Raw genomic sequence first — 57671 nt, 5'->3', positions numbered from 1 at the left:
CTGGCGGCGGCGATTATCATGACCAGGGGGCAAACCACTGGATTGACGATCATATCGCCACGCCGATGAGCAAATATCCACAGTATGAACAGTCCCGTCAGTCGTTTGGCATCAACGTTCTCGGCACGCTGATTGTGGAAGTCGAAGCCGAAAACGGACAGACCGGCTTTGCGGTGTCGACCGCCGGTGAGATGGGCTGCTTTATCGTCGAAAAGCACCTGAGCCGCTTTATCGAAGGCAAGTGCGTCAGCGATATCAAACTGATCCATGACCAGATGCTCAACGCCACCCTGTACTACTCCGGCTCCGGCGGCCTGGTGATGAATACCCTCTCCTGTATCGACCTGGCGCTGTGGGATCTGTTTGGCAAAGTGGTTGGACTGCCGGTTTACAAACTGCTGGGTGGCGCGGTGCGCGATGAAATTCAGTTCTACGCCACCGGGGCACGTCCGGACCTGGCGAAAGAGATGGGCTTTATTGGCGGCAAAATGCCGACCCACTGGGGGCCGCACGATGGCGATGCGGGGATCCGCAAAGATGCCGCCATGGTGGCCGATATGCGTGAAAAATGCGGGCCGGACTTCTGGCTGATGCTGGATTGCTGGATGAGCCAGGACGTTAACTACGCCACTAAACTGGCCCACGCCTGCGCGCCCTATAACCTCAAGTGGATCGAAGAGTGCCTGCCGCCGCAGCAGTATGAAGGCTATCGCGAGCTTAAACGCAATGCGCCAGCCGGAATGATGGTCACCAGCGGCGAGCACCACGGCACGCTGCAATCCTTCCGCACGTTGTCGGAAACCGGCATCGATATTATGCAGCCTGACGTGGGTTGGTGCGGCGGCCTGACCACCCTGGTGGAGATTGCGGCGATCGCCAAATCGCGCGGCCAGCTGGTGGTTCCGCACGGCTCATCGGTCTATTCGCACCATGCGGTCATTACCTTTACCAACACGCCGTTCAGCGAGTTCCTGATGACCAGCCCGGACTGCTCAACGATGCGTCCGCAGTTTGATCCGATTCTGGTTGACGAGCCGGTACCTGTGAAAGGTCGCATTCATAAAACCGTGCTGGATAAACCGGGCTTCGGCGTCGAGCTGAACCGCGACTGCAACCTGAAACGCCCTTACAGCCACTGATCCCGTCGTGCCGCACCGCGCTGATGTGCGGCCCCATGTTGAGGATATTACGATGAGCAACACCTTGCTTGAGAGCGTGGTGAAGAAAAACCGCGCCCGTTTGATCCCCTTTATGCTGGCGTTGTATGTGCTGGCGTTTCTTGACCGCTCGAATATCGGCTTTGCCAAGGAGACCTACCAGCTGGATACCGGTCTCAGCAACGAAGCCTATGCGCTGGGGGCAGGGATTTTCTTTGTGGTGTATGCCTTTCTCGGGGTGCCGGCCAACCTGCTGATGCGCAAATTCGGCGCCAGAAAATGGATTGGCTGCACCACCTTGCTGTGGGGCATTCTTTCCGCGGCGATGGCATGGGCGGATACGGAAGCGAAATTTCTGCTGGTGCGCACTCTGCTTGGCGCCGCCGAAGCGGGCTTCTTCCCGGGGATGATCTACCTGACCTCTCAGTGGTTTCCCCAGCAGAACCGCGCCAGCATTATGGGGCTGTTTTATATGGGCGCGCCGCTGGCGCTGACCCTCGGTTCACCGCTATCCGGCGCCCTGCTGGAAATGCACGGTTTTATGGGACATCCCGGCTGGTTCTGGATGTTTATCATTGAAGGGCTGCTGGCCGTCGGCGCGGGATTCTTCACCTTCTTCTGGCTCGATGATACGCCGCAAAATGCGCGTTTCCTGACTTCTGTCGAAAAGCAGGCGTTAATTAGCGAGCTGGCCAGAGAAGAGCAGAAAAAGGTCACCTCGCGGTTGTCCGATGCGCTGCGCAACGGTCGCGTCTGGCAACTGGCCATTATCTACCTGACTATTCAGGTGGCGGTTTACGGTCTGATTTTCTTTCTGCCGACCCAGGTTGCCGCGCTGCTGGGCACCAAAGTCGGGTTCGTGGCCTCGGTGGTGACCGCCATCCCGTGGGTGGCGGCGCTGTTCGGGACCTGGCTGATTCCACGGTACTCCGATCGCACCGGCGAGCGGCGTAATATTGCGGCATTCACCCTGCTGGCGGCGGCCATTGGCATCGCGGTCTCCGGGCTGGTGTCGCCGGTGCTGGCCATTATCGCGCTGTGCGTCGCCGCCGTCGGCGTCATTGCCGTGCAGCCGGTCTTCTGGACCATGCCGACGCAGCTATTGTCCGGCACGGCGCTGGCCGCGGGTATTGGTTTCGTCAACCTGTTTGGCGCCATCGGTGGGTTTCTGGCCCCCATCATTCGGGTTCAGGCCGAAACGATGTTCGGCAATAATTCTGCCGGATTGTTGACGCTCGCCTGCGTGGCGATTGTCGGGGTGGTTATTATCTTTTCACTGCGCGTGAATCGCACGGTGCCACAGGCTGGCAGCGTACAGCATTAATGTAAGGGAGAACTATGAACGCAATTTTATCGAACCCATTTAAAGCGGGATTATTGCAAGGAGAAGCGCAGATTGGCCTGTGGCTGAGCTCGACCTCTTCGTATATGGCTGAGATTGCCGCCACCTCGGGTTACGACTGGCTGCTGATTGACGGCGAACATGCGCCCAATACCATCCAGGACCTTTATCATCAGCTGCAGGCCATCGCACCCTATGCCAGCCAGCCGGTGATTCGCCCGGTGGAGGGCAATCGCAGCCTGATTAAGCAGGTGCTGGATATTGGCGCCAGAACGCTGCTGATCCCGATGGTCGATACCGCCGAACAGGCGCGGGAGATAGTCTCGGCGACCCGCTATCCGCCGCTGGGCACCCGCGGCGTCGGGGCCGGGGTGGCCCGCGCCGCACGCTGGGGACGGGTGGAAAACTATATGGCGCTGGCCAATGATGAGCTGTGCCTGCTGATTCAGGTAGAGAGCAAAACCGCTCTCGACAACCTGGATGCCATCCTCGAAGTGGAGGGTATTGACGGCGTCTTTATCGGCCCGGCTGATTTATCGGCTTCGCTGGGCTACCCGGACAACGCCGGCCATCCGGAAGTGCAGCGCATCATTGAACAGAGTATCCGCCGCATTCGCGCGGCGGGGAAAGCCGCGGGTTTCCTCGCCGTTGACCCGGAAATGGCGCACAACGCGCTGGCGTGGGGGGCAAATTTTGTCGCCGTTGGCGTCGATACCAACCTCTATACCCGGGCGCTGGATACACGGCTGGCGATGTTCAGACCGGTCGCCGAACCGGCGGAAGGAAAGGGGAGCTATTAGTTAAGACTACTGACAAAACGCGCTCTTGAGGAATTGCCCGGTGGCGGCTGCGCCTTACCGGGCCTACGGGGTCTGTATGGGTATCAGGGGGGGAGTCATCCGGGGCAATTCCCGTTCTGAATCCGCCAGCACCAGTAGGCCGGGTCAGGCGTTAGCCGCCACCCGGCACAAACCCGGGCTCCGTATTCAAACCCGGTTTGTCATCAGCCGCATTGGTTTTACTGGTTTCTGGCGCCGATGTCAGGCCAGCGCCTGCGCCAGCAGAGTGATGGGATGTTCACAGCGTTTGCTGGTGGACATCTCGATTTGCCATTTGCAGGTTTCGCAATCGGTGATCGCCAGGTCGGCGCCGCTCTCCTCAATTTGCCGGAACAGCGGTGCGCCGATGGCCTGCGAAGAGGGGTAGTTTTCCGATTTAAACCCGTAGGTACCGGCGATGCCGCAGCACTGTGAATCCAGCACTTCCAGCTGTAAACCCGGGATCAGCCGCAGCAGTTCGAGGGTATACAGCGACCAGCCCATCTTCTCCATATGACACGGCGTGTGATAAACCACCTTCAGCGGCAGCGGCCGAAGCGGCAGGGTACGCCCGGCATCAAGCTGGCGCCAGATCCAGCGAGTTGCCAGTTCAATCCGGTCGCGAAGGTCCTGATTATCGACATCCAGCAGATGCGGGTATTCGTCGCGCAGGGTAAACGTGCAGGTTGATGAGGTGGCAATGACCGGCAGCGGAGTCTCTCGCATGGCGGCGACGTTGCTCTGCGCCTGGCGGCGGGCTTTGGCAAAAAAGCCGTTGGCGATAAGCGGCACGCCGCAGCATTTTTCTTTACTTAACAGCTGTACGCCGGTGCCCATCGCATTCAGCACGCGGATAAGGTCGTGGCCAAGCTGCGGATGGTTGTAGTTGACGTAACAGCCGTGAAAAAAAGCGACCTGTTCACTGAACTGCGCCTGGCGGTCCGCCTGCTGGCGGTAAGCGCGGCGAAAAGTGCCGAAACCATATTTCGGCAGCGTCCGGCGGTGGTCAATCTTTAGCGTCGCATCGAGCAGGCGGCGCACCGGTTTGAGCCCCGTTGCGGCGTTGACCAGCGGGGCAAACGGCGTGGAGAGGGTGCCCATCAGGTCGGTATGGCTGAGGATAGCATCGCGCAGCGTGGGTTTTTGCTGGCTGTACTGCGCCCGTGCCCTTTGGATAATATCGCCAATTTTTACATCAGAGGGACAGGCGACTTCACAGCGCTTGCAGTTAATACAATATTTTAAGGCTTCGTCGTACAGCGCCCCATCTTTCAGCCGCAGGCGCTCACCGTCGGGGCCCGCCTGTTTCGGGCCCGGATAGCGGGGATTAACCCGGCTGACCGGGCAGCTGGTCGTACAAACGGTACATTTAATGCAGCTCTCAAAGCGGGTATCGTTCATCGCGTGCCTCCGGCAAGGTCATGAATCTGTTTCGCGACGTGCAGCGCGGTGACCGCGCAAACGCCGCCGCCGCATCCAAGCTGGATGGCATCAAAACCGCCGAGTAGCGAACCGATGGCGAACAGGTTGCCCAGCGGCTGGCCGTCGAGCAGCGGGCGCAGCATCGTATCCGTTTTCAGGCCGAAGCGTTGCCAGGGTTGCGAAGCAAAGAAATCGCGCTGATACCAGTTCTCACGCGGAGTGGTCTGCTGAAGGTCGAGGCCGAGAATGGGTTCCCGAACGCGCGCTTTATCGGCGATCAATCCATTACTGAAGAAACTGCCGCTGGCCAGAACGGCAAAACGGGGACGCAGCGGAACATCGCCGTGCTGCCGGGTCCAGACTTGGTTGACTTTCCCCTCCTGATGGCCGATCCGCGTGACTTCATCGCCAGCCAGCCAGGTACCTCCGGTCCGAATAAAACGACGCTGAAGCTGGTTATGCAGGCGTATGCCGGGAACCGAAGGCGGCAGCGTCGGCAGCAGGCGCAGCGGGCAGGGTAGCTGTTCCTGTAGCCAGCGATACAGCCCGGCGTCATTCAGACCGAAACAGGCGGGCATGATCAGCAGGTCGTGCGCCAGCGCCAGCGGACGTAACGCGGCGAGGAGCGCGGGCCAATGACACTCTTCGTCGAGCATTCTGGCGATATTCACCGCGCGAAATTCGCTCGGGTTATCCCGCAGAACATCCAGTATCGGTAAGTCTATCTCGCTGGCCGTCGCCTTCACTCCCTGCCGGGTGAGCGAGGCGGCGGCCAGATGCGGCTGGAAGTCGGCGAAGCCGCCGATACCCACCACGCCAACGCTGCGTGCGGACAGTGGCGCCACGGGAACTTCCAGCGGCGAAAGCCATGTCGGGCGCAGGGTGCCCAGCGGCGTAACGCGTTCATGCGGCTGGCTGGCCGCGCCGCGCATCGCGATCCCGTTGATAGCCAGCAGCGCCTCGGTTTGCGCGGCGTACGCCATCACCCGTTCGGCGCCCAGCATCGCGTAGGGATGTTCGGGAAGCTGTTCTGCCAGGCGGTCTATCCCGTGAGCCACATCGCTGACGCGTTCCCCGTCGGGAAGGGCGCAGAGCAGATCCAGCGAAGCGGAGGAAAAGTGCAGCGCGCTTTGACCCCGACTGACGATGACGCAGCGCAGGCCGAACTGATTAAGCGTTAGCCCGCAGAGCAGGCCCGCGAGGCCACCGCCGATAATCACGCTATCAAATTTCATCCTGAGACTCCTTTTGCAGCCCGCACAGTCCGAGGTAGACCCAGCGGGTGAATTCACTTTCCCTGAGCGCATCGCCCCAGGCAATGGGCTGCACGCCTTTCCAGCGTTCGTTTAAAAAATCAGAAAGCTGGGTCAGCGACTGGGCGGGAGTGGTGATGTTAAACCGTTGCAGAAGCCCGGCCGCCCGGCAGGCGCACAGCTCTCCCTGACAGGTGCCCATGCCGATGCGCGTGCGGCGGCGTAGATCGAGCAGGCTGTTAACCGCTAAGTTTTCCACCGCGTACTGCACTTCTCCGGCGGTCACCATCTCGCATTCACAAATCAAGCTGCGATGCTGGCGGGTATCGCCCAGCCAGGCAGGCGTGCGGTCGCCGTGGCGATAGAGGGCGGAACCGCGCAGCGGCGCGGGTAGCGAGATGATTTTTTTTACCGTGGCTTCGGGGGACTCCGTTGAGCCCGGGAGCGGAGTGTCGGCAGTAGAGCAGGGGACGCTGTTGCCCAGCTTACGGCACACCGCATCCGTGGCCCACTCTGCCATCAAACGGTAGGTCATTAGCTTACCGCCGGTAATGGTGATAAAGCCCTCCATGCCATCGCGTTTGGCGTGGTCGAGCAGAACGATACCGCGGCTGACGCTGCGTCCGCTGGGATCATCATCGCTGGCCACCAGTGGGCGCACGCCGGAATAGGCGCGCAGCACTCGAGTACGCCCAAGTACCGGAGCCAGCTTTTCCCCCTCCCGCAGCAGCGTGTCGACTTCGGCCGTTGTGACCCGGTTGTCATCAATTTCGTCGTAAGGGATATGTTCCGACGTCGTGCCAATCAGCGAAATGGTATCGCCGGGCACCAGAATATCGGCATCGGCAGGTTTACGGCAGCGGTTGATGACCTGTCGGTTGATACGATGGTCGAGGATCAGCAGCGATCCCTTGGCCGGGAACATGGCGATGCGCAGATCGGCATATTCCGCGATCCGCTGTCCCCAGATCCCGGCAGCATTGACCACAACCCCGGCGTGTAGCGTACGTCTCTCACGATGCTGATGATCATAAAACTCGACCCCGCAAACGCGTTCTCCACGGCGGATGAGCCCGGTCATTTCGCAACCGGTCAGAATGGTCGCGCCATGCTCCCGGGCGTCGAGCATATTGGCCGCCGTCAGGCGAAACGGATCGATGGTGCCATCGGGGACCTGTACGGCGCCAAGCAGGGCCGGATTGACGGTGGGTTCAAGGCGCAGCGCCTCTGCTGGCGACAGCGGCCGGGTTTCGATCCCCGCCTGCTGACAGGCGTTGATAAAGGTTCGTTGCCAGGCCAGATCGTCCTCGGGAAGAGTAATGAAGAGTCCACCGGTCGGTTCAACGCAGTGACGGGCGATGCGGCGCAGAATCCGGTTCTCAGTGATGCACTCGCGGGCCGATTCACTATCGGTGACGGCATAGCGGGCGCCGCTGTGCAGCAGACCGTGATTACGGCCGGTTGCTCCGGTGGCAATATCGTGACGTTCCAGCAGCGTTACCTGCAGCCCGCGGAGCGCGCAGTCCCGCGCAATCCCTGCGCCGGTGGCGCCGCCGCCGATGATAATAACATCGCATTCACGGGTTTCGGCCATCTTCCTGTCCCTCTGCTTTCGTTTTACGCCATTTAGCCATACAAACAGTACGTATTGTTTGATTTCGAGCATATTCGCGCGTTATTCGAGCGGGTTTATGTGATTTCATGCTCATAATGGAATGTTTTGTCATATTTTTGTAACAAAGCGTGCGATGTTTCACAGTATCCAGGGCCAGCTTTGCCTACCATCCCGCCTCATCAGAAGTGGGTGATTAGATTAGATTTTTCTTATCGCTGTCAGTAGAGAAGAGATGGCCACGGAGGCTGCTATGTTAACTATTTTTAAACCTGCGCCACACAAAGCGCGTTTGCCCGCGGCGGAAATCGATCCGCTGTACCGTCGACTGCGCTGGCAAATTTTCATCGGTATTTTCTTTGGATACGCTGCTTACTATCTGGTGCGTAAGAACTTTGCTCTGGCTATGCCCTATCTGGTGGAGCAAGGTTTTTCCCGCGGCGATCTGGGTTTCGCCCTCTCCGGTATTTCGATTGCCTATGGATTTTCGAAATTCATCATGGGGTCGGTTTCGGATCGCTCGAATCCGCGCATTTTTCTGCCCGCGGGGCTGATCCTGGCTGCGCTGGTGATGCTGGTGATGGGGTTTGTGCCCTGGGCGACCTCCAGCATTATGGTGATGTTCGTGCTGCTGTTCCTCTGCGGCTGGTTCCAGGGGATGGGCTGGCCGCCGTGCGGGCGGACGATGGTGCACTGGTGGTCGCAGAAAGAACGCGGCGGCATTGTCTCGGTGTGGAACTGCGCGCATAACGTGGGAGGCGGGATCCCACCGCTGCTGTTCCTGCTGGGGATGGCCTGGTTTAACGACTGGCACGCGGCGCTGTATATGCCGGCATTCGGCGCGATTCTGCTGGCGGTGTTTGCCTTCGCGATGATGCGCGATACGCCACAGTCCTGCGGCCTGCCGCCAATTGAAGAGTATAAAAATGACTATCCTGATGATTACAGCGAAGAGCATGAACAGGAGCTGACCGCCAGCCAGATCTTTAAGCAGTATATCCTGCCGAACAAGCTGCTGTGGTATATCGCCGTGGCGAACGTCTTTGTCTATCTGCTGCGTTACGGCATTCTCGACTGGTCGCCAACCTACCTGAAAGAAGTGAAGCACTTTGCGCTGGATAAATCCTCCTGGGCCTACTTCTTATATGAGTATGCGGGGATTCCAGGCACGCTGATTTGCGGCTGGATGTCCGATAAGGTGTTCAGGGGTAATCGCGGAGCCACCGGCGTCTTCTTTATGACGCTGGTGACGATTGCGACCGTGGTCTACTGGCTCAACCCGCCGGGTAATCCGGGTATCGATATGACCTGTATGATTGTGATTGGCTTCCTGATCTATGGCCCGGTGATGCTGATTGGCCTGCATGCCCTGGAACTGGCGCCGAAAAAAGCGGCTGGCACTGCCGCCGGTTTTACCGGTTTGTTTGGCTACCTGGGCGGTTCCGTTGCCGCCAGCGCGATCGTAGGCTATACCGTTGACTTCTTCGGTTGGGACGGCGGTTTCATGGTGATGATCGGCGGCAGCGTGCTGGCGGTTCTGCTGCTGGTGGTGGTGATGATTGGCGAAAAACGCCATCACCAACAACTGAAACAGGCTTAAGGAATGCGCATGAAAACGGTAGCCACAACGTTAATGACGGCGATTTTACTTCTGAGCTTCTCCGCCTCTGCGGCGGATAAGCTGGTCATCGCCCACCGCGGCGCCAGCGGCTATCTACCGGAGCATACGCTGCCGGCAAAAGCGATGGCCTACGCTCAGGGCGCCGATTATCTTGAGCAGGACCTGGTCATGACCAAAGACGATCGGCTGGTGGTGCTCCATGACCACTATCTCGATCGGGTGACCGACGTCGCGGAGCGTTTCCCGCAGCGCGCACGGCAGGATGGGCGCTTCTACGCCATCGACTTTACCCTCGCGGAGATAAAATCACTGCGGTTCAGCGAAGGGTTTGAGCCGAAGGACGGCAAGAATATACAGACCTTCCCTGGCCGCTTCCCGATGGGGAAATCAGACTTCCGCATTCATACTTTTGAAGAGGAGATTGAGTTTGTTCAGGGGCTGAACCATTCAACGGGGAAAAATATCGGAATCTACCCGGAAATTAAGGCGCCGTGGTTCCACCATCAGGAAGGCAAGGATATCGCCGTCAGCGTCCTGCAGGTGCTGAAGAAATACGGGTACACCCGCAAGCAGGATAAGATCTATCTGCAGTGCTTTGATGCTAACGAGCTCAAGCGGATTAAGCATGAGCTGGAGCCGAAGATGGGGATGGACCTGAAGCTGGTGCAGCTGATCGCTTACACCGACTGGAATGAAACCCGGCAACGCCAGGCGGATGGCAAATGGGTTAACTACAGCTATGACTGGATGTTTAAGCCCGGCGCGATGACGCAGATTGCACAATATGCCGACGGAATTGGTCCGGACTACCATATGCTGGTGGCGGCGAATGCCAGGCCGGGTCAGGTTGCGCTCAACGAGATGGTGAAAGAGGCGCATCGCCAGCGTCTGGTGGTGCACCCGTATACCGTCCGCGCTGACCAGCTACCGGATTATGTCACCGATGTGAATCAGCTGTTTGACCTGCTGTACCACCAGGCTGACGTCGACGGCTTGTTTACCGATTTCCCGGATAAAGCGGTGCAGTTTCTGAAAGCGAAGCACTAAAAAGCCGGGTGGCGCTGCGCCTTGCCCGGCCTGTGAACTGCGGTTTTGTCGGGTAAGCGCAGCGCCACCCGACAAAACTACATCTCGATTTCAATATCGCCTTTCGCCCGGCAGCAGCAGGGCAAAATCTCTCCCGGCTGGATGAACGCCAGCGGTTCGGTCAGCCAGTCAACCTGACCGGAAACCAGCCGCGTGCGGCAGGATCCGCAATAGCCGGCGCGGCACTGATACTCCACGTCGATATTATGTGATTCCAGGGCGGCCAACAGGGAAGGGTGTTCATCCTGACACTCAAGACGAGTGTCAGAGATTTTCAGAAAAATGCGTTTCATCAGAGCTGGAAGTTGCTCAGATCGTCGGCATCGACTTCGGCATCGATCTGGCCAACCAGGTAGGAGCTGACTTCCACTTCCTGCGGCGCAACCTGCACGTTATCGGACACCAGCCAGGTGTTGATCCACGGAATCGGGTTGGAGCGGGTCTGGAAGGGCAGGTCGAGACCCACCGCCTGCATGCGGATATTGGTGATGTATTCCACGTACTGGCAGAGAATATCTTTGTTCAGGCCGATCATTGAACCGTCACGGAACAGGTAGTCCGCCCACTCTTTCTCCTGCTGCGCCGCCAGCACGAACAGATCGTAGCACTCCTGCTTGCACTCTTCGGCAATTTCCGCCATTTCCGGGTCGTCGACGCCGGAGCGCAGCAGATTCAGCATGTGCTGGGTGCCGGTCAGATGCAGCGCTTCGTCACGGGCGATCAGGCGGATGATTTTGGCGTTGCCTTCCATCAGCTTGCGCTCGGCGAAGGCGAACGAACAGGCGAAGCTGACGTAGAAGCGAATCGCTTCCAGCGCGTTGACGCTCATCAGGCACAGGTAGAGTTTCTTTTTCAGCTCGCGCAGGTTAACGGTGATGGTTTTCCCGTTGACGGTGTGCGTGCCTTCACCCAGCAGATGCCAGTAGCTGGTCAGTTCGATCAGCGTGTCGTAGTAGTGGGAGATACCTTCCGCGCGTTTCTGGATTTGCTCGTTGGTGACGATATCGTCGAAGACCATTGCCGGATCGTTCACGATATTACGGATGATATGGGTGTAGGAGCGCGAGTGAATCGTCTCTGAGAATGCCCAGGTTTCCACCCAGGTTTCCAGTTCCGGAATCGAAATCAGCGGCAGCAGGGCGACGTTCGGGCTACGGCCCTGGATAGAGTCCAGCAGCGTCTGATACTTCAGGTTGCTGATGAAGATATGTTTTTCGTGTTCCGGCAGCGCCTGGTAGTCGATACGGTCGCGGGAGACGTCAACTTCTTCCGGACGCCAGAAGAAGGAGAGCTGTTTTTCGATCAGCTTTTCGAAGATGTCATATTTTTGCTGATCGTAACGGGCGACGTTAACCGGTTGGCCAAAAAACATCGGCTCAAGCAGCTGGTTGTTTTTCGTCTGTGAAAAAGTGGTATATGCCATGAGTGGGGATCCTGTCCTGGAATTATACGCCGGGTGGCGCTTCGCAAACCCGGCCTACAATAGACCGTAGGCCCGGCAAGCAAGGCGCCGCCGGGCAATATTATCAAATCTTACATGCGCCGCTTTCGCAGCCGTCGTCCTGGATGGACGGCGCCAGATCGTCCTGGGCATCCTCCGCGCCATCACGGGTGTTGTGATAGTACAGAGTTTTTACGCCGAATTTATAGGCATTGAGCAAGTCTTTCAGCAACTGCTGCATCGGTACTTTACCCGACTGGAAACGCGTCGGGTCATAGTTGGTGTTGGCCGAAATCGACTGGTCGATAAACTTCTGCATGATACCAACCAGCTGCAGGTAGCCGTCATTGTTCGGCATTTCCCACAGCAGCTCGTAGCTGCCCTGCAGTTTTTCGTAGTCCGGTACCACCTGACGCAGAATGCCGTCTTTCGAGGCTTTAATGCTGACATGTCCGCGCGGCGGCTCAATACCGTTGGTGGCGTTGGAGATCTGCGAAGAGGTCTCTGACGGCATCAGCGCAGAGAGCGTAGAGTTACGCAGGCCGTGCTCTTTAATGGATTCGCGCAGCGCTTCCCAGTCGTAGTGCAGCGGCTCGTTGACGATGGCATCGAGATCTTTTTTATAGGTATCGATCGGCAGCACGCCCTGAGCATAGGTGGTCTCGTTGAACCACGGGCACGCGCCCTGTTCAATGGCCAGCTCGTTTGACGCTTTCAGCAGGTAGTACTGAATAGCTTCAAAGGTTTTATGCGTCAGGTTGTTGGCGCTGCCGTCAGAGTAGCGTTTACCGTGCTTCGCCAGGTAGTAGGCGAAGTTGATCACGCCAATACCCAGCGTACGACGGCCCATCGCGCCGCGTTTAGCCGCCAGAATCGGGTAGTCCTGATAATCCAGCAGCGCGTCCAGCGCACGCACCGCCAGTACCGCCAGCTCTTCCAGCTCGTCGAGGCTTTCAATGGCGCCGAGGTTAAAGGCAGACAGGGTACAGAGCGCGATTTCGCCGTTTTCGTCGTTGACGTCATCCAGCGGTTTGGTCGGCAGCGCGATTTCCAGGCACAGGTTGGACTGGCGAACCGGCGCCACCACCGGGTCAAACGGGCTGTGGGTGTTGCAGTGGTCAACGTTCTGGATGTAGATACGGCCGGTGGAGGCGCGTTCCTGCATCATCAGGGAGAACAGCTCAACCGCTTTGATGCGCTGCTTACGAATGCTGTCGTCTTTTTCGTACAGGGTGTACAGACGTTCGAATTCGTCCTGATCGGCGAAGAAGGCGTCGTACAGGCCCGGGACGTCGGACGGGCTGAACAGGGTAATGTCTTCACCTTTCAGCAGGCGGGTGTACATCAGTTTGTTGATCTGTACGCCGTAGTCCATGTGGCGAACGCGGTTGGCGTCGGTACCCCGGTTGTTTTTCAGCACCAGCAGACTTTCGACTTCCAGATGCCACATCGGGTAGAACAGCGTGGCGGCACCGCCGCGTACGCCGCCCTGCGAGCAGGACTTCACCGCGGTCTGGAAGTGCTTATAGAACGGGATACAGCCGGTGTGGAACGCTTCGCCGCCGCGGATCGGGCTGCCCAGCGCACGAATGCGACCGGCGTTAATACCGATACCTGCGCGCTGGGAAACATATTTCACGATGGCGCTGGAGGTGGCGTTGATGGAGTCGAGGCTATCGCCGCACTCGATCAGCACGCAGGAGCTGAACTGACGCGTTGGGGTACGCACGCCGGACATAATCGGCGTCGGCAGCGAGATTTTAAACGTGGAGACGGCATCATAGAAACGTTTGATGTAGTCCAGACGCGTCTCGCGCGGGTAGTTGGAGAACAGGCAGGCGGCAACCAGAATGTAGAGGAACTGGGCGCTCTCGTAAATTTCGCCGGTAACACGGTTCTGGACCAGATATTTGCCTTCCAGCTGCTTAACGGCAGCGTAGGAGAAGCTCATATCGCGATCGTGAACAATGAACGAATCCATCTGCTTGAACTCTTCTTCCGTGTAGTCTTCCAGCAGATGAGTATCGTATTTGCCTTTTTTCACCATCTTCGTGACGTGGTCATACAGCGCTGGCGGCTCAAACTGGCCGTAGGCTTTTTTACGCAGATGGAAGATAGCCAGGCGCGCGGCGAGATACTGGTAATCCGGCGCTTCGCGGGAGATCAGGTCCGCCGCTGCCTTAATGATGGTTTCGTGGATATCGGCAGTTTTGATGCCGTCGTAAAACTGAATGTGAGAGCGCAGTTCTACCTGAGAAATCGAAACGTTATTCAGTCCTTCTGCCGCCCAATCCAGTACACGATGGATTTTATCGAGATTAATGCGCTCGGTGCTACCGTCACGCTTTGTCACCAGCAGACTCTGATTCATGTGGATTATACCTGTCCGTGAGAGAAAATATCCCCCGCTTATCCACAGAACGCCGTTGTGACTAACTCTGTGGATAAATACTATATGTAGGGGGTTGTAGATAAAAGAAACGCTATATGGTGAGTATTTTAGTAAGGATTCTTTTGAGTACAAGGGTTGATTTTGGCGTTAATTTGAGGTTGCGGAAGCGTAATGATCGCTAAGTCCACGCCGCGTAAGGCCTGGCGGAGATGTCAATAAACTGGAAAATAAATATGAAAATTTGATCGAATGCTGATTTCTTCGACGGATGTAAAAATTACGCGGCTTGATGCCGCGCAATCATCAAATAATCATCATATGAAAAACTGCTGACGTTATGCGCTTTTCGCGGTTGTATGCAACATATAGTTAACATCTACCCCCGGTGCCAGCTTGAAGGTATTGGTCAGCGGATTGTAATGCAGGCCGATAATATGCTGCTCTTTCAGAGTAGTCTGATCAACCCAGCCAATCAGCTCCGCCGGCTTAATGAATTTTTTCACGTCATGAGTCCCTTTGGGCACCATTTTCATCACGTATTCAGCGCCGACTACCGCCATCAGCCACGCTTTACCATTGCGGTTAATGGTCGAGAAGAAGACCTGACCGCCGGGCTTCACCAGCCGCGCACAGGCGTGAACCACCGAGCGCGGGTCCGGAACATGCTCCAGCATCTCCATGCAGGTCACCACATCGTACTGACCGGCGTGCTTCGCCGCGTGCTCTTCTACCGTCTCCTGGACATAGTCGACCTGAACGCCGCTTTCCAGCGCGTGCAGCTTCGCCACCTGCAGCGGTTCAAAGCCCATGTCGAGCCCGGTTACCGTTGCGCCTTCACGCGCCATGCTCTCGGCAAGGATGCCGCCGCCGCAGCCAACATCGAGTACCTTTTTACCAAACAGGCCGCCAGAACGCTCCGCAATATAGCCAAGACGCAGCGGGTTGATACGATGTAAGGGCTTGAACTCGCCCTCTAAGTCCCACCAGCGCGAGGCGACGGCTTCAAATTTAGCAATTTCATGATGATCAACGTTGTGGGCCACCGGCTGTTTTTCGGCATTCATGGGCGCTTCGACTCCTTTTCTGTTCAGACCGGCGAGTATATCAGGTGACCGACATGAATAAACCGTCTATCCCCATCGCCTTTTGCCGCGACCCGATGACGCGAATCGGAGCGCCTGCGTTTACCGCCACGATGCGGCGCGAAATTCATTGGGTATAGGTTTACCCGTATCACCGTGGCTGTGTTATAATTTGCGACCTTTGAATCCGGGATACAGTAGAGGGATAGCGGTTAGATGAGCGACCTTGCGAGAGAAATTACACCGGTCAACATTGAGGAAGAGCTTAAGAGCTCGTATCTGGATTATGCGATGTCGGTCATTGTTGGCCGTGCGCTGCCGGATGTCCGAGATGGCCTGAAACCGGTACACCGTCGCGTACTTTACGCCATGAACGTATTGGGCAATGACTGGAACAAAGCCTATAAAAAATCCGCCCGTGTCGTTGGTGACGTAATCGGTAAATACCACCCTCATGGTGATACCGCCGTTTATGACACCATTGTACGTATGGCACAGCCATTCTCCTTACGTTATATGCTGGTCGATGGCCAGGGTAACTTCGGTTCTGTCGATGGCGACTCCGCCGCAGCGATGCGTTATACGGAAATCCGTATGTCGAAAATCGCCCACGAGCTGATGGCCGACCTGGAAAAAGAGACGGTTGATTTCGTTGATAACTATGACGGTACGGAACGTATTCCCGACGTCATGCCGACGAAAATCCCTAACCTGCTGGTGAACGGTTCGTCCGGTATCGCCGTCGGGATGGCAACCAACATTCCGCCGCACAACCTGACGGAAGTGATCAACGGCTGCCTGGCCTATATCGACGATGAAAATATCTCCGTCGAAGGGCTGATGGAGCACATCCCGGGTCCGGACTTCCCGACCGCCGCCATTATTAATGGTCGTCGTGGGATTGAGGAAGCTTACCGCACCGGTCGTGGCAAAATTTATATTCGCGCCCGCGCTGAGGTGGAAACCGATGCGAAGACCGGTCGTGAAACCATCATCGTGCACGAAATTCCGTATCAGGTGAACAAAGCGCGCCTGATCGAGAAAATTGCCGAGCTGGTGAAAGACAAACGCGTTGAAGGCATCAGCGCGCTGCGTGACGAGTCTGATAAAGACGGGATGCGCATCGTGATTGAAGTGAAACGCGATGCGGTGGGCGAAGTGGTGCTTAACAACCTCTACTCCCAGACGCAGCTGCAGGTCTCCTTCGGTATTAACATGGTTGCGCTGCACCATGGTCAGCCGAAGATCATGAACCTGAAAGATATTCTTTCAGCGTTCGTGCGCCACCGCCGCGAAGTGGTGACGCGTCGTACCATTTTCGAACTGCGTAAAGCCCGCGATCGCGCGCATATCCTTGAAGCGCTGGCGATTGCGCTGGCCAACATCGACCCGATCATCGAGCTTATCCGCCGTGCGCCAACGCCTGCGGAAGCGAAAGCTGGCCTGATCGCGCGTCCATGGGATCTGGGCAACGTGGCGGCGATGCTGGAACGTGCCGGTGATGATGCCGCGCGTCCGGAGTGGCTGGAGCCAGAATTCGGCGTGCGCGACGGTCAATATTATCTGACCGAACAGCAGGCCCAGGCGATCCTGGATCTGCGTCTGCAGAAACTGACCGGCCTTGAGCATGAAAAACTGCTCGATGAATACAAAGAGCTGCTGGAACAGATCGCTGAACTGCTGCATATCCTCGGCAGCGCCGACCGTCTGATGGAAGTGATTCGTGAAGAGCTGGAAGCCATGCGCGAACAGTTCGGCGACGCGCGTCGTACCGAAATCACCGCCAACACCGCGGATATCAACATCGAAGATCTGATCAACCAGGAAGATGTGGTGGTCACCCTGTCTCACCAGGGCTATGTGAAGTATCAGCCGCTGACCGACTATGAGGCGCAGCGTCGCGGTGGCAAAGGTAAATCGGCCGCACGTATTAAAGAAGAAGACTTTATCGACCGCCTGCTGGTGGCCAATACCCATGACACGATCCTCTGCTTCTCCAGCCGTGGCCGCCTGTACTGGATGAAGGTCTATCAGCTGCCGGAAGCCAGCCGTGGTGCGCGCGGGCGTCCAATCGTCAACCTGTTGCCGCTGGAAGCTAACGAACGCATTACCGCTATTCTGCCGGTACGCGAATACGAAGAAGGCGTGAACGTCTTTATGGCGACCGCCAGCGGTACCGTGAAGAAAACCGCGCTGACCGAGTTCAGCCGTCCACGTTCTGCCGGGATCATCGCGGTGAACCTGAACGAAGGCGACGAGCTGATTGGCGTTGACCTGACCAACGGTAATGATGAAGCGATGCTGTTCTCAGCCGCCGGTAAAGTGGTGCGCTTTAAAGAGAGCGCGGTCCGTGCCATGGGCCGTACCGCTACCGGCGTTCGCGGCATCAAGCTGGCGGGTGACGATAAAGTGGTTTCGCTGATCATTCCACGCGGCGAAGGCGCTATCCTGACCGTCACGCAGAATGGTTACGGTAAACGTACGGCGGCGGCAGAGTATCCGACTAAGTCCCGTGCAACGCAGGGCGTGATCTCCATTAAGGTCACCGAGCGTAACGGTTCCGTGGTCGGCGCTGTGCAGGTCGATGATTGCGATCAGATCATGATGATCACCGATGCCGGCACCCTGGTGCGTACGCGCGTGTCGGAAGTCAGCATCGTCGGTCGTAACACGCAGGGCGTTATTCTGATCCGTACCGCGGAAGATGAAAACGTCGTAGGCCTGCAGCGCGTAGCCGAGCCGGTTGATGACGAAGAGCTGGATGCCATCGACGGCAGCGTAGCGGAAGGCGACGACGAGATCGCGCCGGAAACTGACGCTGACGCCGATGATGACGCTGTCGAAGATGAAGAATAATCTGCGCTAGTGATGCGAAAAGGGCCGGGAGAGACTCCGGCCCTTTTTATTTGTACGCTGCGCCTTTATCCGAGGCGAAATCCAGAGAGTATAACGTTGCGACGAAACGTGTTTACCGCTACCTTAACCCCATTCTGTTGAGTCCCTGACGGCCGAGTATCGCCCCATTGAAATATCTTGCCTCTTTTCATACCACGCTAAAGGTTTCACGCTACCTGTTCAGAGCGCTGGCGGTACTGCTCTGGATGCTGATCGCTTTCGTTTCCGTGTTCTATATCGTCAACGCCCTGCATGACAGAGAGTCGGAGATCCGCCAGGAATTTAACCTCAATGCCGATCAGGCGCAGCGCTATATTCAGCGAACCGCGGATGTGATTAAAGAGCTGAAATACGTGGCCGGCAACCGTCCGACCAGCGGCGACGAGGGCGGGGCGACTCCCGCTCCGGGCGGCAATATCGCCGTTCCTGATTTTGAACCGCTGTACCCTGATTCTGATTGCGGGACAATGGGCGCGACCTGGCGCAACTCCCTGCAGTCGCTGGCGTGGTTTATGCGCTACTGGCGCGATAACTTTTCCGCGGCCTATGACCTCAACCGCATCTTTCTCATTGGCAGCGATAATTTGTGTATGGCCAACTTTGGCCTGCGGGAGATGCCGCTGGAGCGCGATCAGGCGCTGAAAGTGCTGCACCAGCGTATTGAGCAGTACCGCGATGCGCCGCAAAACGAGCGCGGCAACAACCTGTTCTGGATAAGCCAGGGCGTGCGTCCGGGCGTGGGCTACTTTTACGCCCTGACGCCGGTTTATATGGCAAACCGCCTGCAGGCGTTGCTGGGTATTGAGCAGACCATTCGTATGGAGAGCTTCTTTACGCCGGGCAGTCTGCCAATGAGCGTCACGATTCTCGACGACAACGGACAGCCGCTTATTTCTCTTGCCGGGCAGGATAACAAAATCAAGAGCGAAGCCCGCTGGATGCAGGAGCGGATCTGGTTTGGCTACACCGCGGGTTTCCGCGAGCTGGCGCTGAAGAAGAGTCTGCCGCCGTCGTCGTTAAGCATCGTTTATTCCGTGTCGGTCGATCAGGTGCTCGAACGTATCCGGATGCTGATTATCAACGCGATTGTCCTGAATATCCTCACCGGGGTGATTCTGTTTGCCCTGGCGCGGATGTATGAGCGGCGGATCTTTATCCCGGCGGAGAATGATGCCCAGCGGCTGGAAGAGCATGAGCAGTTCAACCGTAAAATCGTCGCATCGGCGCCGGTGGGGATTTGTATTCTGCGCACCCTCGATGGCACCAATATTCTGAGCAACGAACTGGCGCACAACTACCTCAATATGCTGACCCATGAGGATCGGCAGCGGTTAACGCAGATTATTTGCGGCCAGCAGGTCAACTTTGTGGATGTGTTGACCAGCAACAACACCAACCTGCAGATTAGCTTCGTCCATTCGCGCTATCGCAATGAAAACGTCGCGATTTGCGTGCTGGTGGACGTCAGCGCCCGCGTCAAGATGGAAGAGTCGTTGCAGGAGATGGCGCAGGCTGCGGAGCAGGCCAGCCAGTCGAAATCGATGTTCCTCGCCACCGTCAGCCACGAGCTGCGAACGCCGCTGTACGGAATAATCGGTAACCTTGACCTGTTGCAAACCAAAGAGCTGCCGAAGGGCGTCGACAGGCTGGTCACGGCGATGAATAACTCCTCGAGCCTGCTGCTGAAAATCATCAGCGATATCCTCGATTTCTCGAAAATCGAATCCGAGCAGCTGAAAATCGAACCCGGTGAGTTTTCGCCGCGTGAGGTGATGAACCATATCTCGGCCAACTATTTACCGCTGGTGGTGCGTAAACAGCTGGGGCTCTACTGCTTTATCGAGCCTGACGTTCCGCAGCTGATGTCCGGCGACCCGATGCGCTTGCAGCAGGTCATTTCTAACCTGTTGAGCAACGCCATTAAGTTTACCGACACCGGCTGCATCGTCCTGCACGTGCAGTGCGCCGGGGATTACCTGCAAATTAGTGTGCGCGATACTGGCGAAGGGATCCCGGCAAAAGAGGTGGTGCGCCTGTTTGACCCGTTCTTCCAGGTGGGGACCGGCGTGCAGCGCAACTTCCAGGGGACCGGTCTGGGGCTGGCGATATGTGAAAAGCTCATCAGCATGATGGACGGTGATATTGCCGTCGAAACCGAACCGGGAATGGGCAGTCGCTTTACCATTCGTATTCCGCTGTACGGCGTGCAAAACCGCTCGCCGCTGGTGATTGATGGCCTGGCGGGTACGTGTTGCTGGCTGGCGATCCGCAACGCCTCCCTGGCGCTGTTTGTCGAGTCGCTGCTCACCTGTCACGGTCTTCACTGCCAAATCTATGACGGCCAACGGCCCGGCGCAGATGATATTTTGCTGACTGATGATGAGCCGGACGCGCGCTGGCAGGGGAGTGCGGCGGTGATTTTCTGTCGTCGTCATATCGGTATTCCCCTGGAACGCACGCCTGGCGAGTGGATACACAGCGTGACGACACCGCACGAACTGCTGCCGCTGCTGGGACGTATCTTGCGGATTGCGGTGACGACCACCGAACACGGCCCGGCGCTCGCCGCTCCGGAAACGCAGGTCGCCAGCAATGACGATATGATGATCCTGGTGGTGGACGATCATCCGATTAACCGCCGGCTGCTGGCCGACCAGCTTGGCTCGCTGGGCTATCAGTGCGTGACGGCAAACGATGGGGTCGATGCGCTGGGCGTGCTGAGCAAACAGCATATCGATATCGTGCTGAGCGATGTCAACATGCCGAATATGGATGGCTATCGCCTGACGCAGCGTATCCGCGAGCTGGGAATGACCCTGCCGGTCATCGGAGTGACCGCCAACGCGCTGGCTGAGGAGAAACAGCGCTGCCTGGAGTCGGGTATGGATAACTGTCTGTCGAAACCGGTGACGCTCGATATTATCAAGCAGACGCTGGCGATCTACGCCGCGCGGGTGCGCAAAGAACGTCAGGAAAGGGAGTAGGGCAGGGAAGCGGTGGTGGACTTGCCCGGATAAGGCGCAGAGCCGTTATCCGGGCAGGCAGCGTTACTCTTTGTCGGTGGCGCTCAGAGAAACGGAAGACAGGTAGTTCAGCAGCGCGATATCGTTTTCCACGCCCAGCTTCATCATCGCCGATTTCTTCTGGCTACTGATGGTTTTAATGCTGCGGTTCAGCTTTTTGGCAATCTCGGTCACGAGAAACCCTTCGGCGAACAGGCGTAGCACTTCGCTCTCTTTCGGCGACAGGCGCTTGTCGCCGTAACCGCTGGCGCTGATTTTTTCCAGCAGGCGCGAAACGCTTTCCGGGGTGAATTTTTTGCCTTTCTGCAGCGCCGCCAGCGCTTTAGGCAGATCGGTCGGGGCGCCTTGTTTCAGCACGATCCCTTCGATATCCAGATCCAGCACTGCGCTAAGGATCGCCGGGTTGTTGTTCATCGTCAGAACGATGATAGACAGATCCGGAAAATGGCGTTTGATGTATTTGATCAACGTGATCCCGTCGCCGTATTTATCGCCAGGCATCGACAGGTCGGTAATCAAAACGTGTGCGTCTAATTTAGGAAGATTATTGATAAGTGCCGTTGAATCTTCAAATTCGCCGACTACGTTGACCCATTCGATTTGCTCAAGGGATTTACGAATACCGAACAGTACGATCGGGTGGTCATCGGCAATAATTACGTTCATAGTGTTCATGTATTAGGCTACCTTGCTACAGCAAGCTCTTGACGTAAACGTCAATGTCGCTGATATATTTTTCTATGCCTTGCGCATCTTTCTCGCGAATCAGATGCTCAAGCGTTTCACATAACTGTTTGCCGGGTATCAGATTAAGCATAGCAAACGCCCCTTTGAGGCGGTGCGCTGTCTGCGCCAGCGCAGCTAAATCGCTCGTTGCCAGTTCAGTATACAGCCTCTTAACATCATCCGGAACTGTGTCGGCAAACAGTGCGTAATAGCCGCTGGCATGGAGTTCGGCGTTACTTTCGCTTCCCGCAGAGGGAGATTGCCCCTCTTCCTGCGCCAGCTGCTGTTCAATCAGTTGCAGAATCGCTTCCTGCATAGCCGTGCTGATATTAAAATTGACACGCAGCTGGCCTGGGCCAATTTTGCGTATCCCGACCTCATCATCGCTTAAAAGCAAGCCCGAAGCAGTAAGATTAGACGGATTATCCGTTAAAAAGAGATCGTATTCTTGACTTGCCAGCCTTTCATCCGGCGTGATGCAGGTTGCTCCCCAGCTTTCGAGCTGGCGCACCACAATCCGGCGGACCTCATTGGCGGTAATATCGAGCATCACCACGACATCATCCAGCAGATGTTCGCCGGAATCGCTCTCTTCTTCGCTGGCCGGCATTTTGAGATGGAGAGAATAGCGGGTTCCCAGCGACTCGCGCGCCTTGATGTTCATCTGACCGCCAAGCCTGCGCGTCAGGCGATCGCAGAGCCAGAAGGTGAGGGCGTTGGCTTTACCATACAGGTCGGACTGGGTCTCGTTCAGGAACGGGAAGTGCATATTGTCGATTTCATTGCCGGAAACGCCGTTGCCGGTATCCAGAATACGGAAGGTCAGCCGGTCGTCAGCGGACTCATCTTTACTCACTTCAAGCGTGATTTTGCCAATTTGCGTCGTGGTCACCGAGTATTGAATGAGTAACAGCAGCGTGCGGCGCAGCGCATCGCGATCGCCATAGCGTTGTTCATTGGCCGGCAGCGCATTGTTGATCAGCAACTGCAGACCTTTGCGTTTAATGATCGGCAGCACCTCAGGCACCACTTCATCGATCAGCTCCTGAATGGAGAACAGCCCAGGATTACTTTTCCAGCTGTCGCTCTCCAGAAGATTCGCCAGCTGAATTTCATCGACCAGCTGTACCAACTGGTCAGCATGCTGCGCAAGCTGAAGGCTTTGGGCAATCCCAATGGCAGCCGCTTCTTCGGCCAGGCTCTGCGCCGGCTGTTTTAAGGCGCTGCCGATATGCTGCATAAATGCAATGCGCCCCTGCTGGTTTTTCTCGTACAGGCGCTGGGCCTGTTTCAGTTTTTTATTGACCAGAACCTCCCGGTCCTGATCGCGAATAATGAAGATCTGCGTCCGCGGCGCGACCTGGCTGCGATACTGACGTATTTCATACAGCTCGTTATTGATTGTCGCCTGGATAACCCCCTGATGCTGATCGGCCATGTTGGTGATGTTTTGCAGATTGAGGTGCGGCAGGAGATGATCGGCAATCGGGTTACTGATAATTGTACGGTTGGCTTCCTGATCGTGAACCAGCAGCCCCAGCGGCAACAGCGAGACGATCTCTTCGTTAATGGCGCGCAGGGTGCGCAATTCGCTATTGGCGGCGGGAGAGACGGCGGTACCGGTCTGACGGCCGCGGCCGTTGTAATGGCGAAACGTCGTAAAACCGAACAGCGTTAACGCCAGCAGGCCGATAATCAGCAGCAGCGGCAGGAGAACGTTCTGCAGTGACTCCAGCAGCAGCGACCCGAAGGGAACCACCCAGATCAGGCGCATACCGGTGGTGCTAATGCTGGTGATGATCTCAATTCGCGCCCCGTTAAAGTCGATATTAACGCTATCGGTGGCCTCTTTTTCCGGGTTGCTGACCGCGCTTTGCGCCGGGTCGGGTTCAATACGGAAATTATCCAGCGGCATGCCGGGCGGAATCAGGTCGTTAATCGGCAGGTCAAAGGCGACAACGGTTGCCAGGTGGCCCGGCTGGTTAAAGGTGGTGCGCAGGGTAAAATAGTGGCCATTCTGCCAGGAGAGGCGGCGCAGAGAGGAAAAGGTTTCCCTCTCGTCCAGGGTGTTTGCCTGCAGCAGCATTTCTGCGCGACGGGATTCAACCACGCTGGTAATCGTTGACTCTTTAAAGCTGGATGACAGATCTTTCAGCGGCAGCGTCGACACAAGGATCAGACTGTTATCCAGACCATTCAGATAGTACATCGACCAGGGGATGGTTTCCGCTCCCCACAAGATGTCGAGGTAGCTGGACATTTTCTGCGTCATCTCCAGGGTGGAGCTGTCGTGGGATCCAAAGATCAGCGCTTCGGTTTTCCGCCGCGGTTTTTCCAGGTAGTAAACATCCTGCTTCAACCGCGTTTCTTGCAGGCCATCGCTCACGGTGCTGGAAGGGGTGGCGGCGATATTGTCGTAAATCTGCCAGGTTGCGTAGCGCCAGGTATCGATGCGTTTATGCAGCGCGTGGCTGACATCAATGACCTGATAACTTTTATCTTTCAGCCAGGTATTGACCGCGCTTTGGATCATAACACCCATGGTCGCCAGCAGGACGATGACCATTAAAATGAAGAAGCGGGTGATGCTGCCTGGCATCAGGGAGAATTTTTTCTGGGTCATCGTGTGACGGAGCGACTCATCAAGGTTTGTAAGCAGGGCATCGCCCCAGGTAGCTGCTAGCAGAGTGAATACGCTAAGCAGTATAAAGGCTAATTTATCAAATCCATACTACAGATTGCGGTTCTGCAATTTTTTTTAATCGTAAGAATTATCTTAAAAAATCGCGCGCAATAAGATGTACACCAGGGCGAACCTTGTACAATTATTTACCCGTTTCTGGCAATAAATAGCACTAAATAACAAGAAATTATCTGGATAAGACTTTACTCACTTGCGAGGTGATTGATTAATAACCGTTATTTTTTTCCGTGGATATCGCCGGGTAATTAAAGTTATGTAAAGAAGGGTAAAAAAAAACCGAATGCGAGGCATCCGGTTGAAATAGGGGTAAACAGACATTCAGAACTGAATGACGGTAATAAATAAAGTTAATGATGATAGCGAGAGTTATTCTAGTCGCCGGGGTGGATTTTGTTTTGTCATTCAGTGCTATACATGAAACAACGTGTAACTGCATGAACTTCATTGAAAAAATTTATTTTCTTGATTATTGGTGCTTATTTTAGTGCTTTTTAGCGATGAAGAAAAGTTCCCCTGTGTTTACAATTTGAAACATCTTGTGCGCATTTTGAAACACCTTAGAAGTTTTCGTATCATATTCTTGTTGGATTATTCTGCATTTTACAGCACAATGAATATAGCCGACTGATTAGAAGGGTAATCAGTAAGCAGTGGCAATAATAAAAGGCATATAACAAACAGAGGGTTAATAACATGAAAGTTAAAGTACTGTCCCTCCTGGTACCGGCTCTGCTGGTAGCAGGCGCAGCGAATGCGGCTGAAATTTATAACAAAGACGGCAACAAATTAGACCTGTACGGTAAAATCGACGGTCTGCACTATTTCTCTGACGACAAGAGCGTTGACGGCGACCAGACCTACATGCGTGTAGGCGTTAAAGGCGAAACTCAGATCAATGACCAGCTGACCGGTTACGGCCAGTGGGAATACAACGTTCAGGCGAACAACACTGAAAGCTCAAGCGATCAGGCATGGACTCGTCTGGCGTTTGCTGGTCTGAAATTTGGCGACGCGGGCTCTTTCGATTACGGTCGTAACTACGGCGTTGTTTACGACGTAACTTCCTGGACCGACGTTCTGCCGGAATTCGGCGGCGACACCTACGGTTCTGACAACTTCCTGCAGTCCCGTGCTAACGGCGTTGCAACCTACCGTAACTCTGACTTCTTCGGTCTGGTTGACGGCCTGAACTTTGCTCTGCAGTACCAGGGTAAAAACGGCAGCGTTAGCGGCGAAGGCGCAACCAACAACGGTCGTGGCGCTCTGAAACAGAACGGCGACGGTTTCGGTACTTCCGTAACTTATGACATCTGGGACGGCATCAGCGCTGGTTTCGCTTACAGCCACTCCAAACGTACTGATGATCAGAACTCTCTGTCCAAAGGTCGTGGTGATAACGCTGAAACCTACACCGGTGGTCTGAAATACGACGCGAACAACGTTTACCTGGCAACTCAGTACACCCAGACCTACAACGCGACCCGTTTCAGCGGTAATGGCAATGCAGACGCTATTAGCGGTTATGCAAACAAAGCGCAGAACTTCGAAGTGGTTGCTCAGTACCAGTTCGACTTCGGTCTGCGTCCGTCCGTTGCTTACCTGCAGTCTAAAGGTAAGGACATCGAAGGTTTCGGCGATCAGGATATCCTGAAATACGTTGACCTGGGTGCGACCTACTACTTCAACAAAAACATGTCTACCTACGTTGATTACAAAATCAACCTGCTGGACGACAATGAATTCACCCGTCGTGCCGGTATCTCTACCGACGACGTGGTTGCTCTGGGCCTGGTTTACCAGTTCTAAGCACGCTGAAGTGATGAAAAAGGCGCCTCTGGCGCCTTTTTTTATGCCCGGTTTAACCTCGCTGGTGTAATCTTGCTGCCTTAGCAAGAGGAACCTGATTGTATGGATATCACTTTTTTCCGTAGCGCGCTGTTCAGCGTCTGCGTACTGCTTTCCGGCTGCGATTCAGCCACAACTCCCACTGCGCCAAAAAGTGCCGCGACCGTACTGGATGGTAAGACGATGGGCACATTCTGGCGGGTCAGCGTCATTGGCGTTGATGAAGCCAAAGCCGAGGCGCTGCGACAGAAGGTCCAGGCGCAGCTCGATGCCGACGATCGTCTGCTCTCCACCTGGAAGAACGATTCTGCGCTGATGCGCTTTAACCATGCCACCACGACCGAGCCGTGGCCGGTCAGCGAAGCGATGGCTGATATTGTCACTCTCTCGCTGCGCATCGGCGCCAAAACCGCGGGCGCCATGGATATTACGGTGGGGCCGCTGGTAAACCTCTGGGGGTTTGGCCCCGACAAGCAACCGGTTAAAACGCCGGATCCTCAGCAGATCGCCGCCGCGAAAGCGCGCACGGGGCTCCAGCATCTGACGGTCATTAACCACGCGGATCGGCAATATCTGCAAAAAGACATCCCGGATCTGTTTGTCGATCTCTCCACCGTTGGCGAAGGCTATGCCGCCGATCATCTGGCTCGCCTGATGGAGCAGGAGGGCATTTCCCGCTACCTGGTTTCGGTCGGCGGGGCGTTGGTCAGCCGGGGAATGAACGGCGACGGGCAGCCGTGGCGGGTGGCCATCCAGAAACCAACCGATCGCGAAAATGCCGTGCAGGCGATTGTTGATATCAACGGACATGGGATCAGCACCTCCGGCAGCTATCGCAACTACTATGAGCTGGACGGTAAACGTATTTCCCACGTTATCGATCCGCAAACCGGCCGGCCGATTGACCATAAGCTGGTCTCGGTCACGGTCATCGCCCCAACGGCGCTGGAAGCGGACGGCTGGGATACCGGCCTGATGGTGTTGGGGCCGGAAAGGGCGCAGGAAGTGGTGCGCCAGCAGGGGCTGGCGGTTTACATGATCGTCAAAGAGGGCGACGGGTTTACAACCTGGATGTCGCCGCAGTTCCGCACTTTCCTCGTCGGCGAAAAGAATTAAACAGCAAGATTTCGGGTTTTTTTCATCGGGCGCGGATTCAGACTGACGATACACTTAAAGCAGGAGCCCGTTATGAAACCGATAATTGCTGATACCGACGATCGCCGCTGGCAGGCGGTGTGCGATCGCGATGTGCGAGCCGATGGTCAGTTTGTCTTTGCCGTACTGACCACCGGTATCTGTTGCCGCCCGTCCTGCCGTTCGCGGCGAGCGCTGCGGGAGAATGTGCGCTTTTACCCCGCGGTTGAGGCGGCGATCGCCGCTGGCTTTCGTCCTTGTAAGCGCTGCCAGCCGGATAAACGCGATCCGCAGCAGCAGAAGGTGGACAAAGTCACCCGGGCCTGTCGCCTGCTGGAACAGGAATCGCCCGTGACCCTTGAGGCACTGGCGCAGGAACTGGCGGTCAGCCCCTTTCATTTTCATCGTTTATTCAAATCCGTCACCGGAATGACGCCGAAAGCCTGGCAACAGGCATGGCGTGCGCGACGTTTGCGCGAAGCGCTGGGGCAGGGGGAAAAAGTGACGCCCGCCGTGCTAGCGGCAGGCTTTCCCGGAGGCAGCAGTTATTATCGTCAGGCGGATGCCGCGCTTGGGATGACCGCCCGCCAGTTTCGCCGCGGCGGCGAGGATACCGACATTATCTATACTGTCGGCGACTGCGCGGTCGGCCGCTGCCTGGTTGCGGAAAGTGAACGGGGGGTGTGCGCCGTTTTACCAGGGGAAGAGGACGCAGCGCTGCTTGATGCGTTATCCCGTCTCTTCCCTCACGCCCGGCTTCTGCCGGGGGATGCGCATTTTTGCCAGCGGGTAGCCGAGGTTTTCGCCCATCTGGACGATCCTCGCAAGGCCGTTAATCTACCGCTGGATCTGCGCGGTACCGCGTTTCAGCTGCGCGTCTGGCAGGCGTTGCGCCAGATCCCGGCAGGAGAGACCCGCAGCTATCGTCAGGTCGCGCAGAGCATTGGCCAACCCCGTGCGGTGAGAGCCGTGGCAGGCGCCTGCGCGGCCAATAAACTCGCCATTGTTATCCCGTGCCATCGGGTGGTCCGCGAGGGCGGGGTGCTCTCAGGCTATCGCTGGGGAACGGCCCGTAAAGCGCAATTGCTGGCCCGGGAAGCGCAAACTGAGGAGAAGTGATGCTCGATTTATTCGCCGATACGCCTCCCTGGCAGGAGCCGCTGGCGCCGGGGGCCACCATTCTGCGGCGCTTCGCCCACCGGCGCGCGGCGGCGTTGCTGCAGGCGATAATGCAGGTCGCCAGCCGCTCGCCGTTTCGTCAAATGGTGACGCCGGGAGGCTATACCATGTCGGTGGCGATGACCAACTGCGGCAGAGTGGGCTGGACCACCGATATGCACGGCTACCTCTATGCTCCTGACGATCCGTTAACCGGTCAGCGCTGGCCGTCGATGCCGACGATCTTTCGTCAACTGGCTGCGGAGGCGGCGCTTGCCTGCGGCTATCCTGATTTTGCTCCCGATGCCTGTCTGATTAACCGCTATCAGCCCGGGGCAAAGCTGTCTCTGCATCAGGATAAAGATGAACGCGATCTGCGGGCGCCTATTGTGTCGGTGTCACTGGGGCTGCCCGCCGTGTTTCAGTTTGGCGGTCTGCGGCGCAGCGATCCGCTGCAGCGCGTGCTGCTGGAGCATGGCGATGTGGTGGTCTGGGGGGGAGAATCGCGCCTGTTTTACCACGGTATCCAGCCGCTGAAAGAGGGCGACCATCCGCAGACCGGCGCCTGTCGCTATAACCTCACCTTCCGTCTTGCCGGTGCGAGAGAACAAAAATAAGAATTATTCTTGATGTCATGGGCGAGCAGTTTAAACTGCTGGCTGTTTTGCTGCCCGGATTGTGAGTTATGGAACTTCTGCTGCTTGTCTGGCGCCAGTATCGCTGGCCGTTTATCTCCGTCATTGCCCTGAGTCTGCTCAGTGCGGCGCTGGGAATCGGGCTTATTGCCTTTATTAATCTGCGTCTGATGACCGTGGTCGATACCTCGCTGGCGGTGCTGCCGGAATTTCTCGGTTTGTTGCTGCTGCTGATGGTCGTGACGCTGGGTTCCCAGCTGGCCCTGACCACCCTGGGCCACCATTTTGTCTTCCGCCTGCGCGGCGAATTTATCAAACGCATCCTTGATACCCAAATCGAAAAGGTCGAGAAGATCGGTAGCGCTTCGCTGCTTGCCGGTTTAACCAGCGACATTCGCAATATCACCATCGCTTTTGTGCGCCTGCCGGAGCTGGTGCAGGGGATTATCCTGACCTTTGGTTCCGCCGCCTATCTGGCGTGGCTGTCGGGCAAAATGATGATGGTGACCGCGCTGTGGATGGCGCTGACCATCTGGGGCGGGTTTGTGCTGGTGGCTCGCGTCTACAGGCATATGGCGACGCTGCGGGAAACGGAAGACAAGCTGTACCACGACTACCAGACGGTGCTGGAGGGGCGCAAAGAGTTAACCCTTAACCGGGAACGCGCGGAATACGTGTTTAATCAGCTTTATTTGCCGGATGCCCGCGAATATCGTCACCATATTATCCGCGCCGATACGTTCCATCTCAGCGCGGTGAACTGGTCGAATATTATGATGCTGGGGGCCATCGGACTGGTGTTCTGGATGGCAAACAGCCTCGGCTGGGCGAATACCGCGGTGGCGGCGACCTACTCGCTGACTCTGCTGTTCCTGCGCACGCCGCTGCTCTCGGCGGTCGGAGCGCTGCCGACATTGCTCAGCGCCCAGGTGGCGTTCAACAAGCTGAATACCTTCTCGCTGGCACCGTATCGCGCCGACTTCCCGCAGCCGGAACCGCACCCGCACTGGCAGACTCTGGAGCTGCGCGACGTCTGCTTCCACTATCCGGATAACAGCTTTGCTGTCGGGCCGATTAACCTGACCCTGCAGCGCGGCGAGCTGGTGTTTTTAATTGGCGGCAACGGCAGCGGTAAATCGACGCTGGCGATGCTGCTGACCGGGCTGTATCAACCGGCTTCCGGGCAGATTCTGCTCGATGGCCAGCCGCTTGCGGCAGACAAGCCCGAAGATTACCGCAAGCTTTTTTCGGCGGTCTTTACCGATGTCTGGCTGTTCGATCGGCTGCTGGGGCCCGGCGGCAAAGCGGCGGACTCCGCGCTGGTTGACCAGTGGATGGCGTACCTGAAAATGACGCATAAACTGCAGCTGGATAACGGCAGGATTGTCGATTTGAAGCTGTCGAAAGGGCAGAAAAAACGCGTTGCGCTGCTGCTGGCGCTGGCGGAGGAGCGGGATATCATTCTGCTTGATGAGTGGGCGGCGGATCAGGACCCGCATTTCCGGCGCGAGTTTTACCAGCAGCTGCTGCCGCTGCTGCAGCAAATGGGGAAAACCGTTTTCGCCATTAGCCACGACGATCACTACTTCCAGCATGCCGACCGCCTGCTGGAGATGCGAAGCGGCCAGCTGACAGAACTGACGGGAGAAGAGCGCGAGCTGGCTACCCGGGATGCGGTGGCCCGCACCGCCTGATTGATCGCGTCGCCGGCTCGCCGGCGGCGCGGTTGTTGATTTTTCCGCCGCCTGAACGCGGCGACGGTTATTTTTTCTCCCTCCCCGCGCTATGCTTATGGCTCCTGGCCTGCCACATGTTCTCAAAAGGATTGCCTGACCGATGTCCGTTTCGCATAAAAAAAGTGCCAGATTACGTGATGAAGAGCGTGCCCGCCTTATCTGGCTGCTGACCACCGATAAAGCCGTCACCTCGGCGCTGCTGGGAAAACTGACGCTTGCTGAACGCTATGACGACGGCACGCTGGCAGACGATCTGGCGGAGGTCGAGGTGCTGGTCTCTCACCTGCCGCCACCGGACCTTGCCGATGCCCTCGAAGCGCTGCCGTACGACGGGCGTAATGCGCTCTGGCAGCTGGTCAGCAACGACAAACGCGGCGAGGTGCTGCTCGAGGCATCGGAAAACGTCTGGGGCGATCTCATCGATAAGATGAGCGACCACGAGCTGCTCGACGCGCTGCAAACCCTGGATATCGACGAACAGGTCTATCTGGTTCAGCACCTGCCGCGTAACCTGACCGGTCGCTTACTGGCGACGATGCCGCCGGATAAGCGCGCGCGCGTCCGCCAGATTATGCGTTACGCCGACAATACCGTTGGGGCAATCATGGAGTTCGAAGTGATTGTCGTGCGTCCGGAAATGACGCTGGCGGCGGTACAGCGCTATCTGCGGCGGTTGGGCAAAATGCCGGCGAACACCGATAAGCTGTTTGTGACCACCCGCAATAAGCTTCTGCTGGGTGAGCTTCAGCTGCAAACGATTCTGCTCAATGCGGCGCAAAAACGGGTCGGCGACGTCATGGAAGGGGACCCGGTCACCTTCCAGCCGCACGAAGAGGCTGAAAAGGTGGCGCGTACCTTTGAACGTGACGACTTGATCAGCGCCGCGGTGATTGATGCAGAAGGGAAGCTGATGGGCCGTCTGACCATCGATGAGATTGTTGACGTCGTCTATGAAGAGACGGACAGCGATCTGCGCGGTATGGGCGGTCTGAGCAGCGAAGAGGATGTCTTTGCGCCGGTCAGCAAAGCGGTGAAGACCCGCTGGGCCTGGCTGGCGGTTAATCTGTGCACCGCCTTTATCGCCTCGCGGGTGATTGACGGGTTTGAACACACTATTTCACAGCTGGTGGCGCTTGCCTCACTGATGCCGATCGTCGCCGGGATCGGCGGTAACACCGGCAATCAGACGATCACCATGATCGTGCGCGCTATGGCATTACAGCACATTCAGCCCGGCAGCTTTTCGTTTCTGATTCTGCGCGAGATGGGCGTCGCGCTGATTAACGGCCTGGTATGGGGCGGGATCATGGGGGCGATCACCTGGTGGTTGTATCAGGACCCGCAGCTGGGCGGCGTGATGACGCTGGCGATGATGCTGAATCTGCTGATGGCCGCGATGATGGGGGTGATTATTCCGATGGTGATGGTCAAGCTGGGGCGCGATCCGGCGGTCGGCTCCAGCGTGATGATCACCGCGATCACCGACACCGGCGGCTTCTTTATTTTTCTCGGTCTGGCGACGATATTTCTGATGTAAGCGCCGGCCTGCTGCGCAGCCGGCGAGGAATCAGCGCCATCACTGCCAGTCCGGCCACAACGCCAATGGCCAGATTGCTGGTTCCGACCGTCGCGCCGACGGTCGCCAGCATAACCAGCGTTTCCGGCCACGGATGGCGCGCCACTTCCGCCGGCCGAATGCTGTGCCAGCTGAAGGTTTTTGCCGCCACAATCACCATCACTCCGGCCAGCACCACCATCGGAATTTTAGCCATTACTTCACTCAGCGCGGTGACCAGCAGCAGCAGTACAAGGCCTGCCGCAACGGTTGAGACGCGGCTTCGGCCCTTGCCCATTTCGACGTTAACGATGGTCTGCCCGATCATGGCGCAGCCGGCGATACCGCCGTACAATCCGGCGAGAATATTGGCGATGCCCAGCCCGGTGCTCTCGCGCGCTTTGCTGGATGGCGTGTGGGTCAGATCATCCACGAGTTTAGCCGTCAGCAGCGACTCCAGCAGGCCAACGAAGGCGATACTCAACGCGCAGGGCCAGATAATGCTCAGCGTGTGCAGATCGAGCGGTACCCGCAGAGCGGTAAGTCCGGGCAGTCCACCGCTCATAGTGCCTTCATCACCGACGGTGGGCAGCAGCTGGCCGCTGGTGACGGTAAACAAGGTCAGCAGGATGATGGCGATCAGCGGCGAAGGGATGGCTTTGATATAGCGTGGCGCCCACAGCACAATCAGCAGCGTCAGCACGAACAGGCCGAGGATCAGCGGCCGTGTGCTCCAGAAATGTGGCAGCTGGGCAAAAAAGATCAGTATCCCCAGCGCATTCACAAATCCGGTCATCACCGATTGCGGAATAAATCGCATCAGTCGGGCCATACCGCACAACCCAAACAAAATTTGAATAATACCAGCCAAAATGACAGCGGGCAGGATATAGCCCACGCCGTGTTGATGCACCATAGGGCCAATGACCAGCGCCACCGACCCCGCCGCTGCGGTGACCATGGCCGGTCTGCCGCCAAGCACCGACATCGCCAGACAGAGCACGACGGACGCAATCAGGCTGACTTTCGGGTCAACCCCGGCAATCACAGAAAAGGAGATAACCTCTGGAATCAGGGCCAGCGCGGTGAGTACGCCAGCCAGCGCTTCGCGGGTCAGTAGCGACGGCGAGCGTAATACATGGCGAAGCGCGCCGTTCGAAGAGGGTGGTGCGGGGTTGGTGGCCTGATGCATAAGCGTTTCGCTGGTAGATAAAAGCCGGAACCACGAGCCGGAGCTTGTGTGCGGTCTGTCACAAAACAGGGGATGATAGCGCGTGGACGTGACATATACCAGTACAAAATATGATTTAGCGTACACATTTATTAAACATTTTTATAACAGATCTCAAAACTCAACTTAAATTTTAAACAATATTTAATTTTTTGATCTTCGGTGTTACCTTGATTCTCGATAATCGTTTCACCTGCGCTAAATCCAAAAGCGAGTAAAGTAAGGCTCAAATCCGATGAAGAAAAAGATGGCCGTACCCAGCTCACCGGCTGTTGGTTCAAATACACCTCGGACCAACACCCGCCATGAGCAAGAGACGGATGTATTGTTGATTGGCGGCGGCATCATGAGCGCCACGTTGGGAACCTGGCTTCAGGAACTTGAGCCGGACTGGTCTATTACCATGGTCGAGCAGATGTCCAGCGTGGCTGAAGAGAGCTCGAATGGCTGGAACAATGCGGGTACCGGTCATGCGGCTTTGATGGAGCTGAACTACACGCCACAAACCGCCAGTGGGATTAATATCGACAAAGCGGTCGATATCAACGAATCCTTCCACATCTCCCGGCAATTTTGGGCTCACCAGGTGACACGCGGCATACTCAGTAAGCCGAAATCGTTTATTAACAGCGTGCCGCACATGAGCTTTGTGTGGGGCGAAGACAATGTGAATTTCCTGCGCGCGCGTTACGCGGCGCTCCAGCAGAGTGAGCTGTTCCGCGGGATTCGCTATTCTGAAGATCATCAGCAGATCAAAGAGTGGGCGCCGCTGGTGATGGAAGGGCGCGATCCGCAGCAAAAAGTGGCCGCGACCCGCACCGAAGTCGGGACCGACGTCAACTACGGGGAAATCACCCGCCAGCTGATTGCCGGACTGCAGACCCATGATAACTTCTCTTTGCAGCTTGGTACCGTTGTGCGTCGCTTTAAGCGCAACGCGGACAAGAGCTGGACAGTGACCCTGGCCGATGCCGATAATCGTCGCCAGAAGCGCGTTATTAAAGCCAAATTTATCTTTATTGGCGCCGGCGGCGCCGCGCTGACGCTGCTTCAGGAAACCGGTATTCCTCAGGCGAAAGAGTACGCGGGCTTCCCGGTGGGGGGACAGTTCCTGGTGTGCGAAAACCCGGAGGTGGTGAACCATCATCTGGCGAAAGTCTATGGCCAGGCCGAAGTGGGCGCGCCGCCGATGTCGGTTCCGCATATCGATACGCGGATTATCGATGGCAAGCGGGTAGTACTGTTCGGACCATTCGCGACCTTCTCGACCCGCTTCCTGAAAAACGGTTCGCTGTGGGATCTGCTGGCATCAACCAACACCTCGAATATTCTGCCGATGCTCAATGTCGGTCTGGATAACTTCGATCTGGTGAAATATCTGATTAGCCAGGTGATGCAGAAAGATAACGATCGTCACGAGGCGCTGCGCGAATACTATCCGGAAGCGAATAAAGAGGACTGGCGCTTGTGGCAGGCCGGCCAGCGCGTACAGATTATCAAACGCAACGGTAAGAAGGGCGTACTGCGTCTGGGCACGGAAGTGGTCAGCGATGACGAAGGTACCGTTGCAGCGCTGCTGGGAGCTTCTCCGGGAGCATCGACGGCGGCGCCTATCATGCTACAGCTGATGGAGAAGGTCTTTAAAGAGAAGGTGCAGTCGGCCGCCTGGCAGGCGAAACTGAAAGAGATCGTTCCCTCCTACGGTCTGCGTCTGGATGGTAACCCGGCGGCGATTGAACAGGCGCTGGCGTGGACCAGTGAAGTACTGCAGCTGCATTACGAGCCGGTAGCGGTGGTTGATCAGGTCCCGCTGGCGGAGCTGAAGCCGCTCTCCGGTGACAAACCTATGGCGGATATTGCGCTGTAGAACGACATCCGGCGGCTGATGCCGCCGGATAGTGACTGTTTATCGCTTCGCGTTAGCGTACAACGGCATTGCCGATGGTTTCGTCTGCTTTCCAGATTCGGTATTTCACTTCGACGTTATCTGGGGTGTAGACCACGATGGGCAGCTTGCTGTTGTAGCGCAGCATGGCATCATCACCCAAGCCTGCCAGCACAAATTTACGCTCTTTTTTGCCGTCCGGGCAGGCCATCATGGTTGAAACCGGTCCGGTCACTTTATCAAAAACGTAGTAATCGTAACCCCAGCCTTCCAGCGTTTTGCTTTCCAGTTGACCGCCGAGGCGATGGCGGTTGCAGTCAACCTCAAGGGTCTGGCCGATCATCAGCTCGACTTTAAATGCGGATTCGTCCTGCTGCTGCGGCAGCTGAATCACCTGACGCTTCATGCCTTTTTCCGCCTTCGGATAGGGGGCGACCTTTTCCAGAGGCTGTCCAGCGGCCAGCGCGCTGGTGGAAACACAGGCAACGGCCAGCAGAGAAACAGCAAGCGTAGAGATTTTCTTCACGATTCATCATCCTTTGTTATCGATCTTTAACGGCAAAAGACTAGCACTCTTTTGCGTAATGGTAAGAATAATTTACCATTATTTTCATATATTGTGGTCTGATTGACTGGCTTTATTGGCTGGTTTGCAAGTATTCACTACCCACATTGACTCTCTGAGCGAAAGGTTCTTTGGGTATCCCTGACGGGATATTGCCGCCAACGGCAACCGGCAACCCGGCGTTAATAATCATCAGCAAGCGAAGACGTTTTCAGGTGCGATGATTCCAGTCCGACCGGCCAATACCCGCGAATAAGGGGCGCTATAACAGTAACAGAAGGGGAGACGGGGGAAGCGAAATGCTCCCCCCGATGCCTACTCATCGCGACTGACTTTTCCTTCCTCGATGAACTCTTCATCGATTTCGTCGGTGTTGCCCGCGTGCTCGCGCCCCGATAGCAGATTCCAGCAGGCAATAAACAGGGCGGCGATCAGCGGCCCGATGACAAAGCCATTAATCCCATAAATCTCCATGCCGCCGAGGGTGGCAATCAAAATCAGATAGTCCGGCATTTTGGTATCTTTGCCCACCAGCAGCGGGCGCAGAATATTATCCACCAGGCCTATCACAATCACGAAGAAGCCGACGATAAACGCCCCTTGCCATAGCTGATCGGTGGCAAACAGGAAGATGGCAGCCGGTACCCAGACTATGGCGGAACCGATCGCCGGAATCAGCGACAGAAACGCCATGATGGCGCCCCACAAAATGCTGCCGTCGAGGCCGGCGATAGAAAACGCGATGCCGCCAAGTATCCCCTGGGCGAGGGCGACGGCGGCGGTACCTTTTACGGTTGCCCGTGATACGGCGGCAAATTTAGCAAACAGATGCTGCTTAACGTAGTTAGACAGCGGCAGGGACTCAAGGATGAGCATGACCAGATAGGGGCCATCTTTGAGCAGGAAAAACAGCAGATACAGCATGATGCCGAAGCTAACGGTAAAGCCGAAAGTCCCTTTACCAATCAGGAACGCGCTGCCGGCCAGATATTGCCCGCCTTTCAGAGCGGCGTCAGAGAGCTGTTTCTGAATCTGCTCTGCGCTGTCAAGGTTATGTTCGGAGAGAAAGCTTCTGGCCCACTCAGGCAGATGGGCAAACAGATTGGCTACCACCACAGGAAACTGGGTGTCGTTATGCTGAAGCTGGGTGTAAACCAGGTTGAGCTCAATCGCCAGCGATGAAATGATGATCGCCAGCGGCGTGAAAACAATCAGGCAGATAATCACGACGGTCAACAACGAGGCCAGGCCATTGCGCTCACCGAGGCGAGTACGCAACTTGTTCTTCACCGGGTTGAAGATGACCGACAGAATCGCGGCCCACAGTATGGCTGAATAATAGGGGGAAAGAACATTAAAAAAGGCGAGGCTGACCATCAGCAAAATCAGGATAAAAAATCCCTTCGTAAGTCCATTAACTCTCATATTAATTGTTCCGGTGTCAGGCAAGTACGACGAATAATAGAAGCTATTCTTCGATTTACAATCAGTAAGGTCGGAGTTTCTTCATCAGCAGTGCGGAAACGGGGATGGATTCGACCGCGGACCGCGACCGTGTCGGCGGGGTGATTCGGGCATTAAAAAACCCGCAGGCTCAGAGAGGATGCGGGTTCTTAAGGGGTTACCGGTTGTTAAGATAACTTACCGGTGAATGATTTGGTCGGCACGAGAGGATTTGAACCTCCGACCCCCGACACCCCATGACGGTGCGCTACCAGGCTGCGCTACGTGCCGACGTATGGAGGACAATATTACCCGTTCCCCGACCGAATGCAAGCCGGGGAACGGCTGATTGATTCATAATTAATCAATCAGTTAGCGATAAAGCGTTTTTCGTCAGTCAGGATCTGCAGCAGCAGGCTGAGCTGAGGTTTGCGGTTATCAATTTTTTTGCCGTCGCTGTTCCAGGTGCTGTAGGTACCGTTGTGGTTCAGCACCACGGTCACCTCTGGCGACGTGACCGCCAGCGTATCGCCGTTGGCCGCCGTCACCCAGGCCCTACGACGCGCGGGGCTGAACAGGTCTTCACCCTGTGAATATTCGTTGGCAGGCGTGGAGACGTGCAGCAGGCGCTGCATCAGCGTCGTCATCACATCTTTGTTGCTGGTCAGCGTCGCGATGTTCTGCGCCGGAATCCCTGGCCAGTGAATAACCAGCGGAACCTGCAGCTGCTCCCGGGACCAGTCAAACTTTCCGCGCTGCGGATTCAACGGCATACCGTGCGCGGCGGTAATAATCACCACCGTATTATCCAGTTTTCCGGCATCGCTCAGGGCGCTCAGTACCCGGCTGATTTGGTTATCAACATCTCCCGCCGCACGGCTGTAGCGACGCGCGAAGTTTTGCTGCTGACTGTTATCCAGCGTGGTGCCATTCAGCGAAATCCATGAGAACCAGCGGTTTTCATCCTGCGCATAGCGATTGAGCCAGCCAATCCACTGGTCCGCCGTTTGCTCATCGCTTTGCGTTTTCTCATTTGGCAGCGAGAAATCGGACAGCAGCGCCTGGCGATAGAGCGGACTGCTGAAACCATCGGAGGAGAACAGCCCCAGCTGATATCCCTGCTGGTTAAAGGCCGTAATCAACGCGGCCGGGATGCGGGCTGACAGGACGCCATCCATATAGCCCGGCGAAATCCCGTAGAACAGGCCAAACATCCCGCTATCGGTGGTATTGCCGGAGCTCATATGCTGGGTAAAGTTGACGTTCTCTTGCGCGAAACGGGCCAGTTCCGGCATATTTTTCTCAAACCGCGAATAGTTCAGGTTATCGACGGTAATGAGCAGAACGTTGTAGCCAGCCCCCAGATCGCGATAGCGCAGGGTGCTCAGCGGATACTCAACGGAGACGGCTTCCGGCGCCCCCTGTTCTACCAGACGACGCTGGTAATCCTGGGCGTCGAGCAGGCCATGTTTCTCAAGGAAACGGCGGGCCGTCATCGGATAGGAGAGCGGCAGATTCGCCCGTTGCATGGTGATCGGGCGATAAAAATTCGCATCCGCCCAGATATAAATCAGGTGGCTGCTGATAAAAGAGAGAAAGAAAAACCAGGCGACAGGCCGGGCGTAGTGGCGGCGACGCGTCAGGCTACGCAGCTTCTGCCAGCTCCAGGTCGCAAACAGCATTTCCAGCAGGAAGATAATCGGCACGCTGATAAACATCAGCTGCCAGTCGCGCGCCATCTCATTCTGGTCAGGGTTGATGACCAGTTCCCAGACAATAGGGTTAAGATGCAGGTGGAAACGGGTAAAGACTTCGCTATCGATCAGCAGGAGCGTCATGCCCGCGGTCGCCAGAATGACCGACAGGAAGCGCATCAATCGCTGCGATACGACGATAAAGGTCAGCGGGAAGAGAATCAGGACATAGCTGGTAAATACCAGAAAACTGAAGTGACCCACGAGGCTGACATACGAGAAAATACGTCCGCCCAGAGTCGTGGGCCAGTCGGCGACAAAAAGATAGCGGCTGCCGAGCACCATGGCCAACAACATGTTGAACAGGGCGAACCAGTGCCCCCAGCTGACCATCTGGGAGATTTTTTCTCGGTAGGGCTGACGAAGAGTCACCATATACAGTTGTTGGTTATCCTTAGTGCGCCGGATCGTCGTTGATTGAAGACTGCAGAGCCTGGGCAAAAGAACGGGCGATAGCCTGACGCTGCGCCGGCGCGACGCTACTATTGATCAGGTTAGTCACCATATTGCCTAGCACCATCAGTGAAAGGTCAACGGGGGCTTTGTGTGTTTCCAGCACGTTGGTCAGCTCGCTAAGCAGCTGTTCGACGTGTTCATCACTATAGCGGGATAATTGCGGCATAAACTCAAAATCTGTTTGTTCGTGAAAGGGCAACATATTACCGTAGCAGCAGCTTTTTTTCCGCATTTTTTCGCCACGGCGCAAAAGCGCGCACGATCGCGAGTCTCTGGTCGTCGAAGAGTCACGCGGCGGTTGCGTCGCCGTCCCGGCGGTGGTTGAATACCGGCCGGTCTAAAAGGAGAGTTTAACATGAGTCTGGATATCGACCAGATTGCCCTGCATCAGTTAATTAAACGTGATGAACAAAACCTCGAACTGGTGCTGCGCGATTCCTTACTGGAGCCGAATGCGACGGTCGTGGAAATGATGGCCGAGCTGCATCGTGTCTACAGCGCTAAAAACAAGGCCTACGGTCTGTTTAACGAAGAGAGCGAGCTGGCGCAGGCCCTTCGCCTGCAGCGCCAGGGCGAAGAAGAATTTCTCCCGTTCAGCCGGGCGGCAACCGGCCGTCTGCGTGATGAACTGGCGAAATATCCTTTCGCAGAAGGCGGTATCGTTCTGTTCTGTCAGTATCGTTATCTGGCGGTTGAGTATCTGCTGGTGGCGGTGCTGAACAACCTGAGCAGTATGCGCGTTAATGAAGATCTGGATATCAGCTCAACCCACTATCTGGATATCAATCATGCCGATATTGTGGCGCGCATTGACTTAACTGAATGGGAAACCAATCCGGAGTCGACCCGCTACCTGACCTTCCTCAAAGGCCGGGTCGGGCGTAAAGTGGCCGATTTCTTTATGGACTTCCTCGGCGCCAGCGAAGGGCTGAATGCCAAAGCGCAGAACCGCGGCCTGCTCCAGGCGGTCGATGATTTCGCCTCCGATGCTCAGCTCGATAAGTCCGAACGGCAGAACGTTCGTCAGCAGGTATATGCTTATTGCAACGAGCAGCTGCAGGCGGGAGAAGAGATTGAACTGGAATCTTTATCCAAAGAGCTGGCCGGCGTCAGCGAGAAGAGCTTCCAGCAATTTACCGCTGAACAGGGGTATGAGCTGGAAGAGAGCTTCCCGGCGGATCGCAGCACGCTGCGTCAGTTGACCAAGTTTGCCGGCAGCGGCGGCGGGTTAACGATCAACTTTGATGCCATGCTGCTGGGCGAGCGGGTCTTCTGGGATCCGGCAACGGATACGCTGACCATCAAAGGCACGCCGCCTAACCTGCGCGATCAGCTGCAGCGTCGGACTTCCGGCGGTAGCTGATTCTCCGCCAGCCCCGGTGAAGGCCGGGGCTGGCGGCCCGCGGCGTTGTTACTCAGCGTCGGCGCGGATCGTCTCGATCCCGTGCTGAGTCAGCTTCGCCTGCAGGGCCTCATCCAGCAAACCATCGATAATCAGGGTACTGGCAAGGCTTAGCTCGCCGATGGCAAACGCCGATGCCGAGTTCAGTTTTTCCTGCGACGCCATCACAATGGTTTCCGCTGCCCGCGCGGCGAGTGCCCGCTTGATAGCCGCCTCTTCATAATCGCCGGTAGTGAAACCCGCGCGGTCATGCACCCCGGTAACGCCCATAAAAAACAGATCGGCATTGATCCGCGCAATACCTTCCAGCGCGCTGGCGCCGACGGTGACCACCGAATGTTTAAACAGCCGCCCGCCGATCAGAATGACCTCAATCAACGGTCGCTCCACCAGCGCGACGGCAATACCTGGGCTGTGGGTCACGACGGTACAGGCCAAATCAGCCGGCAGACAGCGGACCATTTCTTCTGTCGTGGTCCCGCCATCGATAATCACCACCTGCCCCGGCTGGATCAGCGCCGCCGCCCGGCGGGCAATGACCTGCTTTGAAGCGATTTGCACGTTTTTTCTTGTTTCGATCGGCGCGATGGCCGCCGAAACCGGCAGCGCGCCGCCGTGGACCCGCTGCAGCTTGCCTTCCCCCGCCAGCTCGCGTAAATCCCGGCGGATAGAGTCTTCAGAGACGTTAAACCGCTGGCTAAGCTCGCCGGACATCACCTGTTTTTCGACGGCGAGAATCTGCAGTATTTGCTGTTTTCGTTGGCTGGCAAACATATTCCTTCCTTCATGTTTTATCTTGTTTGTGCGTTATTTTGCATGTTATCGTGGCCGCTGTCATCTCATCAGGAGAAAAATATGTCCAGGGATACCTCCCGCGTTCGCCACGTGCGTGAAACGCTGCTGTCCGACAACTGGTATACGTTAAAAAAATACACTTTTGAATTGCTGCGCCGGGATGGCCGTTGGCAGGAACAGAGCCGTGAGGCCTACGATCGCGGCAACGGCGCGGTGATTCTGCTCTATAACCGGGTAAAGCAAACCGTTGTACTTATACGCCAGTTTCGTTTTCCGGTGTGGATTAATGGTCATGATGGTTTTTTGATCGAGGCGGCTGCCGGGCTGCTGGATAATGCGTCGCCGGAAGAGCGCATTATCGCCGAGGCGGAAGAAGAGACCGGCTTCCGCGTCACCGGCATTGAACCGGTTTTTACCGCCTACATGAGTCCGGGGTCGGTCACCGAAAAGCTCTATTTTTTCATTGCCGAATATTCGGCGGACGATCGCCGCGGCGAAGGCGGCGGGCTGGCGGCGGAAGGGGAGGATATCGAAGTGCTGGAGTGGCCACTGGCCCGGGCGTTACAAGCGATACGCGAGGGGGAAATTGTGGATGCCAAAACCATTATGCTACTGCAACACCTGGCTCTCACGATTTCGTCGCGCCTTGCCCCGGATGAAACAAGGCGCGATAACCCTTAGTGCAGTTTGCGGGCGATAGCGCTGTACATCAGCGCGGCTTCCAGCGGTTGGGCGTTAAACGAAGGTTCGGCCTGCGGCCAGGTTGACCACTGTACGATCACCAGATGTTCCGCGCGGTTGACCATAATCACCTGGCCGTAGATACCCAGCGCCCACAGCGAACCTTTCAGGCCCTGGCGGGCGCTGGGGTCGACATGCTGTGCGTTGGCCGGAATCGCGTTATTCCACCATTGATAGCCGTAAATGCCCTCCGGGTGTGCCGGGGAGACTGATTTCTGCGCCTGGGTCCAGGCGGAGGATTGGTCAAACCAGCCTTCAGGCACCAGCCGTTGGCCATCGGCCAGACGTCCATCCCGGGCGACAAACTCGCCGAAACGACCCCAGTCTTCCAGCGTGGCGTTAAAGCCGTGCGCCCCGACGTCATGCTTGCCCTGCTGATAAGCGTGCCAGACGCCGTCATGCGCCATTCCGGCGGGTTGCCACAGGGCCTGCTCCAGCCATGCGGCAAGCGGCATTCCGGTGGCCCGCTCCAGAACATCACCCAATAGCCAGGCGCCCCCTGACGAGTAGGACCACTGCTCGCCGGCGGGATGCGTGCGCTTCAGGGAGGCCACGATCTTGCGCACGCACGTGTAGGCGCCTGGATGGGCTTCACACTGAGTCAGGCGGGCGAAATGGGATTGCGGGTTGGTGTAATCTTCATTCCACTCGACGCCGGAGGTGTGCTGAATCAGCTGTTTAAGGGTGACATCGTCCCAGGCGCTGCCTTTCAGGTCGGGCTCGTAATCGGTGATCCGATCATTAAGCGAATGGATTTTACCTTGCTGAATCGCTATACCGACCAGGGTGGAGACCACCGCTTTACCTACCGAGCGGGAGGTCCACAGCGTGGTGTCGGTATTGCCTGCGCCGAGATATTTGTAGGCAATCTTACCCTCTTTGAGTACCAGAAAACCGGTGACGTTCTGGCGCTTCAGGTAATCCTGCAGGTTCCATGTCTGGCCGTTTACCGTATAGCTGACGTCGGTCAGCGGCTTATCTGACGGCAACAGCGGCGTGGCGTTACCGTGATGGAAGATATCGCCGGCATAGTTACGGTAGTCGTTGCGAAAACCGATAACCCGGGCGGACCGATCCCAGTTGAGCATATCTTTTGTTGCAGGCAGAACGGGATCAAAAGGTGTCGGGCAGACATCCAGCATGACTCCGCCGCAGGCCTGCGGTGACGGGGCCTGCGCCATGCTGACGGTAGGGCAAAGCGCGAACAGCAACGCCAGGGCCAGCGGTGTGGTTTTTTTTATCTTTGTCATCAGAGATTCCTTATTAGCCATAACAACCAGGCCTGCAGTATATAAATCGCCTTCGGCAGGCTAAAATCAGCCGATGGGGGATTTTCCCCCAAAGGAAACCACAGGATGAAAACGCTGCATTACTCATTTGCCCAGATTGAGGCTTTTGCCACCATCGCGGAAACCGGGAGTCTTTCGCGGGCGGCGATTCGGCTCGGAAAAGACCGCACCACGCTGCGCGATCTGTTGGATTACCTGGAAGATGCGCTGGGATATGCGCTGTTCCTGCGCGAAGGGCGAAGCCTGGCGTTAACCGCCGAAGGGGAACAACTTTTTCGCCAGGCGCATTTATTGCTGCGCCAGGCCCAGGCCTTTGAGTCGTTTGCGCAGACGCTACCGCGCACCGCGGGGCAGGGGCTGCGGGTGGTGTACGATCCGTTTGTACCGCGATCCTTTCTCTGCGCACTGGCAGATCGCCTTGCCCGATGTCAGCTGCGAATGAGCTGCTGGAGCGCATCGCGCCGCGAGGCGGAGCAGGCGCTGGCCGACGGGCAGGCCGATCTGGCTATTTGCCAGGCCAATAACCGGACTCTCGGTAGCGAAATGGAGTGGCGCGCGTTGGGGACCGTCGATCTGCGCTTTTATGCGGCCGAGCGACTGTTTGCTGACTGCGCACGTCCGCTGACTCTGCTCAATCTGTCGTTGGTCCCGCAGCTGGTGATGCATCGCCGCGCAGACGAGCAAATTGCCCGCCGGGTGCAAATTTCGGGACATACGCTGTACATGAATGAAAAAGCGTTATTGCGCCATGCGCTGCAGCAGGGGCAGGGGTGGGGATTCTTACCTGACCATTTTCAGGCGGCCGGCTGGGAAGGCGTGGAGGAGATCGATACCGAAGTCGGTACCCAGGGGCTGAATGTCACGATGGTGATGCTGTGGCAGCCGGGAATGAACAAGCATCCGACGCTGGGAGAGGTGGTTGATTTTGCGCCTTTGCTATGGAAACAAGACGCATAACAAAACGCCCCGGACCTTGCGGGCCGGGGCGTTTGCCACTCAACTTGCTATCGCGATTAAGCGCGAACGAAGTCGATGTGAGTCAGTTTTGGCTTGAACGCGTGACGCTGAACAGCCTGAACTTTTACTTTTTCTTCTTTGCCATCGATAACGATGGTCAGAACTTCACCGTAGAACTCAGCTTTGCTCTGAATGTTCCACAGTTTGTCCTGGTCCAGCTCGATTGCTACCGGAGTAGCTTCACCGCCATAAATGATGGCCGGGAATTTGTTAGCTGCACGCAGGCGGCGGCTCGCACCCTTACCCTGCTCTTTACGTACTTCTGCGTTGATAGTAAACATTGATGTCTCTCTATATTTAAATCCTGCTACAGGCGACCCAGCAGCAGGCAGATGATCTGCTTTGCGAATGCAAAAGCGGGCGGCATTATATCCACCTATGGCGTTGACGGCAATGAAAACCTCAGGCGCGGCGGTGATTAACGCAGTTCATTTGCCCGGCGGAAGCGGCCTTGATAGTCGAAGACTTTTTCCCTGACCTGCCAGTACTGGCCCTTCATGCGCGCGACGACAAAGTCCGGATGCCGCAACAGCGGCTGCTGGGCAACAATGTCGGCAGGGGTTATCCAGCGCAGCGGCACGCCCGGCGTGCGGGTATGGGGACGGATAAACAGCTGCTCAAACGCGGTACGCTGGGCCGGCGTCTGCAGGCGGAAGCGCTCGCTGACATCGGCGCCGTCCTCATCGTAATAGGTGATTTTCAGCCACGGACCTTTATCGTCGCCACCGTGCTGCAGGTCCATGCCGCTGCAGCGCAGCACCAGCGCGTCTTTGAGCTTCAGCGCGGCCTTCAGCATATCGTCCGGGTCGACCAGAATTGTGTCACACTCGCGGCAGCGGCGGGCGGCAATATCATTTTCCGCATTGCACTGCGGACAGTTTTTGAAGCGAAAACGAAAATCGCACTGTTCACGATGACCGTCGTCATCTTCAAACCAGCCCTGGCAGCGGCGGCCAAAGTGTTCAATCAGCGTACCGTCGGCGGTGGTCTTTCCCCAGAAGGTATTGGCAAAGCCGCAGGCCGGGCAGAATACCTGTACGGGGACGTTATCGCTCTTGCCCTTCGGCGAACCCACCTCCGGCGCGTAGAGATCGTGAGGATTTCCGGCATAGTCGAGAATCAGGCAGTCGGTTTTCCCCGGCGCCAGGCGCAGGCCGCGGCCGACAATTTGCTGATAAAGGCTGACCGACTCCGTGGGGCGCAGGATGGCGATCAGATCGACATGCGGGGCATCAAATCCGGTGGTGAGCACCGCCACGTTCACCAGATAACGATACTGCTGCGCTTTAAATGCTTCGATGATGCGATCGCGCTGCGGGCCGGGCGTTTCACCGGTAATCAGCTCCGCCTCGCCGGCGGGCAGCAGGCCGGTAATTTCCCGCGCGTGTTCTACCGTGGAGGCGAAAATCATCACGCCCTTACGCGTGCGGGCGAATTCGACGATCTGGCTGACGATATGCGGCGTAATGCGCCGCTGCTTTTTTAGCTCAAGGTTCAGGTCCGCTTCGCTAAACAGACCGTTGCTCTGCGGCTGAAGGCGGCTGAAATCGTACTGCACGACCGGCATATCCAGCCGTTCCGGAGGCGTCAGATACCCGTGCTTGATCATATAGCGCAGCGGCAGTTCGTAAATACAGTCGCGGAACAACGCCTTCTCATCACCGCGAACCATGCCGTGATAATGAAACTGGTAGATCCAGCCCTTGCCGAGGCGGAACGGCGTGGCGGTTAACCCGAGCAGGCGCAGCTGCGGGTTGACCTGCTGCAAATGGCTGATAATTTGCTGGTACTGGCTGTCATCATCGTCGCTGATGCGGTGGCATTCATCGACAATCAGCAGTGAAAACTCGGCCTGGAACTGTTTAAGGTTACGGGCTACCGATTGCACGCTGCCGAAGACCACCTTGCCGTGGCTCTCTTTACGCTTCAGCCCGGCGGCAAAAATATCCGCCTCCAGCCCAAGCGCACAATACTTGGCGTGGTTTTGCGCGACCAGCTCCTTGACGTGCGCCAGCACCAGAACGCGGCCGCGCGCCAGGCGTGCCAGCTCGGCGATGACCAGGCTTTTACCCGCGCCGGTGGGCAGGACGATTGCGGCAGGCTCATGATGGCGACGAAACCAGGCGAGCGTGGCGTCGACGGCCTCTTTTTGGTAGGGACGTAATGTAAAAGTCATGGCTATACTGGCGTTAATTAACTCGCAAATAGTATGCCACGAATCTTTTCCCTTGAGTGGCGTTAAGAGCCCGTTATACTAGCCAGCGAACTTCTTCTTTTTCGGGCGTTTGCCCGCTCCAGCATTATTACAGGCTAAAAAAATCTCATGCGACTTGATAAGTTTATCGCTCAGCAACTTGGCGTCAGTCGGGCTATTGCCGGGCGTGAAATCCGCAGCAGCCGCGTTCTCGTAGACGGCGAAATCGTCAAAGATGCGTCGTTTAAGCTCCAGCCGGAGCACGACGTGGAGTATGACGGCAATACGCTGACCCAGCAGAACGGCCCGCGCTACTTTATGCTCAACAAGCCGCAGGGGTACGTCTGCTCCACGGACGATCCGGATCATCCAACGATTCTCTATTTCCTGGATGTCCCGGTCGCGCATAAGCTGCACGCCGCAGGTCGACTGGATATCGACACCACCGGACTGGTGCTGATGACCGATGACGGGCAGTGGTCGCACCGCATCACTTCTCCGCGCCATCACTGCGAGAAAACTTATCTGGTGACTCTGGAAAACCCGGTGGATGAGCAAACGGCGGAACAGTTTGCTAAAGGCGTTCAGCTGCACAATGAAAAGGATCTGACGAAACCTGCGCGTCTGGAAGTGCTGACGCCAACGGAAGTTCGCTTAACGATAAGCGAAGGGCGCTACCATCAGGTGAAACGCATGTTCGCGGCGGTGGGTAACCACGTCGTCGGCCTGCATCGTGAACGTATTGGCGACATTATGCTGGATGAGTCTCTGGAGCCTGGCGAGTATCGCCCGCTGACGGAAGACGAGATCGCCAGCGTTGGCCTCCAGCATGCACGGAGTAAAACGTGACGGCAAAGCAGAATTCTTCACTGGGGATTGTGTTTATTCTTGGCCTGCTGGCCATGTTGATGCCACTGTCGATTGATATGTATCTCCCGGCGCTGCCGGTGATTTCGGCGCAGTTTAATGTGCCGGACGGCAGTGCGCAGATGACGCTCAGTACCTATATTCTGGGCTTTGCTTTCGGTCAGCTGCTGTATGGCCCGATGGCGGACAGCATCGGCCGTAAGCCGGTGATCCTCGGAGGAACGCTGATTTTTGCGGCGGCTGCGGTGGCCTGCGCGCTGTCGCAGACTATCGACATGCTGATTACCATGCGTTTCTTCCACGGTCTGGCGGCCGCGGCGGCGAGCGTGGTCATCAACGCCCTGATGCGCGATATCTATCCGAAAGAAGAGTTTTCGCGGATGATGTCGTTTGTCATGCTGGTCACCACTATCGCGCCGCTGGTTGCGCCGATGGTGGGGGGCGCCGTGCTGGTGTGGTTCAGCTGGCACGCGATCTTCTGGATTCTTGCGCTGGCGGCGCTGCTGGCCTCCGCGATGATCGCTTTTTTCATCAGCGAAACGCTGCCGGTTGAACGGCGGCAAAAATTTAGCCTGCGTACCACGCTGGGCAACTTTGCGACGTTGTTCCGTCATAAGCGGGTGTTGAGCTATATGCTGGCGAGCGGCTTCAGCTTTGCCGGGATGTTCTCCTTCCTGAGCGCCGGGCCGTTTGTCTACATCAATATCAACCATGTTTCGCCCCAGCACTTTGGTTACTATTTTGCGCTGAATATTGTCTTCTTGTTCATCATGACCATCATTAACAGCCGCTTTGTCCGACGGGTCGGGGCGCTGAATATGTTCCGCGCCGGGCTGTGGATTCAGTTTGTGATGGCGGTATGGATGGTGGTCTGCGCGCTGCTGGATGTCGGATTCTGGGCGCTGGTGGTCGGCGTTGCGGCGTTTGTTGGCTGCGTTTCAATGGTCTCCTCCAATGCGATGGCGGTCATTCTCGACGAGTTTCCGCATATGGCGGGCACCGCCTCATCGCTGGCGGGGACCTTCCGCTTTGGCATCGGGGCGATTATTGGCGCACTGCTCTCCATGGCCACCTTTACTACCGCCTGGCCGATGCTGATTTCGATCGCCTTTTGTGCCAGCAGCTCCATCCTTTTTTATCTCTACGCCAGCCGGCGGCGCAAAAACGCGCACTAAAATACCTTCCACAAGGGGCGATTTCCGCCCCTTTTTTGATGCACATCAACCGCGATGGGCTTCCCGGTTCTGTAATTTGTTTCTTTTATGTAAAATCAATTAGTGTAAAAAGTCGCATTGTTGCGATAAAAAAGTTGTTTTGGATCACAGAAACGGGTACATATAGCCCCGATCTGTTTCCGCAGAGAAACTATAAAGTTCTGGATTATAAGTCGTTAACCCTGGCGTGACGCGGGTGTAAACGTTTTCTATGCTGATGCAGGACTATTTGTCAACGATGTGTTAATATTGATGTAAATTTATTGTGAAGCATTTTGCTTCCGGGGAAACTAAGTGAATACACAGCAACTCTCTATCGTACACCGTCTGCCGCAGAGCTATCGCTGGCTGGCCGGTTTTGCGGGTTCAAGAGTTGAACCGATTCCGCAAAACGGCGCCGAAAGTGAAAACAGCCTCGTTGCGCTGAAGCTACTCAGCCCGGACGGGGAGAAAGCGTGGCCGGTGATGCATAAGCTCAGCCAGGCCCTCAGCGACATCGAAGTCGATTGCTCCATCGTTGAGTGTGAAGGGGAGCCGTGCCTGTTTGTCAATTTACAGGACGAGTTTGCGGCAACCTGTCGACTGAAAAATTTCGGCGTGGCGATTGCCGAACCGTTCTCAGGCCACAACCCATTCTGACCGTCAGCTCAGCGCCAGAAGCTGGCGGGTATATTCCTGCTGCGGAGCGGTAAAAACGCGTTCGCACTCTCCCTGCTCGACGACTTCTCCCTGCCGTAACACCATCACCTGATGACACAACGTCCGCACTACGCGTAAATCATGGCTGATAAAAATATAGGCCAGCCGATGTTTTTGCTGTAACGCTTTCAGCAACGCCAGAATTTGCGCCTGGACAGTCTTGTCCAGCGACGACGTGGGCTCATCCAGCACGATAAGCTGAGGCTTCACAATCAGCGCCCGGGCAATCGCAATACGTTGACGCTGGCCGCCGGAAAACTCAGCCGGATAGCGATGCCGCGTTTGCGGATCGAGCCCCACCTCTTGCATCACCTGTATCACCGCGTGTTCACGCGCGGCCGGCGTTAACCCTGGGCGGTGGACGCGCAGACCCTCTTCAATAATCTGTAGCACGTTCAACCGGGGATTCAGCGACGAGTTGGGATCCTGGAAAACTATCTGCATCTGGCGGCGCAGCGGCAGCATTTGCCGACGGCTACGTCCCTGCAGCGCTTGCCCTTCAAAGGCGATCGTCCCTTCCGAGGCAATCAGGCGCAGCAGGGCCAGCCCGGTAGTGCTTTTCCCCGATCCCGACTCGCCCACCAGGCCCAGGGTTTCCCCGGCGCGCAGCTGGAAGTTCAGCGCGTTGACCACCCGGTTATGATCCACCACCCGGCGGAGGAGCCCTTTGCGCACCGGGAAGGCGACGCTCAGATCGACGGCCTTCAGCAGCAGCGGCGCATCGGCGGCCAGCGGTACCGGACTGCCGGAGGGTTCGCTGTCCAGCAGGCGACGGGTATAAGGATGTTCGGGGGCGGCAAAAAGCGCCCGACAGGCCTTTTGTTCGACGCAGCGGCCGTTTTGCATCACCGCCACGCGGTCAGCGAGCCGGCGAACAATGCTTAAGTTATGGGTAATAAACAGCAGTCCCATATTCAGTTCATTTTTCAGCTCGCGTAACAGCTGCAGGATTTGCGCTTGTACGGTCACGTCGAGGGCGGTCGTGGGTTCGTCGGCAATCAGCAGTTCTGGACGGGTGAGCAGCGCCATGGCAATCATGATCCGCTGGCGTTCGCCGCCGGAAAACTGATGCGGGTAGTCCGCCAGTCGGCGTACGGCATGACGGATACCGACTCGTTCCAGGCAGTTAAGGATCTCGCCACGCGCGGCCTCTTTACGCATACCGCGATGCAAAGACAGGACTTCATACAGCTGTTTTTCCAGCGTATGCAGGGGATTGAGCGAGACCATTGGTTCCTGAAAAATCATCGCGATACGGTTCCCGCGCACCTTACTTAGCGTGCGCTCATCGGCATGGAGCAGCGACTGACCGTGAAAGCGAATGTCTCCGCCGGGGTAGCAGACCGGCGGAGAGGGGAGCAGGCGCAGCACCGAGAGCGCGGAGACGCTTTTACCGGAACCGGATTCTCCCACCAGCGCCAGGGTTTCCCCGGCGCCAATATCCAGGGAGAGCTCGCTGACGACGGTCTGCATTTTCCCCTGCTGGCGGAAGGCGATGGAGAGGTTGTCTATCTCTAACAAAGGCTGCGTCATGTTATACCGCCTTACCGGGGTCGAAGGCGTCGCGGACGGCTTCACCAATGAAAATTAACAGCGATAACAGCACCGCGACCGACAGGAAGGCGGCGATGCCCAGCCACGGCGCCTGCAGATTGTTTTTCCCCTGCAGCAGCAGCTCCCCCAGAGAGGGCGAACCTAACGGCAGGCCGAAGCCGAGAAAATCGAGTGAAGTCAGGGTGGTGATTGAACTGCACAGAATAAACGGCAAGAAGGTCAGGGTCGCGACCATGGCGTTAGGCAGCATGTGGCGGAAAATAATATGGCGATCGCTGACCCCCAGCGCCTGCGCCGCGCGAATATAGTCATAGTTACGGGTGCGCAGGAATTCCGCCCGCACGACGCCGACCAGCGCCATCCAGCCGAACAGTACCGTAATGGCCAGCAGCCACCAGAAGCCCGGCTGGACGACACTTGAGAGCAAAATAATCAGGAACAGGGTTGGCATGCCTGACCACACCTCGATAAATCGCTGGCCCCACAGGTCAATCTTGCCACCGTAGTATCCCTGAATCGCCCCCGCCAGTACCCCCAGCACGCTGGAGAAAAAGGTCAGCAGCAGGCCGAACAGAATCGATATTCGCGTGCCGTATAAAATACGAGCCAGCACATCGCCGCCGTTGGCATCGGTACCCAGCCAGTTTCTCGTCGAGGGAGGGGAAGGGAAGGGCGTCTGGGTGGCGAAGTCGATAGTGGTGGCACCAAATCGGATCGGCGCCCACAGTACCCAGCCGTTATCATCCAGCTGCTTTTGCAGCCACGGATCCTGGTAGTCGGCGGCGGTAGCAAGCGGACCGCCAAAGGTCGTCTCGCTATAATTTTTCAATGCCGGAACGTACAGGCTGCCGCGATACTGCACCAGCAGCGGGCGGTCGTTGGCAATCAGCTCGGCGCCCAGGCTGCACAGGAAAAGAAGCATAAACAGCCACAGCGACAGATAGCCGCGGCGATTGTGACGAAAACGCGCCCAGCGGGCCTGATTAACGGGACTCAGGAAAGACATCAGCGGCCCTCAAAATCAATACGCGGATCGACCAGCGTGTAGCAGATATCGCTGACAATATTCAGCAGCAGGCCGATCAGCGTAAAAATATACAACGTACCGAACATCACCGGGTAATCACGGGAAACGGTCGCCTCATAGCCCAGCAGTCCCAGGCCGTTGAGGGAAAACATCACCTCAATCAGCAGGGAACCGGTGAAAAACATGCTGATAAACATCGCCGGGAAACCGGCGATCACCAGCAGCATGGCATTGCGAAAAACATGGCCCCATAAAATTTGCTTTTCGCCTACCCCTTTGGCGCGAGCGGTCACGACATACTGCTTGCGGATCTCATCAAGAAAGCTGTTCTTGGTCAGCATGGTGAGCGCCGCAAAGCCGCCGATGACCGTCGCCAGCACCGGCAGCGTAATATGCCAGAGATAGTCGAGAACCTTCTGATACCACGTCAGGCTATCGAAATTAGCGGACACCAGCCCGCGCAGCGGAAACAGATCCAGATAGCTGCCCCCCGCGAAGAGCACGATCAGGATAATGGCGAACAGAAAGGCCGGGATGGCGTAGCCAATAATGATCAGCGTACTGCTCCAGATATCAAACTGGCTGCCGTTATGGACGGCTTTGCGGATGCCGAGCGGAATCGAGACCAGATAGATAATCAGCGTACTCCACAGCCCCAGGGTGATGGAGACCGGCATGCTGTTTTTGATCAGCTGCAAGACCGACGCGCTGCGAAAAAGGCTGTCGCCAAAATCGAAGCGCAGATAGTCGCCGAGCATTTTCAGGTAGCGTTCGTGCAGCGGTTTATCAAAGCCGTAGCGGTGGGTGATTTCGGCAATCACTTCCGGATCGAGCCCGCGGCCGCCGCGATAATGACCTTCGCTGATGTTGCCGACGCCGGTCCGGGCATGGCTGGCGGCCATACCGCTTTCTCCGGCGCCCGGTAAGCCGCCGCGGTTGCCAAACTCAATGGCGGCGATGGCCTGATCGACCGGGCCACCCGGGGCTATCTGGACAATGAAAAAGTTGATCGTAATGATCGCCCACAGCGTGGGGATTATCAGCAACAGCCGGCGGATCAGGTATGCGCCCATCGTTATTCCTTACCGTTTGTCCGCGGGCAGTTTTGCCGCTTTGTTCACGTCATACCACCAGGTGTCAAACCCGGATGAATAAACGGGACGGGTCTGCGGGAAGGAGAATTTATCCCAGTACGCCGTCCTGTCCTGCGCCATATACCACATCGGCAGCATGTAATAGTTCCAGGTCAGCACCCGGTCCAGCGCGCGACCCAGGGGCAGGAGCTTTTGCTTATTACCCTGCCAGCGGATGATCTGCGCAATCAGTTTGTCTACCACCGGACTCTGAACCCCGGGCGCATTGTAGCTGGAGTGAATATATGACGAATCCCAGGAGATTTGCAGGTCGGTTCCGGGCCAGGGCGTCGCGCGCCAGACGATGGGCATCATATCGTAGTCACGACTGCGTCGGCGGTTACTGTACTGCGAATTATCGACCTGGCGAATATCCATCGTAATACCGAGGCGCTGGAGATTATGCTGGAACGGCAGCACCCAGCGATCGTTGCCCCCGGAAGGCAGCAGCAGTTCAAAGCGCAGCGGCTTACCGGTGACGGCGTTGATCCGGCGCTGGTTTTTCAGCACCCAGCCCGCCTGCTTAAGCAACGCATCGGCCTGCAGCAGATTGGTGCGATCGAACCCATCGCCGCGGGATCGCGGCGGCTGATAGACGGAGGTGAAGACCTCCGGCGGCAGATCGGCTTTCATTGGCATCAGCAGAGCGAGCTCTTCGGCATCGGGCGCCTGACGCGCCGCATACTCCGTATTCTGAAAGTAGCTGCTGGCCCGGCTGTAGGCGCCATAAAACAGCGCCTTGTTCATCCACTCGAAATCGAAGGCGAGGGTGATGGCTTCCCGGACCTGGCGGTCGTTGAACACCGGGCGCTGGATATTGAATGCCAGCCATTGGGTATCCTGTGCCGAGGTATTCGGGTACTCATCTTTGACGATATAGCCGTGGGTAAAATTGCGTCCGACATAACGGGTCGACCAGTTTTTGGCCATCGTCTCTGCTCGCCGGTCGACGGCGCCGGCCTTAAAGGCTTCAAAGGCGACATTATCATCGAGGTAGTAGTCGTAGCGTAGCGTGTCGAAGTTCCAGCGCCCGCGGTTCACCGGCAGGTCGGCCGCCCAGTAGTCCTTCACCCGGGAGTAGATGATGTACTGACCCATCCGCCAGTCGGTAATCCGATAGGGGCCGCTGGCCAGCGGCGGGGTAGAGAGCGGGTCGCTGAGCTTATGGTGACGCCAGAATGCCTCCGGCATCACCGGCAGGGAGAGCAGACTCAGCATGTTCTCCTTGCCGGGCTGCGCCAGGGTAATACGCACGGTGCGCGGCGCAATGGCCTCGACGCGGGTCCCCTTGTAGAACAAGCGGAACTGCGGCACCCCTTCGGTCATAAATTTGTGGAACGTGAAGGCGACATCGCCGGCGGTAATCGGGCTGCCATCATGAAAACGGGCGCGCGGATTGAGGGTTATCTCCATCCACGAGAAATCATCGGCGTAGCGCGTGTCCGCGGCAATGAGGGGATAATAGCTGCCCGGTTCATCATCGGACGTAGTGAACAGCGTGTCGTACAGCGCGTCGGTACGTACTCCCGGGTTGCCGCGCAGCGCATAGCGGTTGAAGTTGTCGAAGGTGCCAATGGTGGCGTTGACCAGGGTTCCCCCTTTCGGGGCATGGGGATTAGCATAATCAAAATGGTCAAAGCCGGCGGCGTATTTCGGTTCGCCAATGATGGCAAAAGTGCTGCCCTCTTTTATGGTTATGGTTTGCGCCTGACTATTCAGGCTGAACAGGGTCAGTAATATCAGGCAGACACGCGCAAACATAGCCAGATTAATATCCTCTGTGGGCAGACATCATAAAGGGCCGTTACCGGGCGGCAAAATATTTAGCCGGTTCATCATGTGCCGCGATCAGCTCTTCCAGCGGCAGCGGACGGCTCAGCCAATAGCCCTGCAGGAAGTTTACGCCATGTTTGCGTAACCACTCCGCTTGCTCCGGCGTTTCGACCCCTTCCGCAACGGTCATGAGCTGCAGGCGGCGGCTCAGCGTCAGTACCGCATCCAGCACCGGGGAGGTGACGGTCTCGGTTCCGATAGCCTGCACGAAGCCGCGATCGATTTTCAGATAGTCAAATTTATAACGCTCGAGGTAGATAAGCGCACTATGCCCGGTACCAAAATCGTCAATCGCAATCTCAAATCCCTGCTCATGCAGCCAGTCAAAGATGGCCAGCGACTTGTTTTTATCGATCATCGCACGTTCGGTAATTTCGAGAACCACATTGAAGTGGTTGGCTGGCATGGATGCAGCGAACTGCCGAAGATCATCCTGAAACTCGTCGGCATGCAGATGGGACGGTGAAATATTCAGCCCCAGCTTGCTGCCGGCGGGCAGAACTTTTTGCAGGGCCGACGCGTCGCGAGCGATCAGCGCTAATAAATGATGCGTGAGCGGCACAATCACTTGCTGCGTTTCAGCCAGGTTAATAAACACGTCGGGCGGAATTTCCCCGGCTACCGGATGGCGCCAGCGCATCAGTACTTCAATACCGCTAATGCGCAGGGTATCGGCTTTGACTACCGGTTGATAAACAACATAGAACTGATTGTTTTTTATCCCCAGCAGAATGGCTTTACGCGGATCGGATTTCAGCGTCAGCACGTAGTAACTCACCAGGCCTGCCAGCAGACCGCACATGACGCCGAGCAGCAGCGAGAATTGTGTATTTTCCGAGAGCCAGCTGTTGGCATAGAGATAGACCTTCAGCGGCACCCCTTTGATTTGTATCTGGCGAATGGGCTCTGCGTGCAGGCTTTGCGGGTCAATAAGGCGGTTGGTCAGGGTGGAAAGGGCGGTATCGTTGACAACCAGCGCGATGCTGCTGAAATCGTTCTGTCGGGCGGAGTAAAGAATATAGGGTGTCAGGTTGGTATTGATTGAGACGAAAACGCCATCGTTACCGCCGTGCGGGTTGCGTACCCACATCGCCAGGGCGGCATTACCAGGCATCATCGGCGTCCCCGGCAGGAGCAGCATATCGACCGCTTTATGGGTATCGAGATGTGGAATGAGCTGTACCAGAGGGGTGTTCATGGGGCCGGTGGCGGAGGAGCAAAAGGCGACGCCATCTTTCACCAGCAAAAACGCGCGCACGTTTGGGCTAAAGGCTGCCCGTGCGGTCAGGCCTGACGCAATATTTTCACATTTTTGATCGACCAGCGGCTGCAGGTCGGCCATGGTCTTCTCGAGCTGGCTAAAGTAATCGGTCAGGTAGACGTTGACGTTGTCGATGATACTGTCAAAACGTTCAGACCGGCTATGGTAAATCACCATAACCTGAATGCTACCGGCCAGCAGGGCGACGATCACTCCGATGAGTATGCTGGTCAGCCAGATATTACGCCGGGGTGACAGGTAACGGGTAAGCATAGGCTATATAGTCGGTCCGTGTTAATGAGTTGCGCCAATGGGTTGATAGAAAACGTTTTCTCTATCGCCACTAAAAGGGATAGCTTATATTGCGGCATTCATATGTAAACAGGCAAAAAAAAACACCGCCTCAGCAGTGTTTTTTTGTTCTGAACGTCAGCCAAGGGATAACTGACGACAGAAAGGATTACGAGCGGCTCAGAACTCGTCGCGCTTCGTTATAGCGCTTCTTCCAGTACGGTTCGTTCATGCTGGAGATAGTCACACCGCTGCTGGTGGAAGCATGGACGAACTGATCGTTGCCGATATAGATACCGACGTGGCGACCGGTGGAACCCGCCCGGAACAGAACTAAATCGCCAGTACGCAGTTGAGAGCGTGAAATGGACTTGCCGGAATCC

44 protein-coding genes and 1 tRNA gene (2 of these 45 cut by a window edge) are annotated in these 57671 nt (G+C 56.7%); 20 read left to right on the top strand and 25 right to left on the bottom strand.

Annotation, left to right across the window (positions count from 1 at the left end; genetic code table 11):
* The 3 genes in view from rhmD to yfaU are tightly spaced (at most 52 nt apart) and all read left to right on the top strand, a layout consistent with a single transcriptional unit that may run on beyond the window.
* Positions 1 to 1139, top strand: partial view of an L-rhamnonate dehydratase gene (rhmD, locus tag ROR01S_RS02720; RefSeq protein WP_015583812.1) — the 3' portion only. Its footprint begins 67 nt before the window's first position; only the last 1139 of its 1206 coding nucleotides appear in the window; the start codon falls outside the window, past its left edge; it ends in the stop codon at positions 1137 to 1139.
* Positions 1140 to 1191: 52 nt separating this feature from the next.
* Positions 1192 to 2481, top strand: a complete 1290-nt coding sequence (locus ROR01S_RS02715) for an MFS transporter (RefSeq protein WP_015583813.1) — start codon at positions 1192 to 1194, stop codon at positions 2479 to 2481.
* Positions 2482 to 2495: 14 nt separating this feature from the next.
* Positions 2496 to 3299, top strand: a complete 804-nt coding sequence (yfaU, locus tag ROR01S_RS02710; protein WP_015583814.1) for a 2-keto-3-deoxy-L-rhamnonate aldolase — start codon at positions 2496 to 2498, stop codon at positions 3297 to 3299.
* A 240-nt stretch (positions 3300 to 3539) separates the two neighbouring features.
* On the opposite strand, the gene glpC is transcribed toward yfaU, so the two are convergent.
* Genes glpC through glpA form a run of 3 tightly spaced genes read right to left on the bottom strand, consistent with a single transcriptional unit; the run spans position 3540 to position 7586 of the window.
* Complete coding sequence (glpC, locus tag ROR01S_RS02705; protein WP_015583815.1) at positions 3540 to 4718, bottom strand: anaerobic glycerol-3-phosphate dehydrogenase subunit GlpC; 1179 nt, start codon at positions 4716 to 4718, stop codon at positions 3540 to 3542.
* Entirely contained in the window at positions 4715 to 5974 is a 1260-nt protein-coding gene (gene glpB / locus ROR01S_RS02700) for a glycerol-3-phosphate dehydrogenase subunit GlpB (RefSeq protein WP_032717981.1), read from the bottom strand. Before glpB ends, glpC begins: the two co-directional genes overlap by 4 nt.
* The gene (gene glpA, locus ROR01S_RS02695) at positions 5964 to 7586 is read right to left on the bottom strand and encodes an anaerobic glycerol-3-phosphate dehydrogenase subunit A (protein WP_048023213.1); all 1623 of its coding nucleotides are present in this window, start codon (positions 7584 to 7586) and stop codon (positions 5964 to 5966) included. Before glpA ends, glpB begins: the two co-directional genes overlap by 11 nt.
* 271 nt (positions 7587 to 7857) lie before the next feature.
* On the opposite strand from glpA, the gene glpT reads away from it, so the two are divergent.
* The gene (glpT, locus tag ROR01S_RS02690; RefSeq protein WP_004864901.1) at positions 7858 to 9204 is read left to right on the top strand and encodes a glycerol-3-phosphate transporter; all 1347 of its coding nucleotides are present in this window, start codon (positions 7858 to 7860) and stop codon (positions 9202 to 9204) included.
* Between the two features lie 9 nt (positions 9205 to 9213).
* Positions 9214 to 10272 carry a glycerophosphodiester phosphodiesterase gene (gene glpQ / locus ROR01S_RS02685; RefSeq protein ID WP_064359086.1) on the top strand — a complete coding sequence of 353 codons (1059 nt, stop codon included), beginning with the start codon at positions 9214 to 9216 and terminating at the stop codon, positions 10270 to 10272.
* Between the two features lie 77 nt (positions 10273 to 10349).
* Here glpQ and yfaE read toward each other — a convergent pair whose 3' ends face one another.
* The 4 genes from yfaE to ubiG form a co-directional block, all read right to left on the bottom strand.
* On the bottom strand, positions 10350 to 10604 hold the full coding sequence (yfaE, locus tag ROR01S_RS02680; protein ID WP_004201692.1) for a class I ribonucleotide reductase maintenance protein YfaE: 255 nt from the start codon (positions 10602 to 10604) through the stop codon (positions 10350 to 10352).
* Positions 10604 to 11734 (bottom strand): class Ia ribonucleoside-diphosphate reductase subunit beta, encoded by a 1131-nt coding sequence (nrdB, locus tag ROR01S_RS02675; RefSeq protein WP_015583818.1) that lies wholly within the window; start codon positions 11732 to 11734, stop codon positions 10604 to 10606. Before nrdB ends, yfaE begins: the two co-directional genes overlap by 1 nt.
* A 103-nt stretch (positions 11735 to 11837) precedes the next feature.
* Positions 11838 to 14123, bottom strand: a complete 2286-nt coding sequence (gene nrdA / locus ROR01S_RS02670; RefSeq protein ID WP_004864894.1) for a class 1a ribonucleoside-diphosphate reductase subunit alpha — start codon at positions 14121 to 14123, stop codon at positions 11838 to 11840.
* A 356-nt stretch (positions 14124 to 14479) separates the two neighbouring features.
* Entirely contained in the window at positions 14480 to 15208 is a 729-nt protein-coding gene (gene ubiG, locus ROR01S_RS02665) for a bifunctional 2-polyprenyl-6-hydroxyphenol methylase/3-demethylubiquinol 3-O-methyltransferase UbiG (RefSeq protein WP_004864892.1), read from the bottom strand.
* Positions 15209 to 15442: 234 nt separating this feature from the next.
* Here ubiG and gyrA point away from each other — a divergent pair, with 234 nt between their 5' ends.
* Both gyrA and rcsC read left to right on the top strand, forming a co-directional pair.
* Positions 15443 to 18082 carry a DNA topoisomerase (ATP-hydrolyzing) subunit A gene (gene gyrA, locus ROR01S_RS02660; protein ID WP_004864890.1) on the top strand — a complete coding sequence of 880 codons (2640 nt, stop codon included), beginning with the start codon at positions 15443 to 15445 and terminating at the stop codon, positions 18080 to 18082.
* A 167-nt stretch (positions 18083 to 18249) separates the two neighbouring features.
* Positions 18250 to 21105: a two-component system sensor histidine kinase RcsC gene (rcsC, locus tag ROR01S_RS02655; RefSeq protein WP_048023210.1), complete on the top strand. Its 2856-nt coding sequence runs from the start codon at positions 18250 to 18252 to the stop codon at positions 21103 to 21105.
* Between the two features lie 63 nt (positions 21106 to 21168).
* On the opposite strand, the gene rcsB is transcribed toward rcsC, so the two are convergent.
* The gene (gene rcsB, locus ROR01S_RS02650; RefSeq protein WP_002913007.1) at positions 21169 to 21819 is read right to left on the bottom strand and encodes a response regulator transcription factor RcsB; all 651 of its coding nucleotides are present in this window, start codon (positions 21817 to 21819) and stop codon (positions 21169 to 21171) included.
* Positions 21820 to 21835: 16 nt separating this feature from the next.
* Positions 21836 to 24493, bottom strand: coding sequence for a phosphotransferase RcsD (gene rcsD / locus ROR01S_RS02645; RefSeq protein ID WP_015583820.1), 2658 nt, complete (start codon positions 24491 to 24493; stop codon positions 21836 to 21838).
* A 774-nt stretch (positions 24494 to 25267) separates the two neighbouring features.
* Between rcsD and ROR01S_RS02640 the strand changes: the two genes are divergently transcribed.
* From ROR01S_RS02640 to mgtE, 6 genes are all read left to right on the top strand, one after another.
* Positions 25268 to 26380 carry a porin OmpC gene (locus tag ROR01S_RS02640; RefSeq protein WP_004864882.1) on the top strand — a complete coding sequence of 371 codons (1113 nt, stop codon included), beginning with the start codon at positions 25268 to 25270 and terminating at the stop codon, positions 26378 to 26380.
* Between the two features lie 102 nt (positions 26381 to 26482).
* Positions 26483 to 27535, top strand: a complete 1053-nt coding sequence (gene apbE / locus ROR01S_RS02635; protein WP_015583821.1) for an FAD:protein FMN transferase ApbE — start codon at positions 26483 to 26485, stop codon at positions 27533 to 27535.
* Between the two features lie 72 nt (positions 27536 to 27607).
* Positions 27608 to 28672 (top strand): bifunctional DNA-binding transcriptional regulator/O6-methylguanine-DNA methyltransferase Ada, encoded by a 1065-nt coding sequence (gene ada / locus ROR01S_RS02630; protein ID WP_064359085.1) that lies wholly within the window; start codon positions 27608 to 27610, stop codon positions 28670 to 28672.
* Positions 28672 to 29328, top strand: a complete 657-nt coding sequence (gene alkB / locus ROR01S_RS02625; RefSeq protein ID WP_015583823.1) for a DNA oxidative demethylase AlkB — start codon at positions 28672 to 28674, stop codon at positions 29326 to 29328. The genes ada and alkB overlap by 1 nt, the downstream gene beginning before the upstream one ends.
* A gap of 68 nt (positions 29329 to 29396) precedes the next feature.
* Positions 29397 to 31040 (top strand): multidrug ABC transporter permease/ATP-binding protein, encoded by a 1644-nt coding sequence (locus ROR01S_RS02620; RefSeq protein WP_004864873.1) that lies wholly within the window; start codon positions 29397 to 29399, stop codon positions 31038 to 31040.
* Positions 31041 to 31182: 142 nt separating this feature from the next.
* On the top strand, positions 31183 to 32619 hold the full coding sequence (mgtE, locus tag ROR01S_RS02615) for a magnesium transporter (protein ID WP_004864871.1): 1437 nt from the start codon (positions 31183 to 31185) through the stop codon (positions 32617 to 32619).
* Here mgtE and ROR01S_RS02610 read toward each other — a convergent pair.
* Positions 32582 to 33829, bottom strand: a complete 1248-nt coding sequence (locus ROR01S_RS02610) for a SulP family inorganic anion transporter (RefSeq protein ID WP_004864870.1) — start codon at positions 33827 to 33829, stop codon at positions 32582 to 32584. The genes mgtE and ROR01S_RS02610 overlap by 38 nt on opposite strands.
* A gap of 274 nt (positions 33830 to 34103) precedes the next feature.
* On the opposite strand from ROR01S_RS02610, the gene mqo reads away from it, so the two are divergent.
* Entirely contained in the window at positions 34104 to 35735 is a 1632-nt protein-coding gene (gene mqo / locus ROR01S_RS02605) for a malate dehydrogenase (quinone) (RefSeq protein WP_015583824.1), read from the top strand.
* A gap of 52 nt (positions 35736 to 35787) precedes the next feature.
* Here the strand turns inward: mqo and eco are convergent, their stop codons facing one another.
* From eco to ROR01S_RS02580, 5 genes are all read right to left on the bottom strand, one after another.
* The gene (gene eco / locus ROR01S_RS02600; RefSeq protein WP_048023203.1) at positions 35788 to 36279 is read right to left on the bottom strand and encodes a serine protease inhibitor ecotin; all 492 of its coding nucleotides are present in this window, start codon (positions 36277 to 36279) and stop codon (positions 35788 to 35790) included.
* 354 nt (positions 36280 to 36633) lie between these two features.
* Entirely contained in the window at positions 36634 to 37743 is a 1110-nt protein-coding gene (locus ROR01S_RS02595) for an AI-2E family transporter (RefSeq protein WP_004864864.1), read from the bottom strand.
* A 232-nt stretch (positions 37744 to 37975) separates the two neighbouring features.
* A tRNA-Pro gene (locus ROR01S_RS02590) sits at positions 37976 to 38052 on the bottom strand.
* 77 nt (positions 38053 to 38129) lie between these two features.
* Complete coding sequence (yejM, locus tag ROR01S_RS02585; protein WP_004864861.1) at positions 38130 to 39890, bottom strand: LPS biosynthesis-modulating metalloenzyme YejM; 1761 nt, start codon at positions 39888 to 39890, stop codon at positions 38130 to 38132.
* 19 nt (positions 39891 to 39909) lie between these two features.
* Positions 39910 to 40137, bottom strand: coding sequence for a YejL family protein (locus ROR01S_RS02580; protein WP_015583825.1), 228 nt, complete (start codon positions 40135 to 40137; stop codon positions 39910 to 39912).
* Positions 40138 to 40326: 189 nt separating this feature from the next.
* On the opposite strand from ROR01S_RS02580, the gene yejK reads away from it, so the two are divergent.
* A complete protein-coding gene (gene yejK / locus ROR01S_RS02575) occupies positions 40327 to 41334 on the top strand; it encodes a nucleoid-associated protein YejK (protein WP_004864857.1) in 1008 nt (335 codons plus the stop codon).
* Positions 41335 to 41382: 48 nt separating this feature from the next.
* Here yejK and ROR01S_RS02570 read toward each other — a convergent pair whose 3' ends face one another.
* Positions 41383 to 42147, bottom strand: coding sequence for a DeoR/GlpR family DNA-binding transcription regulator (locus ROR01S_RS02570; protein ID WP_064359084.1), 765 nt, complete (start codon positions 42145 to 42147; stop codon positions 41383 to 41385).
* An 81-nt stretch (positions 42148 to 42228) separates the two neighbouring features.
* On the opposite strand from ROR01S_RS02570, the gene ROR01S_RS02565 reads away from it, so the two are divergent.
* Positions 42229 to 42849, top strand: coding sequence for an NUDIX hydrolase (locus ROR01S_RS02565; protein WP_015583826.1), 621 nt, complete (start codon positions 42229 to 42231; stop codon positions 42847 to 42849).
* Here ROR01S_RS02565 and ROR01S_RS02560 read toward each other — a convergent pair.
* A complete protein-coding gene (locus ROR01S_RS02560) occupies positions 42846 to 44159 on the bottom strand; it encodes a serine hydrolase domain-containing protein (protein WP_064359083.1) in 1314 nt (437 codons plus the stop codon). The two genes, ROR01S_RS02565 and ROR01S_RS02560, sit on opposite strands and share 4 nt — an antisense overlap.
* Positions 44160 to 44264: 105 nt before the next feature.
* Between ROR01S_RS02560 and ROR01S_RS02555 the strand changes: the two genes are divergently transcribed.
* The gene (locus ROR01S_RS02555) at positions 44265 to 45155 is read left to right on the top strand and encodes a LysR family transcriptional regulator (RefSeq protein ID WP_004864847.1); all 891 of its coding nucleotides are present in this window, start codon (positions 44265 to 44267) and stop codon (positions 45153 to 45155) included.
* Between the two features lie 56 nt (positions 45156 to 45211).
* Here ROR01S_RS02555 and rplY read toward each other — a convergent pair whose 3' ends face one another.
* Positions 45212 to 45496, bottom strand: a complete 285-nt coding sequence (gene rplY, locus ROR01S_RS02550) for a 50S ribosomal protein L25 (protein ID WP_004864846.1) — start codon at positions 45494 to 45496, stop codon at positions 45212 to 45214.
* A 137-nt stretch (positions 45497 to 45633) separates the two neighbouring features.
* Entirely contained in the window at positions 45634 to 47391 is a 1758-nt protein-coding gene (gene radD / locus ROR01S_RS02545; RefSeq protein WP_048023197.1) for a DNA repair helicase RadD, read from the bottom strand.
* Positions 47392 to 47538: 147 nt separating this feature from the next.
* Between radD and rsuA the strand changes: the two genes are divergently transcribed.
* The 3 genes from rsuA to ROR01S_RS02530 all read left to right on the top strand — a co-directional run bounded on the left by rsuA (position 47539) and on the right by ROR01S_RS02530 (position 50129).
* Positions 47539 to 48258: a 16S rRNA pseudouridine(516) synthase RsuA gene (rsuA, locus tag ROR01S_RS02540; RefSeq protein ID WP_004864842.1), complete on the top strand. Its 720-nt coding sequence runs from the start codon at positions 47539 to 47541 to the stop codon at positions 48256 to 48258.
* Positions 48255 to 49451 carry a Bcr/CflA family multidrug efflux MFS transporter gene (locus ROR01S_RS02535; protein ID WP_004864839.1) on the top strand — a complete coding sequence of 399 codons (1197 nt, stop codon included), beginning with the start codon at positions 48255 to 48257 and terminating at the stop codon, positions 49449 to 49451. Before rsuA ends, ROR01S_RS02535 begins: the two co-directional genes overlap by 4 nt.
* A 333-nt stretch (positions 49452 to 49784) precedes the next feature.
* Positions 49785 to 50129 carry a YejG family protein gene (locus ROR01S_RS02530; RefSeq protein WP_004864837.1) on the top strand — a complete coding sequence of 115 codons (345 nt, stop codon included), beginning with the start codon at positions 49785 to 49787 and terminating at the stop codon, positions 50127 to 50129.
* Positions 50130 to 50132: 3 nt separating this feature from the next.
* On the opposite strand, the gene yejF is transcribed toward ROR01S_RS02530, so the two are convergent.
* From yejF to mepS, 6 genes are all read right to left on the bottom strand, one after another.
* Positions 50133 to 51722, bottom strand: coding sequence for a microcin C ABC transporter ATP-binding protein YejF (gene yejF / locus ROR01S_RS02525; RefSeq protein WP_064359082.1), 1590 nt, complete (start codon positions 51720 to 51722; stop codon positions 50133 to 50135).
* Position 51723: 1 nt separating this feature from the next.
* Complete coding sequence (locus tag ROR01S_RS02520) at positions 51724 to 52749, bottom strand: microcin C ABC transporter permease (protein WP_064359081.1); 1026 nt, start codon at positions 52747 to 52749, stop codon at positions 51724 to 51726.
* Positions 52749 to 53843: a microcin C ABC transporter permease YejB gene (locus ROR01S_RS02515; protein WP_004864831.1), complete on the bottom strand. Its 1095-nt coding sequence runs from the start codon at positions 53841 to 53843 to the stop codon at positions 52749 to 52751. Before ROR01S_RS02515 ends, ROR01S_RS02520 begins: the two co-directional genes overlap by 1 nt.
* A 9-nt stretch (positions 53844 to 53852) precedes the next feature.
* Positions 53853 to 55664: an extracellular solute-binding protein gene (locus ROR01S_RS02510; protein WP_044349586.1), complete on the bottom strand. Its 1812-nt coding sequence runs from the start codon at positions 55662 to 55664 to the stop codon at positions 53853 to 53855.
* Positions 55665 to 55707: 43 nt separating this feature from the next.
* Positions 55708 to 57270: a cyclic di-3',5'-guanosine monophosphate phosphodiesterase PdeN gene (gene pdeN, locus ROR01S_RS02505; protein WP_064359080.1), complete on the bottom strand. Its 1563-nt coding sequence runs from the start codon at positions 57268 to 57270 to the stop codon at positions 55708 to 55710.
* 187 nt (positions 57271 to 57457) lie between these two features.
* A protein-coding gene (gene mepS, locus ROR01S_RS02500) for a bifunctional murein DD-endopeptidase/murein LD-carboxypeptidase (RefSeq protein WP_004864824.1) crosses the window boundary here: on the bottom strand, positions 57458 to 57671 show its final stretch. The gene runs 359 nt beyond the window's last position; only the last 214 of its 573 coding nucleotides appear in the window; its start codon lies off the right edge, out of view; it ends in the stop codon at positions 57458 to 57460.

The organism is Klebsiella ornithinolytica NBRC 105727 = ATCC 31898 (genome assembly GCF_001598295.1).
In the GTDB taxonomy this organism is placed as follows: domain Bacteria; phylum Pseudomonadota; class Gammaproteobacteria; order Enterobacterales; family Enterobacteriaceae; genus Klebsiella; species Klebsiella ornithinolytica.
This window is presented reverse-complemented; position numbering and strand designations above follow the sequence as displayed.

What these genes read in the sequence shown, in the direction of transcription:
- ROR01S_RS02515 (WP_004864831.1), bottom strand. Translation starts at nt 53,843, where the DNA reads ATGGGCGCATACCTGATCCGCCGGCTGTTGCTGATAATCCCCACGCTG.
- rcsD (WP_015583820.1), bottom strand. Translation starts at nt 24,493, where the DNA reads ATGACCCAGAAAAAATTCTCCCTGATGCCAGGCAGCATCACCCGCTTC.
- mgtE (WP_004864871.1), top strand. Translation starts at nt 31,183, where the DNA reads ATGTCCGTTTCGCATAAAAAAAGTGCCAGATTACGTGATGAAGAGCGT.
- ROR01S_RS02570 (WP_064359084.1), bottom strand. Translation starts at nt 42,147, where the DNA reads ATGTTTGCCAGCCAACGAAAACAGCAAATACTGCAGATTCTCGCCGTC.
- ROR01S_RS02565 (WP_015583826.1), top strand. Translation starts at nt 42,229, where the DNA reads ATGTCCAGGGATACCTCCCGCGTTCGCCACGTGCGTGAAACGCTGCTG.
- nrdB (WP_015583818.1), bottom strand. Translation starts at nt 11,734, where the DNA reads ATGGCATATACCACTTTTTCACAGACGAAAAACAACCAGCTGCTTGAG.
- yfaE (WP_004201692.1), bottom strand. Translation starts at nt 10,604, where the DNA reads ATGAAACGCATTTTTCTGAAAATCTCTGACACTCGTCTTGAGTGTCAG.
- rsuA (WP_004864842.1), top strand. Translation starts at nt 47,539, where the DNA reads ATGCGACTTGATAAGTTTATCGCTCAGCAACTTGGCGTCAGTCGGGCT.
- ROR01S_RS02510 (WP_044349586.1), bottom strand. Translation starts at nt 55,664, where the DNA reads ATGTTTGCGCGTGTCTGCCTGATATTACTGACCCTGTTCAGCCTGAAT.
- radD (WP_048023197.1), bottom strand. Translation starts at nt 47,391, where the DNA reads ATGACTTTTACATTACGTCCCTACCAAAAAGAGGCCGTCGACGCCACG.
- yejF (WP_064359082.1), bottom strand. Translation starts at nt 51,722, where the DNA reads ATGACGCAGCCTTTGTTAGAGATAGACAACCTCTCCATCGCCTTCCGC.
- ROR01S_RS02520 (WP_064359081.1), bottom strand. Translation starts at nt 52,749, where the DNA reads ATGTCTTTCCTGAGTCCCGTTAATCAGGCCCGCTGGGCGCGTTTTCGT.
- ROR01S_RS02560 (WP_064359083.1), bottom strand. Translation starts at nt 44,159, where the DNA reads ATGACAAAGATAAAAAAAACCACACCGCTGGCCCTGGCGTTGCTGTTC.
- ROR01S_RS02640 (WP_004864882.1), top strand. Translation starts at nt 25,268, where the DNA reads ATGAAAGTTAAAGTACTGTCCCTCCTGGTACCGGCTCTGCTGGTAGCA.
- glpB (WP_032717981.1), bottom strand. Translation starts at nt 5,974, where the DNA reads ATGAAATTTGATAGCGTGATTATCGGCGGTGGCCTCGCGGGCCTGCTC.
- ROR01S_RS02620 (WP_004864873.1), top strand. Translation starts at nt 29,397, where the DNA reads ATGGAACTTCTGCTGCTTGTCTGGCGCCAGTATCGCTGGCCGTTTATC.
- yejM (WP_004864861.1), bottom strand. Translation starts at nt 39,890, where the DNA reads ATGGTGACTCTTCGTCAGCCCTACCGAGAAAAAATCTCCCAGATGGTC.
- ROR01S_RS02580 (WP_015583825.1), bottom strand. Translation starts at nt 40,137, where the DNA reads ATGCCGCAATTATCCCGCTATAGTGATGAACACGTCGAACAGCTGCTT.
- glpA (WP_048023213.1), bottom strand. Translation starts at nt 7,586, where the DNA reads ATGGCCGAAACCCGTGAATGCGATGTTATTATCATCGGCGGCGGCGCC.
- glpQ (WP_064359086.1), top strand. Translation starts at nt 9,214, where the DNA reads ATGAAAACGGTAGCCACAACGTTAATGACGGCGATTTTACTTCTGAGC.
- nrdA (WP_004864894.1), bottom strand. Translation starts at nt 14,123, where the DNA reads ATGAATCAGAGTCTGCTGGTGACAAAGCGTGACGGTAGCACCGAGCGC.
- gyrA (WP_004864890.1), top strand. Translation starts at nt 15,443, where the DNA reads ATGAGCGACCTTGCGAGAGAAATTACACCGGTCAACATTGAGGAAGAG.
- yejK (WP_004864857.1), top strand. Translation starts at nt 40,327, where the DNA reads ATGAGTCTGGATATCGACCAGATTGCCCTGCATCAGTTAATTAAACGT.
- alkB (WP_015583823.1), top strand. Translation starts at nt 28,672, where the DNA reads ATGCTCGATTTATTCGCCGATACGCCTCCCTGGCAGGAGCCGCTGGCG.
- apbE (WP_015583821.1), top strand. Translation starts at nt 26,483, where the DNA reads ATGGATATCACTTTTTTCCGTAGCGCGCTGTTCAGCGTCTGCGTACTG.
- ubiG (WP_004864892.1), bottom strand. Translation starts at nt 15,208, where the DNA reads ATGAATGCCGAAAAACAGCCGGTGGCCCACAACGTTGATCATCATGAA.
- ROR01S_RS02595 (WP_004864864.1), bottom strand. Translation starts at nt 37,743, where the DNA reads ATGAGAGTTAATGGACTTACGAAGGGATTTTTTATCCTGATTTTGCTG.
- rplY (WP_004864846.1), bottom strand. Translation starts at nt 45,496, where the DNA reads ATGTTTACTATCAACGCAGAAGTACGTAAAGAGCAGGGTAAGGGTGCG.
- pdeN (WP_064359080.1), bottom strand. Translation starts at nt 57,270, where the DNA reads ATGCTTACCCGTTACCTGTCACCCCGGCGTAATATCTGGCTGACCAGC.
- glpC (WP_015583815.1), bottom strand. Translation starts at nt 4,718, where the DNA reads ATGAACGATACCCGCTTTGAGAGCTGCATTAAATGTACCGTTTGTACG.
- ada (WP_064359085.1), top strand. Translation starts at nt 27,608, where the DNA reads ATGAAACCGATAATTGCTGATACCGACGATCGCCGCTGGCAGGCGGTG.
- yfaU (WP_015583814.1), top strand. Translation starts at nt 2,496, where the DNA reads ATGAACGCAATTTTATCGAACCCATTTAAAGCGGGATTATTGCAAGGA.
- ROR01S_RS02555 (WP_004864847.1), top strand. Translation starts at nt 44,265, where the DNA reads ATGAAAACGCTGCATTACTCATTTGCCCAGATTGAGGCTTTTGCCACC.
- glpT (WP_004864901.1), top strand. Translation starts at nt 7,858, where the DNA reads ATGTTAACTATTTTTAAACCTGCGCCACACAAAGCGCGTTTGCCCGCG.
- ROR01S_RS02715 (WP_015583813.1), top strand. Translation starts at nt 1,192, where the DNA reads ATGAGCAACACCTTGCTTGAGAGCGTGGTGAAGAAAAACCGCGCCCGT.
- rcsB (WP_002913007.1), bottom strand. Translation starts at nt 21,819, where the DNA reads ATGAACACTATGAACGTAATTATTGCCGATGACCACCCGATCGTACTG.
- mqo (WP_015583824.1), top strand. Translation starts at nt 34,104, where the DNA reads ATGAAGAAAAAGATGGCCGTACCCAGCTCACCGGCTGTTGGTTCAAAT.
- ROR01S_RS02610 (WP_004864870.1), bottom strand. Translation starts at nt 33,829, where the DNA reads ATGCATCAGGCCACCAACCCCGCACCACCCTCTTCGAACGGCGCGCTT.